We start from the raw sequence: 57,671 nt of genomic DNA on the forward strand, positions 1-57,671 counted from the left end.
CTCGTGGGCTCGGAGATGTGTATAAGAGACAGTCTTTAGAGAGCTCTTCATTTTTATCATCAGGGGAATTAATGCCAGAGCCACATAGAGCATTATTTTTATGTATCAAACAGAAATAAATGCTCTCACCTAGAGTTCCATCTATGAGTTTCGCCATACTGTTCACAGCCATAAAACCAGATGCATTTTTACTTTTTACCTGCACTAGGGATAGATGATTTATCTTTCCATTTTTTACATAAGCTGTGTCTGGTATTAGTTTCCATATCTTATTCTTATAATCATAAACAATTTTATTATCAGTACTACTAACACTAATTCCTTTAGTGTTTACTTGCTGTGTATCATATCCCGCTTCAAATGCCTCACCAGAATATAAACAACTCCACTCTGATATTGGCGATTTTTTTTTAAAGTACTCATCCTCTGACAATGTAGGGAATTTGTAATCCCTGAAATGCACATTACATGCATCAAAACTGGATGACGAAGAGATTTCTGCGTTAGAATCTGAAGTCAATGCTCTGGTTACTGAAGTATTTTCAACTTTAGCTTCAGGAGCAGAGGCCATAGCGAAGGAACTAATACTGAGAAAAACCACTATATATAACAATTTCATATAATTTACGTCCTATGATTATATCCTTCTGGAAAGTCCAAAACAAAACTTCCAGAAGCATTCGGGAATGTATTTTCAGTTAGAATAGCAATGGCAACTCCGTAGGCACAGCATCTTGAATCGAATCCATTTAGTGAGCGATGGTAAAGTGAACCGATCCTTCCAGGTAAATTAACTGCGGCACTTGCTTTCCAAAAACTAGGACTTCGGTAGTAATACTTAATTCCTAGATTTGAATTAACAGAAACCCTCTCTAAAACATGCTCCTCATCGGCATATTTAGCCATCTTATTTTTTACCCAATAAAACCCAGCGCTATCTGCAGCTAATGTACCTTGTGAATCACTAACCTCGCTCCTTAGTCCTATAAACTCTGTTGGAAGCGTAGGGAAGTGGCGATCTTGCAATGTCGCATTAGATCTATTCGCAGGTGGTTGTGCTGCAATTAATGCATATGCGTCAACCAAACTTCGTTTTAATTGATCCTGAACTACCTTGCCAATATATTTAAAATAATTTAGATAGTTTTCTGGATTAGTTAATTGCAAAAAACCGCGTCCGTACCACGGGGCGTACCAGAGGTTACTGCCATTTCCTTCATGAAGGGTACTTAACCAGCCTGTTTCTTGTATTGCATTACCTAAAAAGCAAGAAATCCTAAAGGGCGTATTAATACAATACTTTCTCATCGAGGAATTTAAATTTGAAATCTGGTTACTTAAAATTGAGCCCGGCGTTCTTAAATTCGTATTAATTGCCTCCCAAACAAACCGATCTCTGCCAGATTGCCGCAGTGCATGGCTAGGTACTATTTGTTTCATTTCACAGAAACTTAACCATCCACAGTTTCTAAAATGTTTAATGAATGTTTTTGGCTCAAAATGCCACAGCCTTCCATTACTCAATGCTCCGGAATCAAAGCACAACGCTTCTGCATAAGCCTTAAATTTTGCATAATCTCCTTCCGTCATCGGAGCACGCTTGTCATTCCCCGTTTTCAGCCATGAAAAACGGGTATCGAACGTACTTTTTTCCCATTCGAACGGGAAATGACAGATTAACTTTCCACACTGATTATTGTACTCACCGTCCTCCTGCAGTTTCCTGATTATGGCTGAGCTACACTGACTATTACTGTCAGTATCGTCATCAACCAGCTGCCAGCCCGTCCAGTGAGGAAAATCAGCGTCACTGAATTTTTTAATATTCGGATCAGCGAGATTGACCACCCCTTTGCCACCCGGATAACTGACCGTCATCCATAATGGCGCATCTGCCGGTACCAGCGTTTCATGCTCCGTATTGATCACCCGGCCAAAACGAAGCAGCTCAAACCCGGCGCTGGGGCTTTCCTTATAATTCCGCATCGCGGTGTTATAGAGATTATATTCGTAGTCCTCTCCGTCAGCATTCACCAGAGGGTCGCCCAGCAGGTCATACTTCCCGTCAGTCTGCGTATTTTTCTGCCGGGTCACCATCGTGCAGCTGCCCTGTGCCAGCGTCATACTGGCATACAGAGGCGCACTGCTGGTATACAGCTCAGAAAGCCCGGTTATGGAAGTACTGTTATTTGCGGGTGCCTTATCATAAAACTTCGTTCCGGCCGGAAGATAAAAGTGAATATCTCCGTAAACGGCATCAGTCCGGCCATCTTTCGACACGTCCAGTTCACGGGTCGTTCTGCCCGCCAGCTTGCTGATATTGTTGTCATCACAGAAAATCTGGAAATGGAATTCATTCCGTCCACTGCACGTGCCTGAAGAGCCCAGGGGGGCTTTACGGTATATTTTTGCATCCTGCTTTATTTCTGCCTCCAGAAATTTCATATGCATGCACAGTGAATAGAATACGACCTTCCCGTCATCTCCGCTTCCTGTCTCCGTTTCATGCTTCAGCAAGACATAGCCGTCATCTGTCGGTCCGAGATAATTGAGTGGTTCTGCATCTTTAGACGACGATGGCTGGCGGAACGAAACAACTACGCCATCAGCAATTGCCCGTATTTTTTCATTAGGCATTCCTTCGTCTGTATGTGTTATGTGAACACCTCCATGCCAGGATTCTGCTCCGTTCAACGGGAATCCCTGGTCTGGATTAACCGGCATCATTGCGCCAGTCCAGTCGGCATCAGACTGGGATGCAGTTCTGTTTCTCAGAAACGGTGGGCTGATAATCATGTTATGACTCCGTGTCAGGAAAAAAGGAAATAACTGGCTGGCTCTGCTGCTTCCGGAGCAGCAGGGCCAGTACCCGGGACATCTTCGTCTTTGTCTGGTTTTTCTTGCTGGTTGTTACCGGAGCTGGCAGGTTCTGCTGCTATCGGGGCAATACTCGGGAAATCTTCTGGTTTATTTGCCTTCTGCTGCCGGTCATAAAATCCCGCCCGTGTCCGGTAATCCCCGAGCGTCGCCGCCTCAATCGCATTCACATCCAGTGTGATATAACTCCCGCCGCCGTTCAGCGTGATCTTCTTCTTCGCAAGGATTTTGATTTCATCTTCCGTGCTGACGATGCTGATTTCCTTGCGGGCCAGCAATGCCATCAGGTCGTTCTGCGCCTGTACCTGCACCGGCCCCTGGTTCGCGATAAGCTTTATGCCCAGCTTGCGCACAAACACGCTCAGGGCACTGCCCACCCCGATGAACAGATTTTTCACCACGCTGACGTCCGCATTTTTACCCGCCGTGGCAATCAGGTTCTGCCCGGCCGAGACCTGCAGATGGTCTCCGCTGGTCAGTGCGATACCGTCCGGTGCGCTCATCAGCAGCACCGATTTTTTAAGGTCCGTCAGATGCTGCTCCAGCAGTGTGATTTGCGCCTGAAGGTCTGCCGGGTTCGCGGTCGCCTGCTGCGCATCACCGGAGATGGATGTCATCTGCTCCCGGGCATCGCCGAGATTGCTGACCGCCGGCGCCATCTCCAGCACCTGGCCCTGCGCCTTCGCCTGGCCGTCAGCACTGATAAAAATCCCCTTCTGCGCCCGGATGGCACCCCGGCTGTCCGTCCTGAGCTCAAACCCCTCACCGCGCTTCTGCCTGTCGCTGTCAACCAGGTGGCCGAGATTCAGCTGGCTCTTGCCGCCGTACTCCGTGCTGACCTTGATATGCTCTTTCCCGCGCTCGTCGTCGAGGCGGATTTTGTTGTTCGCCGGCGTGCGCAGCACGTTACGCTTGTAGTTGCGGATGGTGACGTGGTCGCCGTGCGCCGAGTCGTGCAGCACACCGGCAATGTACGGCCGGTCCGGGTTGCCATCCTCAAAACCAATCGCCACCTCGGTACCCGCCAGCAGCGGCAGGTGCAGGCCGTAGGTATTCCCGGCGTACGGCCGGGACTGACGGACCCACAGACTTTCGAACCCGGTCTCCCAGTTCTCACGGTCAAACAGCATGTTGACGCGGTAGCGGCCGTCTTTGTCGATATGCCCGTAGGTGTCATTTTCAGTGGTACTGGTGACGCGGGCCGGTAAGGTACCGGCCATCACCGGACGTGAACCAGGTTCCGGGCGGAAACTGAAATCCGGGCTGTCCGGGATACCGTCAAACCTGACGCAAAAGTCCGCATCACGCTGCGCATGGCTGTGCATCGCCGTGACAACCACGCCCTGCGCAAACACCTCCGCCACTTCATACCCGCCGGTGACTTTCAGCAGCATACCCGGAGAGAGCACCGGGCAGCTGGTGAAGGCCACGGTCTGCGTCTGGCCATTCAGGTAGCGTTCGTGACGGATGCGGGCGTAAAACGCCCCGGACTCCGGTGCCGGGTTGCGGTCATACGCGCTGCCCGGCGTCAGGTAGTTATCCGCCCAGTGATAGGCCTCACCGTACGTGGTGACATCCCCGCGGGTCGCATCCACCAGCGTGTTCATATCCTCCGAGGCCTGACGGTAGTTGTAGTCGCGGGTGCTGACCTCCTTCTGGACCACCTTATGACGGCTCTCCATATCCCACACCGAGTCCACCCCCTGTGAGTGCTGCCCGGACGGCGGCACCGACGGCAGCGTCAGGCCTTTCTCATATCCCTGCTGGCTGTCGTAAAACTCCACCACGTCAATGTTGAGGCGCGTGTCGGTGGTGAAGCGGAACCAGATACCGACCTCACCCAGCAGGCGGGTGATAAAGTGCAGGTCGTCCTCAGCGTACTGCATCACCTGCTCACGGCGCGGATACTCTTTTGAGAGTGAGAACAGGAAGTCCTGGCCGCGCATGCCGTGGCGCTCGCGCAGGATTTTCTCCACAATCTGCGGGACGGACATGTCCTGGTAGATGGCGTTCTGGTGCGAGCGGCTGAGCAGGGCCAGACGCGGCTCAAGCGTCACTGCGTAACGGGTTTCATCCTTTGAGGTACCCAGGCGTTCAAAACCCGTGACCACGCCCTGAATCACCCGCACCGGCTGCTGTATTTTGATGCCGTAACCCTGGTCAACCGGGGCCTGAAGCGTCAGGGAAGCCGCTTTCATCAGCATCATCTCTTTGCTGATGGCATGGTCCGTGCTGGTAAACTCAATACGGTAGCTGAAGGGTGTGCTCAGGGCTTCATCACCCTCAAACGCCAGCACATCAAGCCCTGCATCGCAGCCCTTCACCGAAAGCAGGTGATGGCTGTGGCTGAATCGTAAGGGAAGATTACTGCTCATGGACGCTCACCTTCTGTCCGGTCAAACTCGAGCACTATGCCCTCTTCCTCATCCCAGCCGAGCGTCAGGGTATGCGGCTTCTGCCCCGCTGCCATATGGCTCAGCAACTGCTGGCTCAGCACCGGCAGGATCTGCTGGTTCAGCAGGCTGTCAACATTGCGTGCCCCGGTGTCCGGCAGCAGGCAGGCATCGGTCAGCGCGTCATACAGGCTTTCGTGGATATCGGTCTTCATACCGTAGTGACGGTTGAGGCGTTTACTGACCTGCGCCAGCTTCATCTCCACAATGGTACGCATCGCTGCCTGCGCCAGCGGACGGTAAATCACCGTCTGGAAGCGCGCCAGCAGCGCGGGCTGGAAGTGGTCCCGCAGGACAGGACGCAGCAGTTCATGCAGGTCCGGCTCTGTCGCCTCCGGCTGTTCCTCCAGCATCTGCATGATGAGGTCGCTGCCGAGATTGGAGGTCATCAGAATCACCGTGTTGCGGAAGTCAATTTCCCGCCCCTCGCCGTCGCGCATGACGCCCCGGTCAAACACCTGGTAGAACAGGTTCATCACGTCCCGGTGCGCCTTTTCCACTTCATCCAGCAGCACCACGCTGTACGGGCGCTTACGGACGGCTTCGGTCAGAATGCCGCCCTGACCGTAACCCACGTAGCCCGGCGGTGAGCCCTTGAGCTGCGAGACGGTGTGTGGCTCCTGATATTCCGAGAGGTTGATGGTGATAAGGGACTTCTCGCCGCCGAACAGTTCATCGGCCAGCGCCAGGGCGGTTTCGGTTTTGCCGGTGCCGCTCGGCCCCACAAGCAGGAACACGCCCTGCGGGCCGTTCTCCGGCGCCAGACCGGTTTTGCTGGCGCGCAGGCGCTGCGCAATGGAATTCAGTGCACTGTCCTGACCGACGACGCGTTTCGCCAGACTGTGCTCAAGGCTCAGCAGTTCCGTCTGCTCGTCCTTCATCAGGGAAGAGAGCGGTACGCCGGTCCAGTCGGCGATAACGGTGGCGACGGTACGCGCGTCCACATCCAGCCCCAGCAGCGGGGTATTCTGCTGCACGGCAGTAAGCTGCCTCTGAAGGTCCGCAATCTCTCCCTGACGGGAGATATCCGTGCGGCAGGCAAGCAGTTCTTCCGTCAGTTTCAGCTCCTGGCCGTACTGGGCTTCCCGTTCGTCGAGCTGCAAAATGATGGCGACTTCTTCCTCTCCGATGGCGGCCAGACGTTCGCCGTGACCGGTATTGCCCACCGCGATATCCTCCAGCAGCGCCTGCTTCTCCATAGCAAGGGCCGTGAGATGCGCCTTCATGCGGGTCAGCGGTTCCGGAATAGTGTCGAGGCTCATACGGATACGGGCAGAGGCGGTATCCAGCAAATCCACCGCCTTGTCCGGAAGCTGGCGTCCGGTCAGATAGCGTCTGGAGAGCGTGACGGCGGCTTTAACCGCTTCATCGGTAATATGCACGCCATGGTGCTCCGCGTAGCGTGACTTGAGTCCGCGCAGCATCAGGCAGGCGGTGTCGTCGTCCGGTTCATCAACTTTAACCATCTGGAAACGACGCTCCAGCGCGGCGTCGCGCTCAAAGTACTGTTTGTACTCGCTCCAGGTGGTGGCGGCAATGGTTCTGAGCTCACCGCGGGCGAGCGCCGGTTTCAGCAGGTTGGCCGCATCGGCGCCGCCCGCCTGGTTACCGGCGCCGATAATGGTGTGCGCCTCATCAATGAAGAGCAGAACCGGCAGGGGTGACTGCTGCACCGCGTCGATGATGTTTTTCAGGCGCTGCTCGAATTCCCCCTTCACACCCGCCCCGGCCTGTAACAGGCCGAGGTCAAGGGTGCGTACCGAGACCGGCTTCAGCGCGTCCGGCACATTGCCCTCATGAATGCGCAGCGCCAGTCCCTCCACGAGCGCGGTCTTGCCGACTCCCGGTTCGCCGACCAGAATCGGGTTGTTCTTGCGGCGCCGGGAAAGAATGTCCACCATCTGGCGGATTTCATTGTCGCGGCCATAGACCGGGTCGATTCTGCCCTCACGGGCGCGGGCGGTGACGTCGAGGGTGAACCTGTCCAGCGCATTCTGCAACGCCGGGTTCAGCTCTCCTTTTATATCCGCGTTCACCGGACGGCCGACAAACTCCACCTCATCACCCTGCGTAAGCTCCGCTTCCTGCTGCACCTCCGGGCGTTCATCCGACTGCGCATCCAGAAGTCCACGCAGGCGCTCAAGCTGGCTCTGCGCCAGCGTCAGCAGCGGCCACAGGCCGTCGCAGCGCAGCAGTTTCGGTTTTTCCACCAGAGCCATCAGGAGGTGAATGCTGCGGATATGCTCTTCCCCCGCCAGCGAGGCGTGCAGCCAGGCGTCCTGCATCAGTGACTGCACGCCCTCCGAAAGCTGCGGACGGCTGCGCACTGACCGTGGCAGGCTGTCCAGAAAACCCAGCATATCCTGCCATATCGTATCCATATCCCATTCGTAGCGCCGCGCCAGCACCGTCAGGTCGCCCTCACCCTGCTCCAGCAGTTTCAGCAGCCAGTGCTCAGGCAGGATTTCCGCATGGGCGCGGGTCTGGCACAGGGAAGCGGCCCCTTCCATCGCGCGGGCACAGTAAGGGTTAAGACGGCGTAACAGGATGGCTGGATTTTCCATGAGACTCTCTCTTTATCAGTTCCGGACACGCTACCGCCCGTCGCTGTTCCCTGTTATTCAGGAACCCAAAGCGCATCAGGTCGGGCAGGCAGATTGTGTTTTTCTTTGCTGACCACCCGTCAGTACAGGCGCTCAGCAAAAAAAGCAGACGGCTGACCGTCTGCTCGGGGCTCTTACGCAGTGGCGCGTTCGTTCCAGGAATCGGAATGAATGATGTTGCCGTCCTTGTAGGTCCAGGTGATTTTTTCGTAGCGCAGTTCAATCTGCTCGAGGTGGTTGTGCTTCTCGAAAGCGGGATCCTTGATGTCATGCATCTTCGGATTCACTTTCACCAGCTTCACGTTCTCAAGCTTCGTGTTGAAGTACTCCACTTCCTGGCCTGCGTCATTGATTCTGTACCATTTGAACTCGGCAGATTTCAGGGTCTGGCCGGTCGTCACCGCCTTGTACAGGTACGGGCTGGAGGAGTCGATTTCCTTGGTGAACAGGAACGGGGTGTGGATACGGGTGCCGGTCAGTTTGCCGGTATTGTTATCGGTCGGGATGTACAGGTTGTGCTCCTGGGCCACCACTTCGATACTGCCTTCACGATCCTGAACGTCCACGGACCCTTTGATGTCCGCGCCGCCGTCGTCCTTCAGCCACAGATAGACTGGAATTGCCATGTTAATTACTCCGTTACATTGTTATCAGCGCCATCATCCTGCGATGACGCATGGGTCTTGCCCGGCGCCTGACAGGCATTCGCCTGCGGTACCAGACTGATTTCGACACGGCGGTTGAGCGCACGCCCTTCCGGGGTGTCGTTGGTGGCGACAGGACGGCTTTCACCATAGCCCTGCACCGCAAAACAGCTTTCCGGCACGTCGCCGGTATCCCGCATCCAGTCGCGTACCGACTCCGCGCGCTTAAGCGACAGCACCTGGTTGGACTGGTCATCCCCGGTGCTGTCGGTATGGCCCGCCACCACAATCAGCCAGCCGGGCTTCGCCTTGATCCCCACCAGTGAGTTCACCAGCAGCTTTGTTGAGGCGGGTTTAAGCGCCCACTTTCCGGTATCGAACAGCGACATGCTGTCGAGGCGGACAATTTTCGGTGCCGGTTTGAGTTCCGGTTCAGGCGGCGGAGGCGGAGGCACATAAGAGCGAATCGCATTCAGCACTGGCATACGCAGACGTCCGCCCTGATACAGGCCTAGACTCAGCCGGGCCGGTACGCCGTTACGTGCATGGTCGTCCAGCAATGCCGCATCCTCGCGCAGCACGGCAACGGCGTCAGCTTTCGGCCCGGAGTCATTCATCGGTATACGTTCATAGCGTGCAATATCGAAGCTCACGCGTTGCAGCAGCTGGCGATTATTCCAGCCACTGCTGAGTAGCGCAGCAATGGCTGCCAGCGTGAAGATTCCGAGCGCACCGCGCCAGGTTCGTCCATGCGGTGTCAGGCCTCGTCCTTCTGGCAGTAAAGGGAGGACAAAATTCGGGAACAGGGAAATAACCGTACTGTCCGTTCCCGCCGGCTGCCAGCCAGACACCTGCTGCATCGCAGTATGGCGGGACAACCACGCTGTCCAGACAGAGGTGGCCATGCTTCCGGCCAGGATCGGACCCAATCCCCACAGAACCGCAACAGGTTCAATGACAGGAATATCGGGGTTTTCATCCATAAGGACAGCCTGGACGTGCTGTTGGAACCAGCTCATCAGGCTGTTCATCAGCACCTGTTGCTGCATCGCAGGCGTTCCGCCAGTATTAACCCATTCAGCAACTGAGCCAGGCGCTGAAGTCCCACTCCAGACCTTTACCCCTTCTCCCAGGATCGCCGTCTGCCAGAGCATGTCATTCATCATCGCACTGCCGACCTGTCCATTCAGAACCAGTGGCACAGAATGGCCGGTTGCTTTACGCAACCGACTAATCTGCCAGCGCAGGGCAAGCAAACGACTGGTAAGGCGCTCACTATCAGGGTGCTGCTGCGGACAAACACTGACCATCACTGACAGCTGACGTCCCCAGTCGGGGCGCAACCACAGTACCTGACGGGCGGCCTGCTCCAGTTCCAGATGATCCTCCACACGGATCCAGCAGCCCTGCGTGACAGTAAGTACAGGTGACTGATGCGGCCAGGCAAGCGGCAGATCGCCACAGACCAGTACCACGGGCTGGCAATAATTGGCTTCAGGCAGGTCCTCCAGACACAGGGTGAAATCGTGCTGCACGCGACGGCAGGCGACAGCCCAGAACGCCATGATTAGCCCCAATACCGCCAGCAGGACGAGAACGGAAACCAGCCGGGATGCTGGCAGAAACCACAGGCAGACCACTGCACTCAGCAGGGCAGCCCAGAGCGCAAGCCCGCGCTGTTGTGCAGGGCTCATTTCACAGCTCCCGGCAGCAGGGTAAGCAGTGTCTTATCCAGCCAGCAATCCAGTCCCCACCATAATGCGGTGACCACCACCACACTCAGGCCAATGCGCACGGGCCATGATGCCAGCCCCCCCCCTATCCCCCGTCCGGCATGGCTTTCCGCCAGAACGGGATGGGGTTGTGAATAGCTGAACGGCGCAACATATTCATTAAGTGCATTCATGAGTTTCTGCCGCTCAGGATCGTTCAGGGAGCGGAAGTTGCCGAGGAATCCGAGCATCATGACTCGCTGGAAGCAGGTCACAACGGCGTGGTCAGGAGCCGGTTCACGCAGCACATCACGCATCCGATCGCATAACGTGTCACCGGCGTCCATAGTGCCAAGGAAATATCCCTGTAGGGGAATGTCATACCACTGTATACAGGCGTCATCCTCCACACCGCGACCTTTGACTGCCTCATCAAGCAGCGCACACTGTGCCGTAAGAATATGCTGGCAGCTGGCTTCATCGAGTTCGCTCGCTTTCAGTTCTCGCTGCACACGCCCGACATCATCAATGCAGCGCTCCCAAAGCGTACGCCCTTCCCCGTCCTGGAATGTCGGGCCGTGACGCAGACTGATCACCTGTAGCCAGGTGTCCTGTAACAGGGCATCAATATCAATGAACGCGGCAGTAGCGCGTTTACGATCATTCATGTTCTCAGTACCGCAAAGAGTTCAAGTTCAGGCTCGGCGAGCATTCCCGGAACGTAAAACATACAGGTGCCGCTCTGGAACATTTCGATGGCCAGGGGATGAGAGACATCAAGGCTGAAATACTGATTTTCCAGACGCAGTGGAATGGCTGCCGGCACATGGCGCAGCGGCATCAGAGGGACGCCCACCCGCGATGAATTGACGATACTCCTGACATGATCGGGACTGCCGACCTTGCACTGGCGCGGGAACTGCTCCTGCAATTGTGCCACCGGCATCGGTGAACGCACGGAGAGGTAATAATCAGCGCCTTCGCGCAGACGTGGATCATGCAGACGGGCCTGCCAGAAGTGAAGCCGGTCATCATGCTCAAGCTCAATCGCCACCACCCGCGATGGCAGGCTGGCTTCCAGAAGATCGCCAAGTAAATCAAACAGCGGCGGGAAGACGTTATTCAGTTGCTCATGCTGCCATGCCGGGATCGCACTGACCTGATGCTCCAGCGAGAATGTCAACAGGCTGCCTGCAAGCCTAGCCAGCTCCGGATAGAGACGCTCAGGCGGGCTTTGCGGGTGGCGCTGAAACTGACCCAGCACGGGCTCAGCACTGTTCAGGGCATTGAGCAGCCAGAACAATCAAACATCGGCTACGGCAAAATCCGCCATGCGCTCATTACTTTCCCGGCGCATGTCCATCAGGCGGCCCAGACGGGCGCGCAGTTGCGTCAACAGTTGCTCAAGCTGGGTCATCAGCCAGCGGCTGCCCAGCAACGCCAGCAGCGGCGGAAGGTATGCCTCATCAAGTGCCCAGTTCCCTTGCGAATCTTGTTGCAGGCGGGCAACCGGACAGGTCAGGTAATCGCTGTTGTTCTGATGGGCAAATCGCAACGTCAGCTCTGGCCGCATCACTGCAATCTGGCGGGTGTCATCGCCAAAAAGGTTGCGGACATCCCGCCAGCGCTGGCGATAGCGAACAGGACGCGCGGCCACCTCATCGGGCTTAAGGCAGTTGCCACCATTCGCGCGCAGCAGCGGAAGAGCCAGAACCACCACCACGTCCTGTGTTTCACTCTCAAGCGCCAGCACTGGTGGCAGGTCGTCAGCATTATCCGTATCGATTAATGTCCCGTCAGGGAACCGGAGGTGCAGATGACGGGCCTGTAGACGGCCCAACTTCAGTACATCCGGTTCGAAAGTGGCATTAATCACCCCCCAGGGATGGGAAAGACCCAGTCGGGCGATACATTCCGCAGACCAGGCCGCATAGGCGGCCTGTTGCTGGAAGTGCTGGGGAGAGACCATCTGGCCCCTGCCCCATAACGGTTGTTCCGTTTTCATGCTTCCTGCCTTACGTTACGCTTTCGCTTTCGGCATCTGGCTCACCAGAGACAGGTTCACATCCATGCCTTCCACCTGGAAGTGCGGCACCGCAAACAGCTTCACGCGGAAGAAACCCGGGTTGTCTTCGATATCTTCCACCACCACCTTCGCGTCACGCAGCGGATGAGAAGCCTGCAACTCATCGCCCGGATCGGTCATTTCCGTCACCAGACTACGCACCCAGGTATTCAGCTCCAGCTCCAGCAGACGGCGGTCCTTGGTGGTGCCGATGTTTTCGCGCTGGATGAGCTTCAGGTAGTGCGCAATACGCGACAGCAGGAAGATGTACGGCAGACGGGCGTTGATGCGGCTGTTGGCCGTGGCATCTGCGGTGTCATACAGCGCCGGTTTCTGCGCGGAGTTTGCCGAGAAGAAGCAGGCATAGTCGCGGTTTTTGTAATACGAGAGCGGAATAAAGCCGAGGTTGGCAAACTCGAACTCGCGGGTCTCCGGGATCATCACCTCTGACGGGATTTTCACCTGGTTGCCGGTGCCCAGATCGTACAGATGAATAGGCAGGTCTTTCACCGCCCCGCCCGCCTGCGGGCCACGGATCTGCACGCACCAGCCGTTATTGATGAAGCTCTTCACCATGTTTGACGCGAAGGAGAACGACGCGCTGGTCCACAGGTATTTCTCGTGATCCGGGCCTTTCACCTGCTCAACGTAGTTAAAGCTGCGTACAGGTACGGTGTCCGGGCCATACGGCAGACGCCCCAGCACGCGCGGCATCACGAGGCCGATGTAGCGGGCGTCGTCGGTGTCGCGGAAGGATTTCCACTTGATGTACTCCGCGCGGTCGAAGTAGTTGCCGATATCCTTAATTGCAGCGACCTCTTCCATGGAGTCTTTCAGGAAGAATTTCGGACCGACAGAGCCAATAAACGGCATATGTGCGGCAGCTGACACTTTAGAGATGTTGCGCAGTAGCGCCACATCCTGCGGGCTGGCGTCAAATTCATAGGATGAAATCACGGAGCCAATCGGCTCGCCGCCCGGGGTGTCGTATTCGGCGGTATAGGTGTGCCAGTAGAGGCCGCTCTGGATAAGTTCCGGCGCGTCTTCAAAGTCCTGACGCAGATCTTCTTTCGACACATCCAGAATTTCGGTTTTCACATTCTGGCGGTAGTCGGTGCTGTCCACCAGCTGCTTCAGGCCGCGCCACAGGGATTCCACCTTCTGGAACTCCTGGTGATGCATTACGGCATCCAGCTGACGGCTGATCTGGAAATCCAGCTCAGCGATATGGTGGTCAATCAGCGTTTTATCGAGCTTCTCCACCGGCTGACCGGATTTGCGGATGCAGTCCATAAACACCTGCATCGCCGCCGTCAGGCGTTCACCCGCCGGAGCGTCAGAAAGCGCGGCGTCATCCAGAAACGCATTGATATCCCCCAGGCTGGAGGCCGGGGTCAGGTTGATTTTTTCAAACAGGGAGGCGTAAACGCCCTCTTTTTCCAGTACGGTGGTCTGCCCCTGCGCGGAGGCGGTTTCAGTATTCACAGACATCAGCATATTCCCGGTTAATCCATTAAATTACACATGCCGCTTATTTCGGGGCCAGTGCACTCATTTCGTCGCGTAATTCCTGAGACAGCGCCGGGTCTTTAAGAATTTTCTCGAGTTCTTTTCTGAAAGTGGCGTTATCAAGGAGATTGGATTTGAGGTCGCGTAATAAATTACGCATGGCCAGCATGGCGCGGAGCTGGGGGATCTGGCGGGCAACCTGTTCAGGTTCGAAATCCTTAATATCGGAAAAATTCAGTTTTATGCTTTCTTCCGAACCATCCCCGGCCATTGTGTTAGGAACCGTCAGATTCACTTCCGGGTTAAATTCCGAAAGTACGCTGTTGAAGTTATTTTTATTGACGTTAATTTTCTCCCTTTCCGATAATGGGCGATTCTCTTTTCCATTACTGAAATCACCGACGGTGAGGAGTTTAAGCGGCAGTTCGATTTTCTTCTGCGCGCCACCTGTATGCAGAGCCAGCTTTAAGTTTATGCGTGCCTTGGGCACCTCATTCTGGAATGAATCGGCCATAGCAGTCCCTTTATTTAAAAGAAATAAATGTTAAGTGAGTGACGTTTCTTTACAAAACCATATTAGAGCAAAAGCCCATTTAAAATCAACTTCTCAGATCAAAGATCTACCATTGGACTTTTCTTAAGAATATTCCACTAAATTATTGTACTCATAAATGCCATAGATACATGACATACAGTAAAAATTAACCATTTATTCACATTAATCTGGCAGGAATGACTGCTTTGTTTGGAAATATTGAACTTATTGTTCCATGAGGTTGAATAATTGATTTACATCAATGCATTTATTAACACGCCCCGTAACAGCGCAGAGAAATAAGGTTTTAATTCAATAAATGGCCTGAATATGAAAAAATCCTGTATCGGACAAATTTAATCTTGAAAACAGTAATGACTATACTGCTACAGGAATGGCGAATAAATGACTACGCGTTTTTCGATAAACGGGAGAAAGAATCTCTCTGAAGATATTCATCATGACAATGAGTGATGGGCTGATATGAAGGGGATATTCGGTAATAACCAGGCTGTAAAATCATGCCCCCTGAGAGCGGGCGCTTATGCAGTTAATGGATGTTTACCATAATCACGTAGCGCCCTGACCTCTTTTTAATGCTTTTCAATATACATTGTACGGCTGTACGCAACATCCTCTGGGTTATTTATCGGATAACCTTTAACCCATGGCTTGATGAGACGTCCATTGGTGTACTGATAAATAGGGGCAATCGGTGCTTTCTCGGTGAGGATCTTCTCGGCCATGTTGTAGTCGGCATTACGCGCTTTTTCAGTGGTTTCGAGCGTCGCCTGATGAATAATCTTATCGTAAGCAGGATCGTTGAATCGTGAGATATTCCCGCTATGGGAGGAGGTCAGCAGCGACAGGAATGTCGACGGCTCGTTGTAGTCCCCTACCCACGATGCACGGATGACGTCAAAATTCCCGGTATTGCGGCTGTCGATGTAGGTTTTCCACTCCTGATTCTGCAACTTAACGTCAACACCCAGATTTTTCTTCCACATGGATGCGACGGCAATCGCGATTTTCTGGTGGTTTTCAGACGTGTTATACAGCAGCGTTAATTTTAGCGGACGCTGAGGGCCATAGCCTGCCGCCTGCAACAATGTTTTCGCCTGCGCATTCAGCTCCTGCTGCGACATCTGCTCCAATGGCGAGGTTTCCGGCGTAAAACCCGCAGTGACATCGGGAGTAAAATGCCAGGCCGGTTTCTCGCCGGTCCCCAGGACTTTTTCCGCCATAATACGTCTGTCGATAGTCATGCTGAGCGCGAGACGTACGCGGGCATCCGCGGTTGGGCCTTTTTGCGTGTTAAACGCGTAGTAATAGGTCCCAAGCTGTGGCGGTGTATATACCTGTCCCGGAATATCTTTAAGCAGCTTCTGGTACATGTTTTTCGGAAACGATTCTGTAATATCGATATCGCTCGCCAGATAGCGTTTGGTCGCCGAGGACTCTTGGTTGATCGGCACAAAGGTGACTTTTTTAAGCACCGTCCTGGCGTTATCCCAGTAATGTGAATTTGGCTCAACCACCAGTTTTTCATTCACCACGCGATCTTTCAGCACATACGCACCGTTGCCAATGAGCGCGCCAGGCCGCGTCCATTCCTTACCGCTTTCCACATTGGCCTTTTGAACAGGATAAAACGCGAAGTTAGCCGTCAGATTGCTGAACCAGGGCAGCGGTTTGTCAAGCTGCACGCGCAGCGTTTTAGCATCCACCGCCGTCACGCCGAGCGTATCCGGAGCAGCTTTGCCATCGATAATGGCCTGGGCATTGTTAATGCCCGCCAGCGCCGCGAACCAGGCGAAAGGTGACGTTGTTTTAGGATCAACCAGACGACGCCAGCTATAGACAAAATCGTGTGCCGTCACCGGGGTACCGTCAGACCACTTAGCGTTATCCCGCAACGTGAACGTCCAGACACGATTGTCATTGCTCTGCCAGCGCGTCGCCACGCCGGGAACTAACTCCCCTTTTTCGTTCTGATTCACCAGCCCTTCATAGAGGTCGCGGATCACCTGTATCTCGGGCAACCCCACCGCTTTTGCCGGATCGAGCGAAGCGGGCTCATCTTTGATATGTCGAACCAGCTCCTGCTTTTGCGCCAGAACCGTTCCTTCGGGAACCTCCGCGGCATATGAAAGTGAAGAAAGCCCGCACAGCCACAGCGCAGTACAAAGAAGCGAAACAGGATGCTTCATACGATCCCCTTAATGATGTCAGGTAACAGGCAGATGCGTAATTATTTGTTTCGAAACGGAGAAATGCAAATGCTTCCTCCGGAAAGTTGATGTCAGGCAATTTTCCATACACACGGAAACTATTTGATTAAGCGCGGCTTTTGCACAACACTGCCAGAAGTGACTTTATCATCAGGGTTTACTATGGCAACTACCCGACCAAGAACGGAACGCGGCGCCTTCCCGCCCGGAACTGAACATTATGGACGCTCATTTTTAGGTGCGCCGCTGATCTGGTTTCCGGCCCCCGAGGCCGATCGCAATAGCGGCTTAATCATTGCAGGCACGCATGGCGATGAAAACTCGTCTGTCGTGACGCTCTCGTGCGCGCTACGTACGCTGGCCCCCGATTTACGACGTCATCATGTGATTTTGTCCGTCAACCCGGACGGTTGTCAGCTTGGATTACGGGCGAATGCACGCGGCGTTGACCTGAACAGGAACTTCCCGGCGGCAAACTGGCGCGCCGGTGAAACGGTGTATCGCTGGAACAGTTCGGCGCAGGAGCGAGATGTGGTCCTGCTCACGGGAGACAAACCCGGTTCCGAACCGGAGACTCAGGCGCTGTGCCAGCTTATTCATAAGATCCACCCGGCCTGGGTTGTCTCTTTCCACGATCCCCTCGCCTGTATTGAAGATCCTCGTCATACGGCGCTCGGACAGTGGCTGGCGGATGCGTTTGCTCTACCTCTGGTGAGCAGCGTTGGCTATGAAACACCCGGGTCTTTTGGCAGCTGGTGCGCGGACCTCAGCCTTCACTGTATCACCGCTGAGTTTCCGCCCATCTCCTCGGATGAAGCGAGCGAAAAATACCTGCGGGCGATGACAGATCTCCTGCGCTGGCAGCCTCAAAGATGAAGTACGCCGGAGGTAAAATTCAGCGCGGGTGAGACGTCAACCGCCAGCCAGGTTGGGCCGTCCAGATCGGCAAAGCGCACGCTGTTCACCAGCGGGAGTGCAGCGCCGATCGCTCTGGACGTACACAACATACAGCCCAGCATCAGAGCAAAGCCTTGCGCCTGCGCATCTTGTGCCAGAGCCAGAGCCTCGGTTAATCCACCTGTTTTATCCAGTTTAATGTTCACCATTTCGTAGCGTCCCTCGAGGGCTGACAGGCTCTCACGGGTATGACAGCTTTCATCTGCACAGACGGGAAGCGGATGAATAAAATTCGCCAGCGCGGCATCGTCTTCTGCCGGGAGGGGTTGCTCAAGCATGGCAACGCCCAAATCGGCAAGCAGCTGACAACGGGCTGCCAGCCCTTCGCTATGCCATGATTCGTTCGCATCGACGATAAGAGTGGCATCAGGCACCGCCGCACGAATGGCGACCATGCGTTCGCTAATCAGACGATCGTCGAGCTTCACCTTTAATAAGGTTGCACCGGTGGCATATAACGCCTGAGCGCTGGCGGCCATTTGCTCTGGTTCACCGATGACCACCGTTTGCGCGGTGACGATCGATTGCGGCAGCGCAACGTCCAGCAGCGCAGGCAGCGGTTTTTGTTGTTTCGCCGCTTCCAGACTCCAGAGTGCGCAGTCAATCGCGTTGCGTGCCGCGCCGGCCGGCAACCGAAGCTGAAGAGCCTCACGCGTCAGGCCCGCCTGCAACTCGGGCACCACCGTCATAATTTGCGCCATGACTGACGCCAGGCTTTCTCCGTAGCGAGGATAAGGGGTACATTCTCCGACGCCTTTTACGCCGTCCTCTTCACATTCAACCACGACCACGCAGGCCTCATTACGGCTGCCGCGCGAGATCACAAACGGGGTGTGCAATGGCCAGGCTTCTTCATAGACCTTAACGCTTCTCATCACTGACTCCTTGCAGGCCGGAAAGGCAGAAAATTGGTTTGCCGTGCTAACTGCGGATGACATACACTAGCCACGACGTTAACTATTTGTAAACAGGAAGATATCTATGTCACAACTCGTTCATTTCCAGGGCAACCCGGTTGCTGTTGCAGGTTCCATCCCACAGTCTGGCAGCAAAGCACAGCCTTTTACTCTGGTGGCTAAAGATCTGTCTGACGTCACGCTGAGCCAGTTTGCTGGCAAACGTAAAGTCCTGAACATTTTCCCAAGCATCGATACTGGCGTTTGCGCTGCATCAGTGCGTAAATTCAACCAGCTGGCGACCGAAATGGACAACACCGTGGTGCTGTGCATTTCTGCTGACCTGCCGTTTGCCCAGTCCCGCTTCTGCGGCGCTGAAGGCCTGAGCAACGTTATCACCCTTTCCACTCTGCGCAGCCCGGATTTCCTGGAAAAATACGGTGTTGCCATTTCCGAAGGCGCGCTGAAAGGTCTGGCTGCTCGTGCGGTGCTGGTGATCGATGAAAACGACAACGTTGTTTTCAGTGAGCTGGTCAACGAAATCACTACCGAACCGGATTACACCGCTGCACTTGAGGCGCTTAAAGCCTAAACGTAAAAAAGCCTCTGCAAAGAGGCTTTTTTATTTATTCGTCACCCTTCTTCTGATTTAACCCATACTCGCGCAGCTTATTCGCAATCGCGGTATGTGACACCCCAAGACGTTTAGCCAGCTTACGCGTGCTCGGATAGCTGCGATAAAGCTGCGTTAACACTGAACGCTCGAAACGGCTGGTGATATCATCCAGCGAGCCTTCCATTGCCTCTTCGCCTACCGAGACCGTCCCGGCATCGTAATCCGGCAACAGAATATCCTGAGGGCGCAGTTCATACCCTTCAAGCTGAGTTAATGCGCGATAGACCGCGTTTTTAAGCTGACGAATATTGCCCGGCCAGCCGTAACGCGTCAGCACGGTGCCCAGGTCGGCTGAGAGCTTCGGACGCGGTACGCCCTGCTCATCGGCAAAACGGGCCACAAACAGTTCTGTCAACGGCATGATGTCCTGCGGGCAATCGCGCAGCGGCGGAATATTGAGCGTCAGAACGTTGAGACGATAGTAGAGATCTTCGCGGAATACCCCTTTCTGCACCAGCTCCACCAGGTTTTTCTGGGTAGCGCAGATGACGCGCACATCCACGTGTACTTCATGATCTTCCCCCACGCGGCGAAACGTGCCGTCATTGAGAAAACGAAGCAGTTTCGCCTGCATGCGTGGCGACATTTCGCCAATCTCGTCCAGCAGCACCGAGCCGCCGTTCGCCTGTTCAAAGAAGCCTTTTTTGCCTTCCGGCGCATGCCCGAACAGCTCACTTTCCACCGCATCTTCAGGAATAGACGCGCAGTTCAGCGCCAGATACGGTTTTGCCGCACGCGGGCTGGCCATGTGCACAGCATGCGCCAGCAGATCTTTCCCCGTACCGGTATCCCCGGTAATCAGCAGCGGCGCCGTAAGATTTGCCAGCTTGCGCGCCTGGTCGATTACATGACGCATCTTCGGGCTCACCGCAATAATCTGGCTGAATGCGCCGACGTCCTGGCTGGAAAGATTCTGTAACTGGCGTCCCATGCGCACCGTGGAGCGCAGCATGATCACCGCGCCGGTGAGCACCCGCGCGGCATTTTCCCCTTTCAGGTAGACCGGCGTGATCTCCATCAGGAAATTCTGTCCGTTGATAACGACATGCTCGCTATGGGTATTTTGCGGGTTGCTGTCCAGCCAGCGCTGGAAATTAAAACCGGTAATCAGTTGCGTGGCGTGGTGCCCGATAAGTTTTTCCTGAGTCTGCGCAAACAGCTGGCAGCTGGCCTGGTTAACGCGCTCGACTTTATTTTTCAGATCGAGAGAGAGAAACGGCTCCGGCATTGCTTCCAGCAGCGCGCTCAGCGCAAGATGTTCCCGCTCGGACGGCATCCAGGGGATGGTGCGTACATCCGTAACGCCAGCGATACGGCGGATTTCCGCCATCAGGCTACTGAAGGTATTAAATTCAATTTCGGCAAAATTGAGGTAAATTCGCCCGACAGGGTCGATCTCTATGCCACGTAAATCAATGCTACGTAAAACAAGAAGATCGAGTAACTCGCGGGTCAGACCGAGACGGTCCTCACAAAAGACTTCCAGACGCATGGGAAATTCACCGTTTAAGCCAATAACAATAAAATGATATGTCAGATCACGGTGTTCGGGAAGGTGGCTGTCAACAAATATTGACAGCCCGCACGATTAGTAAACAAAACCTCACTGAGCAGGTTTTTTATTGAGCGTCTCTTTAAGCTGACCAATTAATTCGCGACGGAAATCCCCCAGCCGCGGCTTATCATCATCGATCCAGGGGAGTGGACGACAAACCTCCATCGCTTTGATGCCCAGGCGTGCCGTCAGCAGACCGGCACCAATCCCCTGCGCCGCCCGGGCAGAGAGACGCGCCGCAAGATCCTGCGACATCCAGTCCATCCCGACCTCCCGCACAAGTTCGCTTGCCCCGGCGAAGGCGATATTCAGCAATACCAGTTTGAACAGGCGCAGTCGGCTGTAATAGCCAAGCTCAATACCGTACAGTCTGGCGATGCGGTTGATCAGGCGCAGGTTGCGCCAGGCAATAAAGGCCATGTCCACCATTGCCAGCGGACTGACGGCGATCATCAGGGTGGATTCCGCCGCCGAGCGGCTGATCTCACGACGAGCCTGCGCATCCAGCACCGGCTGAACAATGTGGGCATAGAGCGTGACCACTTCCTGATCATTCTGGGTTTCGTGGATCGCCGCATACCAGCGCTGAAGCGCCGGGTGAGAGTGATCTATCCCGGCCTGAGCCGCAAGCTTTTCACAAAAAGCACGCCCTTTTCCTGTGCCGTGACTGTGCAGCAGATCCCGCGCCTCATCGCGTTCGTGGGCACGCTGACGCAAACGCCAGAGGCGACGCCACTCGGTGACGACCGAGCCAACGCCCGCACCAACAATCAACGCCCCGGCGGCGCATCCCCCCAGCGCCACCCAGTCCTGCGTTTGCCAGGCATTGACGCCCCACTGCACGCCCTGGCCGATTACGCTCACACCAAAAAGGGCTAACCCGGCGGTCACCATCTTGCGCCACAGGCTGCGTTTCGGGCGCAGTGCCGCATCAACCACCGCTTCCGCCTGCCCCTCTTCAGCCAACGGCTCGTCTGCCAGCACGGGAGCAAAGTTGTCGGCCTGCGAGCCGCTGAAGGTTTGCGCCGTTTTAAACGCCTCATGCGGGGACTGCTCAAGCTGGCCGGTAAAATCAATGCGTGGTTTTAACGGTTCCGTCATCGCAATTTATCTCCAATTAAAAATTCCAGCGCGGCATCCAGACGGATATGCGGCAATGGCTGGTCAACGTTCATGCTCTGCGGACGGAAGGCTTCGAACTGAAAACCCTGGCTTTGCCAGAAAGCCTGGCCCGGCAGACGCGCCGGAACTTCCCCCGGATAGACCGTGAGCGGCTCACCGTCGCTGAGACGGTTGCCCCGCAGGGCCGGAATTTTCTCGCCATTCAGGTCAATCAACCCACTCTGCGTTGCCTGTACGGACGCCAGCCCCAGACAGTCCATGCTGATCCCTTCGAAAGCCGCATTCTGCCAGGCATCCTGCACCAGCTGTTGCAGCAGGGATACCATGTTGGCGTGCTGATCGACCGTCACATGGTCAGCTTTTGTGGCGGCAAACAGCAGCTTGTCGATGACCGGCGAGAACAAACGGCGAAACAGCGTACGCTGGCCATAATGAAAGCTTTGCATCAGCTGCGTCAGCGCCAGCCGCATATCATTGAACGCCTGCGGCCCGCTGTTGAGCGGTTGCAGGCAGTCCACCAGCACGATCTGGCGGTCAAAGCGTAAAAAGTGATTTTTATAAAAGCCCTTAACCACCTTCTCACAGTAATAATTGTATCGCTCGCGGAGCATACCGGCGTTGGTGGTCTTGTCCGCCTGCGCCAGTTTCGATTCGCCGATGCTGTCAACGTCCGGCCACGGGAAAAACTGTAGCGCGGGAGCACCGGCTAAATCGCCCGGCAGAACAAAACGGCCCGGCTGAATAAAATGCAACCCCTCCTGCTTGCACTGATGCAGGTAATCCGTCCAGGCTTCAGCTATGACGGCCAGACGGTTTTCATCCGCCGGTGCCAGCGGGTCCAGCCCTTCGCAAAGCTGGCGCCATTTGGTCGACCACGCTGCCCGCTGCCCCTGCAACAGACCGGTCATCTGTCGGGACCAGCTCAGGTAATCCTGCGCCAGCATCGGTAAATCGAGCAACCATTCGCCCGGATAATCCACAATTTCGAGATAGAGCGTGGACGTTTCTTTGAAGTGACGCATCAGGGATTCATTCGAGCGGAAACGAAGCGCAAGCCGGATTTCGCTCACGCCACGCGTCGGGGTGGGCCAGGCGGGAGGCTCCCCGTATAACTGCGCCAGACCTTCATCATAGGTGAAACGGGGGATGCCAAAATCACGTTGCGGTACGCGTTTCACCCCCAGCAACCGCTCCTCGCGCACTGCGCTAAGCAATGGCAGACGCGCCCCTGCATGCAGGTTCAACAGCTGATTGACCATCGCCGTAATGAATGCTGTCTTACCGCTGCGGCTCAGCCCCGTCACGGCAAGACGCAGATGGCGATCAACGCCACGGTTCACCAGAGAATTGAATTCGTTTTTAAGTCGCTTCATCGCCGTCCTTCATTGCCTGGAACCCTGAAAAAAGTCACTTCAGAATACAGTAAATTGGGGCAGATCGTTGATTATCAATTCTTAATTATTGCTATTGCCGTTTTTTCTCCAGTAAGATGGGCGCAATTGCTGTCCGTCTGGAGTGAGTAAGGTGTATGTCACCCACCATCTATGATATTGCCCGCGTTGCTGGCGTTTCGAAATCAACCGTGTCGCGCGTTCTGAATAAACAAACGAATATTTCTCCTGAAGCGCGCGAAAAGGTGTTGAAGGCGATAGAAGAATTAAATTATCAACCGAATAAACTTGCCCGCGCACTCACCTCTTCTGGCTTCGACGCCATTATGGTTATTTCGACCCGCTCAACCAAAACCACCGCAGGCAATCCGTTTTTCTCTGATGTACTGCATACCATAACGGCAAAAGCAGAAGAAGAAGGTTTTGATGTTATTTTACAAACGTCCAAAAGCAGCGAAGATGATCTGCAAAAATGCGTGGGTAAAATTAAGCAGAAGATGATCAAAGGGATCATCATGCTAAGCTCGCCAGCGAACGAATCTTTTTTCGCGACGCTGGACGAATACGGTGTGCCCGTGGTCGTTATTGGTAAAGTGGAAGGCAATTACCAGAATATCTATTCTGTCGACACGGATAATTTCCGCGACAGCGCCATATTAACCGACTCATTTATCAAACATGGTCGCACTAAAATTGCCTGCCTGCATGCCCCGCTCGATTATCACGTTTCTATCGATCGCCTGGCGGGCTATAAATCGAGCCTTGAGAAGCAGGGTATAGCGATTAACCCGGACTGGGTTATTGATGGCGGGTATACCCATGAAAGCGCGCTTCAGGCGGCCTGTCAGCTACTCTCTTCAGACAACCCGCCCGATGCGGTTTTTGCGACGGACAGCATGAAATTGCTGAGTCTTTATCGTGCCGCGGATGAGCTAAATCTGACGATCCCGGAACAGGTCGCAATGGCAGGATACAGCGACCCGATGCTATCTCTCATTTTAACCCCTGCACCAGGCGGTTTTGATATCCCCACGAGAAAGCTGGGCGAAGAGAGCTGCGATTTGTTGTTCAGGTGCATTGCGGGTAAACCTGCCCCGCATAAGGTATTGGTGGAAACGCATTTTTCAGATGCGGCTTCATTACGCTAAAAACCAGGGGCAAACGCCCCTGGTGAAGTGTTATCAGAACGCGTAATTCACGCCGATCCCCGCATAGTGGAAGCGATCGTTTTCGCCTTCGTCATGGTTTTCCCATTCGTAGGCATATTCCAGCGTCATGGAAAGGCCATTCGCAAAGTCGTAAGCGTAGAGCAGCCCCAGACGATTGAAATCATGCCCTTCACGTGTCGGATCGTCCTGCCAGTCCCAGTTTGTCCAGCGGTCAAGCCCAAGACGGGTATACGGCGTCAGGGTTGTCTGGCCTAATGAAACAGGCAGATACGCACGGATTTCCTGAGTGGAGAATTCACCGTTATTACGTGAACTGTCCATATTGAAACCCCGCTCTAAATAGTAATTAACTTTTGCAGAGACGGTTTCGTTAATTGTCCAGGTAAAACCGGTTTCCGTTTCAACACGGCTGTCAGAATAACCGGTTTTTGCGAGGTCATTCGCAAACTGGTACATGGCAAACCATCCGCCAAAACACCAGTCATCGGTTAATTTTACATCCCAGTCAGGTTGAATTTTATAGCGCTGCATATTCGCGCTGCCCGCTTTCGCGCCATCCTCGTCTTTGAAATGATAGCTGTAATTACGGAAACCTCCCGTCAGTCCCAGCGTGAAATCATCGGTACCAATAATACGATAGCGTAATTCTACTTCAGGACGATCGAAATAGGTGCCGCGCGTCATGCTACTGTAATCAACCGGCCCTTCCTGATACATAGCCAGCGAAATGGTCCATGCATCCCATGTGGCATTAAACCACACGGAGGGTTCATATAATCCATCTTTATCGTCGGCCTGACCTTCGACGTTTTCAATTTCATACATGGCGCCAATATTAAATTCCCACTGTTTGGCTGATTCAGTTGCTTGCGCGCAGCTCACCCCTGCGCACAGAACGAGCGCAGCACTTCTTAGTAGAGTACTCATTAAAATATTCCTTTATAATTAACACACAAAAAACCGGAAACTTTCATTTCCGGCGAACACCTTTCTTATCTAATAGCTGTTTCAGTATCAGCATCGAAGAAATGGCACTTATTCATATCGAACTGGATGCCGATATTATCTCCGGCAACATAATCATCCGCCGCTCCCGCACGGACAACCAGTTCATGCCCACCCACGGTGGCATAAAGCATAAATTCAGCCCCGGTCAGCTCAGCAACGCTGATCTTCGCGGTGATGTTTTCACCGCTTCGCTGTGCGGTGAGAATGTCTTCCGGACGGATCCCAAAGACAACCGCTTTACGCTGGTAACCTTGCGCATTCAGTACGGCCAGCTTGTCTTCCGGGATCTCCAGATGCAGCGTTTCCGTCACAAAGTAGCGGTCGTCGATCGCGCCACGAATGAAGTTCATCGCCGGTGAGCCAATAAACCCTGCAACGAACATATTCGCCGGCTCGTTGTAGACCTGCTTCGGCGCGCCCACCTGCTGAATGATGCCGTCCTTTAAAATCACGATGCGGGTCGCCATCGTCATGGCTTCTGTCTGATCGTGCGTCACGTAAATCATGGTGGTGTTTAGCTTCTGGTGCAGCTTGCTGATTTCAGCGCGCATCTGCACACGAAGCTTGGCATCGAGGTTGGATAAAGGCTCATCCATCAGGAAGACCCCCGCTTCGCGCACTATCGCCCTGCCTAACGCCACGCGCTGGCGCTGACCGCCGGACAACGCGCCAGGTTTACGCTGGAGATAATCGCGCAAGCCCAGGATCTGTGCCGCCCAGCTAACACGTTCTTCAATGACTGAGGGCGCAATTTTTTGCATTTTCAGGCCAAACGCCATGTTGTCGTAGACCGTCATATGCGGATAGAGCGCATAGTTCTGGAAGACCATCGCGATATCACGGGACTTGGCGGGAACATCATTCATGCAAACCCCGTCAATAATCAGTTCACCCGCGCTGATCTCCTCGAGGCCGGCAATCATTCGCAGCGTCGTGGATTTCCCACAGCCCGATGGACCGACGAAGACAATAAATTCTTTGTCTTCGATTTCGAGGTTGAAATCCTTAACCACGTGGACCTGGTTATCATAGATTTTCTGAATGTGTTTCAGAGACAGTTGAGCCATTATTAATTCCTTATCAATACGCCCGGGATGCCCAGAACGCCGTGAGGCGTTCCCAGGTCAGTTCCTGCGTTGAATGAAGTTGTAATCCCGCATGGTTCAGGCCAGGCCCAATCCCGACCGACAGCATGCCTGCGGCGTTGATCGCATCTACCCCTGCGGCAGCATCTTCGATACCAATGGCCTCTTCAGGACGTACGTTCAGTCCTTTACAGGCCGCAAGGAAGATTTCCGGGTCCGGCTTTGAGCGGCAAATGCGCGACGCATCGGCGCAAAAATCGAAAGCCTGATGAATACCCAACGCGTGCAAAATCCCAGGGGCATTAAGCGATACGGATGCCAGGCCAATTTTGACCTTCGCGGCGCGAATATCCGCCAGCACCTCGCGAATACCCGGGAGCAGCGAGTCCTGCGTCAGTGATGCCAGCGACTGGACGTAAAGCGCGTTTTTTTTCGTCGCCAGCGCCAGGCGCTGCTCGTCACTGAACATCCCCTCTTTCCCGCCATGTTTCAGAATGCGCTGGAGGGAGTCCATACGGCTTATTCCCTTCAGCTGTTCGTTAAATACTTCATCGAAGGTGATACCAATCTCCTCCGCCACGGCGCGCCAGGCCAGAAAGTGAAGATGCGCGGTATCGGTTATCACCCCGTCCAGATCGAATACAACAGCGTTAAGCGTCATGGCGCCCCTCCGTGGTAGCGGTCCCATTAACAGATGCAAGAAAGTCCTTACGCTCACAGACCTTTCGCCCTGATACATGCAGCGTTTTACCCCACAGCATCAACGTGACAGGTGCGGTGGTTTCAATGGTTAACTGGTCATCTTCACAGGTAATGTGCATCGTTGCGTCCCGCCACCGCAGCGGGAAGGCGAGTTTCTGCCAGTGAGCAGGCAGCTTCGGCGCAAGATGCAGCTCCCCTTCGCTAATGTGCAGGCCAGCAAATCCTTGAATGGCGCCCAGCCAGATCGCACCGGTGGCGGCGGCATGAATACCGTCATCACTGCTGTGCGGGTCATCCCCCAGGTCGATGGCAATCCCATCGCGCCAGAAGGCATACGCCCCCTCGGTGTCACCGCAGCGTGCGAGCACAATGCCGTGAATGGCTTTACTCAGGGATGAATCATGGATCGTGCGTGGCTCGTAGAACGCCAGATTGGCGGCACATTGTTGCGGCGTAAACCGTTCCGGCAGCAGGTAGTTAAGCATTACCACGTCAGCCTGCTTCAGGATCTGCATCTCGTTCACTTCCGCGCGAGAGTAATCAAGCAGAATGGTTTGCTTACCCGCTTTGGCTTTATAGCGGCTCAGATCGATGGCAGGTTTCGCCATGAAGGTATCATCCTGCGGGATCACACCGTTTGCGTCGGCCTCTGGCAGCCACAGGCGCGCCAGGAACTTCCCGGCATTCTCCGTAAAACGCGCATCTTCACGCCCAAACATCGCCATAAACTGACGCGCGCAGGCAACGTTGTGCCAGGCCAGATAGTTGGTGTAGGCGTTGTTGTTGACATGCTCGGTGTATTCATCCGGTCCGATCACGTCATGGATCTCAAGACGACCATTAATTTCCGTCGCGCGTCCCATCCAGAACGAAGCGGTTTCCATCAGTAGCGTCAGGCCCTCATTGCGCATAAAGTCATCGTCGTGTGTTGCCTGCCAGTAAGCGACAACGGCCCAGGCAATATCAGCCACGATGTGGTGTTCAGCGAGTGCGGAGGCGACCTTCTGGCGAATCCCGGTGCGGATGTTAATGGCTGCGAATTCTGGCGTCTCTTCCTGTCCGCTGGCGGCGCTTTCCCACGGGAACAACGCGCCTGGCCAACCGTTACGGCGTGCTTTTTCGCGCGCGCCAGAAAGATTCAGCCAGCGATAGCGCAGCAGGCTGCGGGCAATCTGTGGACGGGTAAACAGATGGAACGGCAACAGGAAAATTTCGGTATCCCAGAAGACGTGCCCTTTGTACCCTTCCCCCGTCAGCCCTTTCGCGGCAATGCTGCTTCTTTCGCTATGGGCTGGCGTCATTGTCGTCAGGTGCCAGACGGCATAATCCAGCGCCAGCTGATCCTGCTGTTCTGCACAAGTCACTTCCACCCGAGCGTCACGCCATACCGCTTTCCAGGCATACGCTGAGCTTTCAAGCAACGCATCGTAGCCTCTTGCCGCGCAGACTTTGAGATCGGCCAGCGCGTTGCGGGCGAAAGATTCCTGCGAGAGCGCTTTATCGCTGCGATGCGTCAACCAGACGATCTTCTCAAGAGTGACAGTGTCACCTTGCGTGATGGTCAGAGAATGATGAACGCTGAGGCGACGATTTTTGGCGGTGAAACAGCTGTCGCTCTTAGCGGAGAGCTGACAAAACGCCGAAACAACAACTTCAGACGCCCGGTCCTGCATTTCATACACACCCTGCATGTAGTGCTGGTCGAAGACCCTGACCGAGATTTCATCCAGATGCTGCCTGCCGCTGTTCGTTTGTGTCGCATCTATGCCGGTTTTCAGCACGGCCTGAGCGGCGCCATCAAGCGGTGTGATCGAGAGCTGCATTGCCACTAAGGGCAACTGGTCCAGCGAAACAAAACGACGGCTCTCGAGGCGATAGCGTTTTCCGTCCGGCGAACGCCAGACCACGTTACGATGCAGTTCGCCGTTAGCAAAGGCCAGCTCGCGTTGCCACTCAAGAATTTCGCCTGAAAGGAGCGTGAAGTTGACGCCGTCCAGCTCAACTTCAACCCCGGTGACATCCGGCAGATTGATCAGCTCTGTGGTTTCGTTGCGTCCCGCGCGATGATACAGCCCCGCGAGATACATGCCTCTGGTCTGCTGGGTGTAATCTTCTTCATGCGTGGCGCGAATGCCCATGTAGCCATTGCCGCAGGCCATAATGGACGCGTATTTATTCAGGCTATGCGGGCAAAAGCCCGGATCGGTTAATACAGACTGGTTCAGCATAACGTCACGCTTTCCCCTGTTTCCGCGGCTTCATATAACGCCGCGACTAATTGCTGGATCACCAGCCCCTGCTCCGCATCGGCAATCATGATCGGCTCGCCCAATACTCGGCGAACAAACGCGTCCATACTGCGCAGATGTCGGCGATCGTCGGCTTCTTCACGCTGGGTCAGCGTCTGTAAAACACCGGCTTCGTCGTTATAAATGTGTGCCGGGAATAGCGTTGCACCCGCCTTCTCACCACAGAAAGAGACGTTCATGATCGACTGCTCGCGGATATTAAGCGCAAAAGAGGTGTCCAGACGCAGAATGCCACCGTTGCAGAACTCAATCGTGCCAAACAGGGCATCTTCCACGGTAAACTGCGCAGGATCCCATTCGCCAAACTGGCCGGTGTGTTTCCGGTTCCCCAGTCTCTGGAAGCTGTGCGCGGTTACCCGTTTCACGGTCGGGAAGCCCAGGACATACATCGCGGCATCCAGCATGTGAATGCCGATATCGATCAGCGGCCCGCCGCCCTGGAGCGATTTATTGGTGAACACCCCCCACCCCGGCACACCGCAGCGACGCAGCGCCTGCGCGGAGGTGAAGTAAATTTCACCGAGCGTTCCGTTCATTACCGCCTCGCGCAGGAGCTGGGTATCCAGGGCAAAGCGATGGTGAAAATCGTACGCGAGGACTTTTCCGGCCTTGCGCGCCGCGAGACGCATCTCATCCGCCTGGTGCGGCGTCATCGCTGGCGGCTTTTCACACATCACATGACAGCCTGCTTCGAGAGCCGCCATCACATGTTCAAAATGGAACCGGTTAGGCGAACAGACGCTCACCACATCCGGTTTTACTTCCTGCAACATCTCGTGAGCGTCCTGCCATGCCGATGGAATAGCATAACGTTCCGCGAACGCCTGTGCCTGCTCAAGGCGGCTGTCCATGACAGCCACCATTTGAACATCACTGCGCGTGGCGTAATACGAGGCATGCACTTTGTCTGCAACCTGCCCGGCGCCAATAATGGCGACGCGCAGAGGCAAAGGTGTAGAAGCACTCATCACGCTCGTCATCCTTAGCATTCACGCAAGTAAGTGAGAGAGTCCTTATAGGCCTGAGCCGGATCGTCGGCACGCACCCGGCACTCGTACACGACGTAACCCTGATAGTTATCGGCACGCAGCTGATCGAACAGGCTGGCGAAATCGAGGCTGCCGCTGCCCGGCTGATAGCGGTGGTTATCAGCAATGTGCACATGACCCAGCAGGTCGCGGTTCTGATGCAGCGCTTCCGTCAGGGAGTCTTCTTCAATATTCATGTGGTAGAAATCACCGATGATCTGCACGTGCTTCAGGCCATTCTCTTCGATATAACGACGCGCGTCGGCCAGAGTGTTGATCATATGATCCTGATAGCGGTTCAGCGGCTCCAGGTAAACGGTAGTACCGGTGCGCGCTGCCACCTCATCCAGCCAGCGCAGGGAAGCGCTGACCGCTTTGCGATCGCCGTCCAGACTACGTGGCGAAGTCATTGGCGGCAGACGGAAGGTAAACATCCCCCAGGCAGCCGGAACGATAATCCCCTTTCCGCCCACTTCTGCCAGCGCTTCCAGGATGCGTTCAATCTGCTGTAGACCGTTCAGGCGGCGTTCTTCGATGAAATCCCCGATCCAGCCATCGTAACCGCCACAGGCCGTCGTGACTGGCAGGCCGGTGGCTTTGATAGCCGCTTTTACTTCGTCGAGGTTTTCCACCAGCAGTCGGCCATCGATTTCGTAGCCATCAAATCCCATCGCTTTGATGTATTCGAATTTTTCCATGATAGCGGTCGGGAAAAAGGCCTGGTTTTGTGTTGCGATTTTCATGATTTGCTGTCCTTAGCTTAAAAAGTGACGCCCATTTTGATACTGAGTTCCGGGTGCTGATCGACATACTTCATATAGCTTTCCGGGCTGGTGGTGAAGGTGACGACCGGGTCGATCAGGTCTTCACAATTGAGATAACCGTTCATCAGCAATTCCCAGCAGGTCTCTTCAATACGCTTGCGGCTCCAGCGCGGATAATCCGGGTTGGGTTCACTGCATGCGCGGGAGAAGACAATTTTGGCGTTGTTGAAGTGTGCTTCGCGACCAAGGTTGAAGCCCGCCGCAAACGGCTTGGCGAAGGCCACGTAGGAGATGGTGCCGCCGTAGGCGAGACCGCGCAGCGCAGATTGCAGCGCATCTGCGAATCCGCTGGTTTCGATGATCACATCCGCGCCCTGCTTGCCGGTTAGTTTCTTAATTTCCAGACCGACATCGGTACCGATTGGGTTCAGGCAGTGGTCTGCACCGTGACGGCGGGCGATCTCACAGCGGTGTTCGATAGGATCGACACCAATAACCACTGACGCGCCGGCTTTTTTCGCCAGCTGAATCGCAATCTGGCCAATCGCGCCTAGCCCCACAACTACGACGAAATCCCCTACGCGGACGTTAGCATCACGCACGCCGCTCATGGCGAACTGCGCCGGATCGTAACAAACGGCGTTTTTCCAGGATGCGCCCTGCGGCATTTTGCGCAGCTTATAGTTGTTCACCGCGTTAACGATGACCGTTTCCTGCAACGGGCCGTAGCAGCAGACGCTGTCGCCGATCTGGTATTCCGTCACGTCCGCACCACATTCGATGATGTCGCCGACGATCATGTTCCCCAGCTGGAATTTACCAAATTCGATGCCGCGCGCTGCACCTTCTTCACGCGGGGTAAACATCTGCCACTCAGCGTTGAACTCTTCATCAATGAACGGGCTTGCCGCGCGGAAATCCACGACTTCAGTGCCGTGTTTCGGGGCGCCATAACGGGCACGAATCTTCACCTCATGTGCTGCAACAGGACGATCTTCGTATTCCACCAGCGCCGCTACACGAGGCGCTGTCGCAACTAATTTTTTCATGACTGACTCCTTGTTAAAATCGGCCGCCTCAGCCCTTCACGCCGCCGGCGGTCAAACCACTTTTAATGAAACGTTCAGACAGGGCATACATAATGACGACCGGAAGTGCCGTTACCAGCGATGCCGCCATCATACGACCCCAGATGTAATCTGGCGTACTGAAGAGCGTGTTCAGCCCGACCGGCAACGTGAAGTTGCTGGCGCTGGACAGGAAAATGGAGGCGAACAGATAGTCATTCCACGCCACCATGAAGCAGTAGACAAAGACCGACACCAGACCCGAGATCGCCAGCGGCACGGTGATGCGAAAGATGATTTGCAGGCGGTTCAGGCCGTCCATCATCGCGGCTTCTTCGATTTCGTCCGGGATGGTGTCGAAATAGCTGCGCAGCATAAAGACCGCGGTAGGCAACGTCTGCGTGACCATGGTGATGATCAGCGCCAGTTCGGTGTCATAAATGCCGAGCGCGGTGATGATTTTGAACAGCGGCACCACCAGCAGGATCCCGGAGAACATATAGACGGTGTAGAAGCTCGCATTGATCGTCGTGCGCCCTTTAAAGCGCAGTTTGGATAACGCATACGCGCCCAGCGTGCCGAGAAACACCGCAATGACCGAGGAGGTCAGCGACACCACCATGCTGTTACGGAAGTAATCCACAAACGGGAAAATCAGCGGGTTAAAGATGTCGATGTAGTGCTGTAGCGTCCACTCCTGCGGCAGAATGGTCGGGTGCAGCGAGATCGCCTCTTTCGCGCTTTTGAACGACGTCATCAACATCACAAAAAACGGAAACAGCGTGATAATCAGAAATAGCGCCAGTCCCAGATAAAAACCGATACGGCCCAGAACGCGTTTATTTGTTGCCATTGAGGTTTACCCTTTTTCTGGTCAGCAGAATGACAGCGAAGATGATCACAAACAGCACAACGGAAATGGCGGCTGCTTTACCCAGGTCATTGAACGCAAAGGCGGTTTTGTAGAGATATACGCCCAGAATGTCGACCTTGGTGGTGAGCAGATACACATCCGCAAACATGTAGAACATCCAGATGGTTCGCAGCGTGACCACCGTGGCCAGCACCGGCATGATGGCGGGCAACGTCACGATACGAAAACGCTGCCAGGCATTCGCTCCGTCCATCTCTGCCGCTTCGTACAGCGATTTATCAATGGTCTGCAAAATCGCGAGGAACGAGATAAAGGCGTACGGGAAGTAACGCCAGATGGCGAACAGCACAACCAGGACAAAACTGCTGCCAGGATTATCGAACCACAGCGGCGCCTGATCGTAGAGATGCAGCAGATCCACGCCCAGGTAGTTCACAATCCCGTAGCCGTTGTTGAACATGTATTTCCAGGCAAATACCAGTGAAATAGACGGCGTCACGTAGGACAGGATCACCAGTGAACGTGCCGTTTTCCGCATGCGGAATTCACGGTTAAAGAAGATCGCTACGGCCAGTCCCAACCCGGTGCTGCCGAGGACGACCAGCACCGTATACCAGAACGTCATCCACAGGGAGTGCCAGAACGCAGCATCGCCCAGAATGCGAATGTAGTTATCCAGGCCGACAAACACCGCATCAATACGCGGGTTCAGCGGTAAACGTAAAAAACTGATTTCAATGTTGGAAATCATTGGCCAGGCCACCAGGCCCCCCAGCAAAATCAGGCTGGGGGCCAACAGCAGCATGGCGAAAGGCATATCTGAACGACCAGAAAACAACGTCTTCATAATTCCCTTCGCAAAGCGCTCCTATCGTTGTGATATCAGGTCAGTCAGTTTCTTCTGGCTGTTGCTTAACGTCGCATTGAGATCTTTTTGTCCCACCGTCACGTTATGCACCATGGAACTGATAATGCCGGAGCCGGTAACGTCTCCCATGCGGGTAAAGTTTTTGTCGCCCACGGCGCCAAATACCTGGACGTTCGGGAACTGCGCAATCAGCTCGTAAGGCAGTTGGCCAAAGGCTTTGATCACGTCGTTGTTTTTCCAGCTTTCAGTACCCACCACGAGTTTGTTCACCGGCAGCGCCGCACCAGGGGACATCATCACCCAGTCAGACGCGTTTTGAGCCTGCTCCATCCAGGTCACAAATTTTTCTGCCGCCTGCGTTTCCTCTTCGGTCTGGCCGGTCGTGATCGTCAACGAGGTGATCATGCCGTACACGGCTGATGATTTTTCCGTCGGGACCACGAACCCCAGGTTGGCCGGATTGCCATCTTTGTAGACCGCGGGCAGGATATAGGTGGAGTAAACGGCCATCGGCGCAGAGCCGTTCATGAAGGCGTCTTTGATCTCCATGACATCATTCGAGCCCGGCATGGTGTTCGCAGCCAGTGCCCGATAAAACGCCAGCGCTTTCGACATTTCAGGGGTATCGATTTTTACATTGCCGTTTGCATCAAAGACGTTGGCTCCGCCTGACAACGCAAACTGCGAGAAGGCCTGCTCCGTCATGACGCTTTCTGCGGTTGGAAGCGCGATACCGTAATGTTTTTTCGCCGGATCGTTGAGCGCCTGACTGGCTTTCAGCAGTTGCTCCCAGTTGTGCGGTTCTTCGATTCCCGCTGCCGCGAGCGCGTCTTTGTGATACCAGACGCCGGACAGCCAGGCGCTAACCGGTACCCCCGTCCATGCCTTGCCGTCTTCAGTGCGAACAACGCGTAAAATGCCGTCGTAAAAGGTATCTTCACCGACGGCTTTAATCGCGTTGCCAATCGCGTCACGGTCCAGCAGTTGCTCTTTATCCATGACTTTGGCGTAGTCATGGCTGACTTCAATCACTTCCGGTAGCGCGCCAGTACGGGCCAACGTAATGACCTTGGTGTTATAGGCATCTTCCTCAACGGGTACCTGTTTCACCGTAATAGTCGGGTTCTCTTTCTCGAATTTTTCGATCAGTTTCGTAATAACCGCCTGACGCTCCTGTTCTACCGACGAGTGCATAAACTCAATGGTGACCTGAGATGCTTTATCGTCCTTACAGCCTGATAACAGGGCGCACGAAACCAGTGCTGATAACAGCACAATTTTGGGCATTTTCATTTTAGGGTCCTTTTTAGTTTTCTTTAATCCACATTACCTGCCATGGATTGAGGGTCAGTTCCGTACCGCTAATATCTTGTCCTGAGAGTAATTCCGTACCAAAGAGCGTTTGTCCATAAACGGTCTGCATTTTATTGCTAAAATTAAATAATGCTGTCATTCGCTCGCCATTTTCAGCAACACGAACAATTTTAAGAATATGTTCACCGATTGCGTCAAAAATAGCCTGACTATCCGGATGGAATGCACGCTCGCCGCGACGAATAGCAATAAGCTCACTCAAACGAGAATAAATTTGATAACGAATACTCTTCTTATTATTGAGCTCCAGATCAACCTGACCTGCGGTGTATTTCTTCCTGTTTATCGCGCGGTTATATCCGAGACGTTCGAGACCTTCATAATCGTTACGCGAACCAAGAATGCTTTGAATATATACAGCCGGTACGCCAGGAAAACTTAACAACACAGCATGCGCCAGGATGAACCGCGCAATGCGCTCATCATCTGAGCTGTCTCGCAAACTCAACGCATCAAGATAGGTGACATTAATTTCATAGGGGCTTCGCGTTCCGTCAGGATTATTTTTCCAGTTGACCAGTGCGCCTTCCTGCTGAAGCTTATCGACCAGAGAGAGGATCTCTGATTCCGGAAGGATGCCGCGTAACGGGTTCAAACCGATACCATCATGCGAGGCCAGGAAATTAAACCAGGTGGTATGCGTTGAAGGCAGCGCCAGTGACCCCGCCCACTGGCATAGGGCTTTAACATCCTGACGATGAACAGCATGCAGCACCAGCGGCGGTAAGGAAAACTGATAGACCATCTGGGCTTCATTTTCACCATCACCGAAGTAAGAGATATTGTCTTTGTGGGGAACATTTGTCTCAGTGATGATCACCGTTCCAGGCGCCACGGCGTCCGTAATGGCGCGGAACAGCTGGATAAGGCAATGGGTTTGTTCCAGATGGATACAGGTAGTTCCCGGGATCTTCCACATAAACCCGACCGCATCCAGACGGATATAACGCGCCCCTTCCATGAGGTAATGGAGCAGAACGTCAACCATGGCAATCAGCACCTGCGGCGAGGCGAAATTGAGATCGATCTGGTCATCGCTGAATGTGGTCCACAGATGACGAACGCTGCCATCATGAAGCGTGAACGGCGTCAGCAGCGGTAATGCCCGTGGACGCGTCACCGCGGATAAATCGGTTTCGGGGTCGACAGAAATAAAGAAATCTTCGTAGCCCGGCTTCTGCGCCAGATAATTAGCAAACCATTCGCTTTTCGCTGACATATGGTTGCAAACGAAGTCAAACATTAAGCTGGCAGACTGTTTTAATTCCGCGACATCTCGCCAGGTTCCGGTTTCAGGTGCAACCTCGTGATAATCAATAACGGAAAATCCATCATCCGAAGACCACGGATAAAAAGGTAACAGATGGACATGGGAAAACGTGCGAGAAAGCCATTCATTATAGAACCGGGTAAATACCGGCAACGCTTTCTCCCCTTTCGCAGAGAACTGATCGGCATAGGTAATCAGCACAACGTCTTTTTCATCCCAGCCTGACTTACGCTTTTCAGTAATATTAACCGCCGCTTTTTCAAGCTTAGTTAATAACACGTTAAGGTGTGCATCTGAAAATGATTCACCGTAGATATGATTGATGAGTTTTTTAATTTTTGCGTTCACATTATTTTCCATGGTAGCGGTCCCACGGAGTGGCAATCTACTCCCATGAAAAATATCTGTCAACGGACCCGGGGGCAGAAAGCAGCAATCTCAGCGCAGCGCAACGCATTATTGTGAGCTGCCGCAAAGAAAGCAGAAAAGCAGAAGAAACGCAGAAAGGAAAGTCATGCCCCTTCTCTGGGCGAGAAAGGGCGTATGCGGGAGGATCTAGCGTGACAGGTAGCGCCGGGAAACGCGTTTTGCCAGTTTCTGTAACAGCGGCTCCAGCGCGACCGCCAGCATCATTCTGACCGGCTTGCGGGCAACAGACTTGATCGCCCAACCCGCTACACCGGCCGGGCCATAACGTAACGCCGTCATCAGAACCAGTTTACCTGCGATTTTCAGGCCGGGTTTTACCTTCTGACCGGCCTGTTGCCAGTTTTGTTTCATGTAAGTTCTCTCTTAAAGCTGACGAAAACGACTTCTCAGCGTAAAGGTATCGGAGGTGACATAACGTTCCATCTCGCGCAATCGCTGCTCCCCTGCGCTCAGCTGTTCATCCACCGCGTTCAGGAGACCGCTGCTGGTTGGCGTGTTCTCAGCATCCAGCTCACCTTCCGGCATAGGATCGAGCACAAACGACAGAATGATGTAGGCCACCAGGGTAATAAAGGCCAGGCCGAAGAAAATCGACAATACCGTGACCACACGCACCAGTTTTACCGGGACATCCAGATAGTGCGCCAGCCCGGCGCAAACGCCCCGAACCATGCCCTGCTGTGGGATCCGCCACAGTTTTTTATTCAGATTCAGTCCAGCCATTACCGTTCCCTCCAGTTCGGGTGTTCCGCATCCAGGATCGCTTCCAGCGCCTGAATACGTTCGCGCATTTTATTTGCCTCGGCAGAGAGCTGCGCCAGCCGCTGTTGTTCACTTTGCGACAGCTCCCCGCGTGAAGAGCGGTTGCTGTAGTGCAGCCATAACCAGATGGGCAGAACAAACAGCACGAAAATGGTCAGGGGTATAGCCAGAAAAAGCGCGCTCATGTGTACTCCTTGTCTTACGATGCGGCACGCTCAGGTGCCGCAGGAATTATTATTGGTTGTCTTGTTTCATTTTGGCTTTCAGCGCAGCCAGTTGCTCGCTAATTTCATCATCGGCCTTCAGGTCAGCAAACTGCTGATCGAGGGTTTTCTGTTTACCGATGCTGTGGCTTTCGGCTTCCGCTTCCATGTGGTCGATACGGCGTTCAAACGATTCGAAACGCGCCATCGCTTCATCCAGCTTGCCGCTGTCCAGCTGGCGACGCACGTCGCGGGATGAGCTTGCAGCCTGGTGGCGCAGCGCCAGCGCCTGTTGACGCGCACGGGTTTCGCTGAGTTTGTTTTCAAGCTCACCAATCTCTTTCTTCATACGCGTCAGAGTATCATCCACCAGCGTCACTTCATGCTCCAGCGTGGCAACCATGTCGGTCAGCTTCTGCTTCTCAATCAGCGCAGCGCGGGCCAGATCTTCTTTATCTTTACGCAGCGCCAGTTCCGCTTTTTCCTGCCATTCGTTAAGCTGGGCAGTCGCTTGCTCGATACGACGCGTTAACTGCTTTTTCTCTGCCAGCGCGCGTGCGGAGGTGGAGCGTACTTCAACCAGCGTGTCTTCCATCTCCTGAATCATCAGGCGCACCAGCTTCTGCGGATCTTCCGCTTTCTCCAGCAGCGAGTTGATGTTGGCGTTCACGATGTCGGCAAAACGAGAAAAAATACCCATAATTCAATCCTCATAGTTCTGTTATCGGGCGATGCCCTGCTGAATAGTTAATACAAATCCCATGCCAACTTTTTATCTTATTGATTTTACTGAGTGTGATTGATATTTATCCAGCTAACGGCTATTCTCACCTGGTGAATATCACTAAGGAGTGGTTAATTTCATCATGGCTGAATATAAAGATAATTTGCTTGGCGAAGCTAACAGCTTCCTGGAAGTGCTTGAACAGGTATCGCGCCTCGCGCCGCTCAATAAACCGGTGCTGATTATCGGTGAGCGCGGAACGGGTAAAGAACTTATCGCTAACCGCCTGCACTTTCTGTCTGGCCGCTGGGACGGCCCTTTTATTTCCCTTAACTGCGCGGCGTTGAATGAAAATCTGCTCGACACCGAGCTGTTTGGTCATGAAGCTGGCGCCTTCACTGGCGCACAAAAACGGCATCCCGGACGCTTTGAGCGCGCCGATGGCGGAACGCTCTTTCTCGACGAGCTGGCGACCGCGCCGATGCTGGTGCAGGAAAAGCTGCTGCGCGTCATTGAGTACGGTGAACTGGAACGCGTTGGCGGCAGTCAGCCGCTTCAGGTCAACGTTCGCCTGGTATGCGCCACCAACGCCGACCTGCCCGCGATGGTGGCTGAGGACAAATTCCGCGCCGACCTGCTGGACAGGCTGGCTTTCGATGTTGTACAGCTGCCGCCACTGCGGGAGCGTCGCAGCGATATCATGCTGCTGGCCGATCAATTTGCCATTCAGATGTGCCGGGAACTGGGCCTGCCGCTCTTTCCGGGCTTCAGCGAACGGGCCACCGAGACCCTGCTCGGTTATCACTGGCCGGGCAATATTCGTGAACTGAAAAACGTGGTGGAACGGTCCGTTTACCGGCATGGCAGCAGCGAGACCGAACTGGACAACATTATTCTCGATCCGTTTCGGCGCGAGGATAAACAGCCCCCGGCTGCGGCGACGCGCCAGCAGGATCCGGCGTTTCCACTCGATCTACGCCAGTTCCAGCATCAGCAGGAACAACAGTTGCTCGAGCAGAGCCTGAAAGAGGCGAAATATAATCAGAAACGGGCGGCTGAACTACTGGGTCTGACCTACCATCAGTTAAGGGCATTGCTCAAAAAACATCAAATGCGCTGACATTATCAGCACTTACCCCCAGACATTTTTACGAAGCAGGCGTAAGTGCGATACACTTTGCAGATCGAATCTAAAAACCTTAAAAACTATGCGCCTGGTTTTATCGTCCCTGTTTGCACTCGGTCTGTTCAGCAATCTGGCCTTTGCTGCGCCCGATCGCGCTGTGCCCCCTGATATCCGAGAGAGTGGTTTCGTCTATTGTGTCAGCGGGCAAGTTGATACCTTTAACCCACAAAAAGCGGGGAGCGGCCTGATTGTTGATACGCTGGCCGCGCAGCTCTACGATCGCCTGCTCGACGTCGATCCTTACACCTATCGGCTGGTCCCGGAGCTTGCCGAAAGCTGGGAGGTAATGGATAACGGCGCAACATACCGCTTCCGCCTGCGCGATGACGTCGCTTTTCAGCACACCCCATGGTTTACGCCAACCCGTAAACTCAACGCGGATGACGTGGTTTTCACCTTCCAGCGCATCTTTAACCGCAACCATCCATGGCACAACGTCAACGGCGACAACTTCCCCTATTTCGACAGTTTGCAGTTTGCTGATACGGTCAAAAGCGTTCGTAAGCTGGATAACCGCACGGTTGAGTTTCGCCTGACGCGCCCGGACGCCTCCTTCCTCTGGCATCTGGCGACGCACTACGCCTCGGTCATGTCAGCAGAATACGCGGATCAGCTGACGAAAAAGGATCGTCAGGAACGTCTCGATCGTGAGCCTGTGGGCACAGGTCCGTTCCAGTTAGCAGAGTACCGCGCCGGACAATACATTCGCCTGCAACGTCACGATCGTTTCTGGCGCGGCAAACCGCTGATGCCGCAGGTGATTGTTGATCTGGGTTCAGGTGGCACAGGCCGACTCTCCAAACTGCTGACCGGCGAGTGCGACGTGCTTGCCTGGCCTGCGGCCAGCCAGTTGACCATTTTGCGCGACGACCCACGCCTGCGCCTGACCCTGCGCCCGGGAATGAACATCGCTTATCTGGCGTTTAACACCGATAAGCCGCCGCTGAATAATCCGGCCGTGCGCCATGCGCTGGCGTTAGCGATCAACAACCAGCGTCTGATGCAGTCGATTTACTACGGGACCGCGGAAACCGCCGCCTCTATTCTGCCGCGCGCCTCCTGGGCCTATGACGGCGAGGCGAAGATTACGGAATATAATCCGGCGAAAGCGCGCGAACAGCTTAAAGCGCTGGGGGCAGAAAACCTGACGCTACAGCTGTGGGTGCCCACCAGCTCTCAGGCATGGAACCCAAGCCCGCTGAAAACGGCTGAGCTGTTGCAGGCTGATATGGCGCAGGTGGGCGTTAAGGTGATCATCGTGCCTGTCGAAGGCCGTTTCCAGGAGGCGCGTCTGATGGACATGAATCACGACTTAACGCTGGCTGGCTGGTCCACCGACAGTAACGACCCGGACAGCTTCTTCCGTCCGCTGCTGAGCTGTGCGGCAATCAACTCCCAGACCAACTACGCCCACTGGTGTAACCGGGAATTTGATGCCGTGCTGCAAAAAGCGTTGGCGTCTCAACAGCTTGCCTCACGCATTGAGGCCTACGATGAAGCGCAAAATATTCTGGCCAGAGAACTTCCCGTGTTGCCGCTTGCCTCTTCCCTGCGCCTCCAGGCCTACCGTTACGATATTAAAGGGCTGGTACTCAGCCCGTTTGGTAACGCCTCCTTCGCGGGCGTGACCCGTGAGAAAGAACAAGAGGTGAAGAAACCATGATTATATTTACCTTGCGTCGGCTGCTGTTACTGCTGGTCACCCTGTTCTTCCTGACCTTTGTCGGCTTTAGCCTGAGCTACTTTACGCCGCACGCCCCGCTTCAGGGCTCATCTCTCTGGGACGCCTGGCTGTTCTGGTTTAATGGCCTGCTGCACTGGGATTTTGGCGTGTCCAGCATCAACGGACAGCTCATTTCCGAGCAGCTGAAAGTGGTTTTCCCGGCCACCATGGAGCTGTGTATACTCGCCTTTAGCTTTGCCCTCATGGTGGGGATCCCGGTGGGGATGCTGGCGGGCATTTATCGTAATAAGTGGCAGGATAAATTCATCAGCGCGCTTGCCTTAATTGGCTTTTCCATCCCTGTTTTCTGGCTGGCGCTACTGCTTACCCTCTTCTTCTCACTGACGTTAGGCTGGCTGCCGGTGTCTGGCCGTTTTGACCTGCTTTATAACGTGCAAACGGTGAGCGGCTTCGCCATCGTTGACGCCTGGCTTTCTGATTCAGTCTGGCGCGACGAGATGATCGTGAGCGCGCTGCGCCACATGGTGCTGCCGGTACTCACGCTGGCCGTCGCGCCGACGACCGAAGTGATCCGCCTGATGCGCATCAGCACTATTGAAGTCTTCGATCAAAACTATGTGAAAGCCGCCGCCACGCGCGGACTGTCTCGCCTGACGATTCTACGTCGCCATGTGCTGCACAATGCGTTGCCCCCCGTTATCCCACGTCTTGGGCTGCAATTCTCAACCATGCTGACGCTGGCGATGATCACCGAGATGGTTTTCAGCTGGCCGGGCCTTGGGCGCTGGATGATCAACGCCATTCGCCAGCAGGATTACGCGGCGATCTCTGCCGGCGTGATGGTGATTGGCTCGCTGGTCATTATTGTTAACGTTGTTTCCGATATTTTGGGTGCCATGGCCAACCCATTGAAGCATAAGGAATGGTATGCCTTACGATAACGTCTACAGCGAAAAGCGCACGCCCGGTGCGCTACGTACCGTGTGGCGTAATTTTTACGGCGACACCACGGCGATGATCGGCTTTTACGGCTGCATTGGCCTCGTGTTGCTGTGCGTTTTGGGTTCATGGTTTGCGCCGTATGGCATCGATCAGCAGTTCCTGGGTTATCAGCTTTTACCGCCGTCGTGGTCGCGTTACGGGGAGGTTTCGTTCTTCCTGGGGACTGACGATCTCGGACGCGACGTGCTAAGTCGTTTGCTGAGCGGCGCCGCACCGACGGTAGGCGGCGCGTTCGTGGTCACCCTGGCTGCCGCGATCTGCGGCCTGGCACTGGGCATTTTTGCCGGCTCAACCCACGGGCTGCGGTCGGCCGTGCTTAACCATATTCTGGATACCCTGCTCTCTATTCCTTCGCTGCTGCTGGCGATTATCGTCGTGGCCTTTGCGGGGCCGCACCTCACCCATGCGATGTTCGCCGTCTGGCTGGCCATTCTGCCGCGCATGGTGCGCTCGGTTTACAGCCTGGTTCACGACGAACTGGAGAAAGAGTATGTCGTCGCCGCCCGTCTGGATGGCGCCACCACGTTTAATATTTTGTGGTTTGCCGTGCTGCCTAACATTGCTGCCGGGCTGGTGACGGAGATCACCCGCGCCCTGTCGATGGCGATTCTGGATATCGCAGCGCTGGGCTTCCTGGACCTTGGCGCGCAGCTTCCCTCCCCGGAATGGGGCGCCATGCTCGGCGATGCGCTGGAGCTGATTTACGTTGCGCCGTGGACGGTCATGCTGCCGGGCGCGGCCATCATGGTGAGCGTGCTGCTCGTTAACCTGCTGGGCGACGGGATCCGCCGCGCAATCAATGCGGGGGTGCAATAATGCCGTTACTCGATATCCGCAACCTCACGATCGAAATTAAAACGGGCGAAGGCTGGGTCAAGGCCGTGGATCGCATCAGTATTACGCTCGCAGAGGGCGAAATCCGCGGGCTGGTGGGCGAATCGGGCTCAGGGAAAAGTCTGATCGCCAAAGCCATTTGCGGCGTGGCGAAGGACAACTGGCGGGTGACCGCCGACCGTATGCGTTTCGACGACATCGATCTGTTGCGTCTCTCCCCGCGCGAACGCCGTAAACTGGTGGGCCATAACGTCTCGATGATTTTCCAGGAGCCGCAATCCTGTCTCGATCCGTCCGAGCGCGTCGGGAAACAGCTTATGCAGAACATTCCCGGCTGGACCTATAAAGGCCGCTGGTGGCAGCGTTTCGGCTGGCGTAAACGCCGTGCCATTGAGCTGTTGCACCGTGTCGGGATCAAAGACCATAAAGACGCGATGCGCAGTTTCCCCTACGAACTGACGGACGGTGAATGCCAGAAAGTGATGATAGCTATCGCCCTGGCGAATCAGCCGCGTCTGCTGATTGCGGACGAACCGACGAACGCGATGGAGCCAACCACCCAGGCGCAGATTTTCCGCCTGCTCACGCGTCTGAATCAAAATAACAACACCACCATTTTGCTGATCAGCCATGACCTGCAAATGCTGAGCAAGTGGGCGGATAAAATTGACGTAATGTATTGCGGCCAGACGGTAGAAACCGCGCCAAGCGAAGACCTGGTGACAACGCCGCATCATCCCTACACGCAGGCGCTGATCAGGGCGATCCCTGACTTTGGCAGCGCGATGCCGCACAAAAGCCGTCTGAATACGCTGCCTGGCGCGATACCGCTGCTGGAATCGCTGCCCATTGGCTGCCGTCTGGGTCCGCGTTGCCCGTATGCTCAGCGTAAATGCATCGAAACACCGCGCCTGACAGGGCCGAAAAACCATCTGTTTGCCTGTCATTTCCCGCTGAACATGGAGAGAGAGTGAAATGGTCGAAACCTTACTGGAAGTACGTAACCTGAGTAAGACCTTTCGCTATCGCACCGGCCTGTTTCACCGTCAGACCGTCGAGGCGGTTAAACCCCTGAGCTTTACGCTGCGCGAAAAGCAGACGCTGGCGATTATCGGTGAAAACGGCTCGGGCAAATCGACCCTGGCAAAAATGCTCGCGGGTATGGTCGAGCCGAGCGGCGGTGAAATACTGATTGACGATCATCCTCTGGAATTTGGGGACTACTCTTTCCGCAGTCAGCGCATCCGGATGATTTTTCAGGATCCGTCGACGTCCCTGAACCCGCGCCAGCGTATTTCCCAGATCCTGGATTTCCCGCTGCGGTTGAATACCGACCTGGAGCCGGAAGCGCGTCGCAAACGGATTGTCGAAACCCTGCGTTTGGTAGGCCTCCTGCCCGACCATGTCAGCTATTACCCGCACATGCTGGCCCCGGGCCAAAAACAGCGTCTCGGTCTGGCCCGTGCGCTGATCCTGCGCCCGAAGGTCATCATCGCCGACGAAGCGCTGGCGTCGCTGGATATGTCGATGCGTTCGCAGCTCATTAACCTAATGCTGGAGTTACAGGAAAAACAGGGTATCTCGTATATCTACGTGACTCAGCACCTGGGCATGATGAAGCACATCAGCGATCAGGTGCTGGTGATGCACCAGGGTGAAGTTGTCGAGCGCGGCAGTACCGCTGACGTGCTGGCCTCCCCGCTCCACGATCTGACAAAACGCCTGATTGCCGGCCACTTTGGTGAAGCATTGACGGCGGACGCGTGGCGTAAAGATCGTTAGCCGTTGCGTAACCCGCTTGCCAGCAGAGTAAACACCTCTATGGCATGCGGAAGTGTCTTCTGCGGTTCATCGCTCGCGGCAATCAGCAGAGCCGCATTCAGCGCAGCGCCATTCAGCAGATGGGCTGCGACTCGGGCATCCATCTTTTTGATTACGTTGCACTCCATCATTTTTTCGATGGTCTGACGGGTCGACTCAAGGCAGCTGTTCTGGCTGGGCCATTGCGCCGGATCGCCCAGAACAGCCGGGCCGTCAAGAAGCACGATACGCTGAACTTCCGGAACGAGCGCCATTTTGATATAGGCGATGCCCTCCGCCAGCAGTCGCTCCCAGTCATCTTCGGCGGCGGCGGCAATCGCTTTTGCGTTTGCTGCCATTTCGCTGTCTATCTGCGCGACCACCGCTGCCAGTAATCCCTTCTTGTCGTTGAAATTATGATATAGCGCGCCGCGTGTTAACCCCACGCTTGCCGTGAGTTCATCCATTGACGCTGCGGCATAGCCTTTTTCAGCAAATGCCTTCCGCGCCGCCTGAATCATTTTCTCGCGATTTTCCTGGGCCGTTTCAGCGCGACGTTTTGTAGCCATGGGACTTCCTTCATTAAGCGGTAATTATAATTTGACATACGCGGCGCATGTGGATTACATTTTTGACATACATCGCGTATGTTACTTCTACTGCGCAACCACAACAATACCCCTGACAGAAAAGGAAAAGCCATGCATCCACGTGACCCCGTCTTTCCGGCTAATCGCCATGCTCTTTATGAAGAGCATGGCTATTCAGCTGCAATCCGCTCTGGCGATCTGTTATTTGTTTCCGGTCAGGTTGGCAGCCGCAGCGATGGCACACCTGAACCCGACTTCCCCGCTCAGGTGCAGTTGGCGTTCGATAATTTACGGGCGACTCTGGCAGCCGCAGGATGTACTTTTGACGATCTGATCGATGTCACGACGTTTCATACCGATCCTGAAAACCAGTTTCCCGTCATCATGGAGGCGAAAAAACTGGCATTTCCGCACGCTCCTTACCCAAACTGGACAGCAATAGGCGTTAACTGGCTTGCGGGTTTTGATTTCGAAATTAAGGTTATCGCCAGGATCCCTACGCCCGCGAATTAACATAAGGCAGCAAACTGATTTACCGTTAAGCTATCACTGACGCACAAATGAAAGACAGCATCAGTAACTATATTCTCTCCTGGGTAGAAGAAAATAACTTTACTATTTTACACATTGATGATTTGGTTGCAGATATTGGATACAGCAGAAGAACCATCGAAACATGGTTTAAAGAGAAGTATCGGCTCTCTTTAGGTGAGTATATTCTCCGAAGGAGGTTAAGCCGTGCCGCCATTATGCTGAGAATGACGTCGATTCCGGTGACGGATATTGCGTATTTATTCCATTACCAGAGCAGCCAGGGATTTTCCAGAGCCTTTAAAAAAATGATGGGGCTGACACCCTCTGAGTACAGATGTGCCAGAGGGTGGAATTTTGACATCTTACAGCCCTCTTTTTTATTAAGCGAACTGGAAACGCCTGAGCTTGAGGTCTGCTTTCTGGATGAAACGTTTGTCTATACGTATGAAATTATCGAGCACGATCATCTTTTTGATACCTCGGTACATGATATTACTAAAAAAATCAAAAAGCTCCTGACAGAAAACCGCCATGATATCGATAAAATTATTCTGACGCCCCGCCGCCCCGAGTTAGGCAAAAGCCGATCGTATCTGGTCGAGGTATTAATATCGTACGCTTTACAAAGCGACACCGTGACAAATAAAAAATCCTGCGTTGTGCGGGGGAGATACGCAAAGATGCCCTTTAGCGGTAGCTGGGAAAGCTACAGCGCGTTTAACAAAATTGCCTTCGTTAAGGCGATGGTAAATAAACGCCTGACGTTGCGCGACGGTAATTACCTGATGAAAATTAATGCGTACAGCGATGAGTCTGTCGATTTTGATGTGTTCATCCCCATCCTGTAACCTCAGCTGCATTCAGCCTGTCTGGTAACAATTCTGTTTTTACCGTTGTGCTTAGCCTCATACAACGCCTCGTCCACGTCACGCATAATATCATTGCTGTTGACGTTATTCTGAATGGCTGAGCACACGCCGATACTTAATGTGACCTGTACCGGGAGAGCATAATGATACCCCGGCCCGGTGCGCTGTTGAACGTTCTGGCGAATACGCTCCGCGACGGCAATAGCCTGATTACTGTCGGTATCCGGCAGAAGTAGACCAAATTCCTCACCTCCCAGTCGGGCAAAGATGTCGTTATCGCGAATGCTGTCTTTGATAATATCCACGACCGCCAGAATCACGCGATCCCCCACAAGATGGCCCCAGTTATCGTTTATCGACTTAAAGTTGTCGATGTCCAGCATCATAATGCTGGCCCCCTTTTCTGTCCTGAGCGAGCGGACCCGCGGAAGTGCCTCATAAAAATATTTACGGTTGTAAATCTGAGTAAGCGGATCGCGATCAGCCCGATCGCCAAAAATTTTCAACAGGTTAAAGACATGGAACATTAAGGTACAAATCACAAATAATTTACTGAGGACCTCTACTGCCCGGCTGATATACCAGAGCGACAGATTGTAGGTATCAAGCAGTAAGAGGAAAAAATTGTAAACGATGGCGGAAAGGCAGACCACAATAATACTGTTCCAGATCCCGGACGCCAGGCGTGTCACAGAGATCATATAACAAAGTAAAGCCGACCAGAGCAGGATCAGAACGTTCACGTACCTGATATCCCAGACAGGATAATGCTGTTCATCTGCGTATGCTGCAATCGTTAATGTCCAGGCCGGATGGTAGCTGCTGAGATAATGGGCCAGCATCGGAAACATAACCAGTGACATCATTAATGCTAACGTCATGCTGATCTTATTTCGGAATCTGAGCGTGGATCGTCTCGTGATTTTCTCCACACGGACCGCCAGCGCCAGTAATACGATAAAACTCAGCTGCCGGAAAAAATAGAATATCGCGGTATCGTTGGTTTTTGCCGCCTGGGTAAAACCAGCGTGCTCCGGAAGCTGAATAACAATGATCGTCTCAATGAAATAAACCAGCCCGCTAAGAAATGCCAGGCTCAGAATGAATAATGAAAAACGCGATCGGTCGGAGGCATACAGCATCTGGATAAAAATAAAGATAATGGTATCCAGAAAGAACAGCGCAATCATGACAATCAAATAGGTGGTCATAGGCACCCTGAAACCAGGATTATCATTCACGCAAAAGGAGTTCACCGCGATCATAAGCGCAAAAAGCACCGCACCTGACAGCATGATCAGTTTTTCGGCCAACGTTATATTTTTCATCTTCCTTCTTACCGCACACAGATAAAGACGCAAAATGGCATAGCCGTTATCGACCCTCGCGCAATTTTAAAGCGTTTAAAGGGCTTAACGGATCATTTTGCGCAAAAGCCGCTGGACACATCAGCATGAGGGCGGCGTCACGGTGCCCGCTGGTTGGATGAGGCGAACCCCGCGTGCGGTGATATACTGCTGAAATACACACGAAACAGCCTGATGAAGAGTCAGTTCTACCTCTTCCGTGAGCCCATTCACGGCGCAGGAGCGAGAAATATCGTGACACATGGGGCTGTGAGTGGGCTATAATTTCGAGCTAATTTCGAATGATTTTGAAATACTGCCTGTAACGCTATGAATTACAAGGCAAAATAAGCAATGAATATAAGGATTAAAGCTATGGGTTTTCTTTCCGGTAAGCGCATTCTGGTGACTGGCGTTGCCAGCAAACTGTCCATCGCATACGGCATCGCACAGGCAATGCATCGCGAAGGCGCTGAGCTGGCGTTCACCTACCAGAACGACAAGCTGAAAGGCCGTGTTGAAGAATTTGCCGCGCAGCTGGGTTCCAGCATTGTTCTGGAATGTGACGTTGCACAAGACGAAAGCATTGATGGCATGTTTGCTGAACTGGCAAAAGCATGGCCGAAATTCGACGGTTTTGTTCACTCCATCGGCTTCGCTCCTGGCGACCAGCTGGACGGCGACTACGTGAACGCGGTTACCCGTGATGGCTTCAAAATCGCCCACGACATCAGCTCCTACAGCTTCGTTGCAATGGCAAAATCCTGCCGCGCGATGCTGAATCCGGGCGCAGCCCTGCTGACCCTGTCCTACCTCGGCGCAGAACGTGCTATCCCTAACTACAACGTTATGGGTCTGGCGAAAGCGTCTCTGGAAGCCAACGTGCGCTACATGGCGAACGCGATGGGTCCTGAAGGCGTGCGTGTTAACGCTATTTCTGCGGGTCCAATCCGTACCCTGGCCGCTTCCGGTATCAAAGATTTCCGTAAAATGCTGGCACACTGCGAAGCGGTTACCCCGATTCGTCGTACCGTTACCATCGAAGATGTGGGTAACTCTGCGGCCTTCCTGTGCTCTGACCTTTCCGCAGGTATCTCCGGCGAAGTGGTTCACGTTGACGGCGGCTTCAACATCGCTGCAATGAACGAGCTGGAAATCAAATAAGCTTGTCACTCTCTTCCCGCCAGGGAAGAGAGTTTCCCCCCCGCCCGCCCCTCGTTATTCCGTTCTGCTATTTGTTATCACCTAACAATATTTTTCCCCTCATCCGCCTTACGCCAGGATATTGATCGCCATTTTGAGATCAAGGAACGCCCATGGAACAACGCCGTTTTTCCGGCAAAGGCCACTGGTATCATGAAACCCAGTCGAATCATTCGCAGACGGACGTTCTGCCGCTGGTGCCCGAAGCCGCTAACGTCGACGACCGTTTTTTGCTCGATTTAGCCCTGCCCGATGACATTCTCGCAAGCTGTGCTGGTTGGCTTACGCCTGCCCGAACCCTGTGTCATCTTTTGTTCCCGCTTGATACTCCCGTGAACCGTCTGCATACGCTCAGCGCCTACGACAGGCTGAGCACGGCATTAACGGTTGCCCAGGCGTGTGGCGTTCAGCGGCTCTGTAACCACTACGCTGCTCTGCTCGCCCCTCTTCCGGGGCCGGACTCCTCCCGGGAAAGCAATCGACGCCTTGCAGAAATTACCCAGTATGCCCGCCAGTTAGCCAGCTCACCCGATGTCATCGATGATAAAGCCCAAAACCAGCTTGATGAGGTTGGACTCACAACGTATGACATTGTGCTTATCAACCAGATCATCGGTTTTGTCGGTTTTCAGGCGCGAGTGGTCGCGGTATTTCAGGCATTGCTTGGCCATCCGGTACGCTGGCTGCCCGGGCACCACATTCAGCCCCATACGCTGCCGGTCAGCTTCAGCAGATGGACCGCCACGCTACCCGCGGTTGAGCTAAAATATGCCAGTGCGCTTCAGCTTGAGGCGCTCTCACGCTGGCAGGCGGAACCGGCGCTTGAAGCGCTCACCCCTGTGCTGTGTCATGAGCCGATGCTGCTTAATCTGACGGGCGAAATTCTGCTTCACCATCCGCGAAGTGAAGGTCCCGTGTCTTCGATGATCTCAGCCGCTCGTGCGCTGCTCGTCGCCTCTCCGGATCGCTTTAGCGCCGCCCAGTTAACGCCCCTGACCGGGTCAGGTCTCTCGCCAGAGAAGGCCATCAACCTGCTAACCCGAGATGCATTTCATGGCTGGCTGGACCGTCTGCGCGTGGCGCTCGGCAAAGAGGAATAACCATACTCTTTACCTAAAGAGCGCTTGCTGTAGCAGTGAGATTCGCGTAAAACTGTCAGCCGCTCAATGGCTACGAAAATAGAACATTATGTTTCAGGACAACCCGCTGCTAGCGCAGCTTAAACAGCAACTGCATTCCCAGACGCCGCGTGCAGAAGGGGTCGTAAAAGCCACGGAAAAGGGCTTTGGCTTTCTTGAAGTTGACGGGCAGAAGAGCTACTTCATTCCGCCTCCTCAGATGAAGAAAGTGATGCATGGCGACCGCATTTCGGCCGTTATTCATACCGAAAAGGAACGAGAGTCTGCCGAGCCGGAAGCACTGATCGAACCTTTCCTGACCCGCTTTGTCGGGAAAGTGCATAAAAAAGACGATCGTCTTTCTGTCGTGCCGGATCATCCTCTCCTGAAAGATGCTATTCCGTGCCGCGCCGCGCGTGGCGTTGAGCATGATTTTGTTGAGGGCGACTGGGCGGTGGCCGAGATGCGCCGTCATCCTTTAAAAGGCGATCGCGGTTTCTACGCCGAGCTTACCCAATACATTACCTTCGGCGACGACCATTTCGTCCCATGGTGGGTGACGCTGGCGCGCCACAACCTTGAAAAAGAAGCGCCTGAGGGCGTGGCGACTGAAATGCAGGACGAAGGTCTGGAACGTCGCGATCTGACGGCGCTGGACTTTGTCACCATCGACAGCGCCAGCACCGAAGATATGGACGATGCGCTGTATGCCGAAGAGACAGCCGATGGCAAACTGCATCTGACCGTCGCCATTGCCGACCCTACCGCATGGATTGTCGAAGGCAGCAAGCTGGACGAGATAGCCAAAGTGCGTTCGTTCACCAACTACCTGCCGGGCTTTAACATTCCGATGCTGCCGCGTGAACTCTCCGACGATCTTTGCTCGCTGCGTGCGCATGAAGTACGTCCGGTGCTGGCCTGTCGGATGACCATTGCGGCTGACGGTACCATTGAAGAAGATATTGAATTCTTCGCCGCCACCATCGAATCCAAAGCCAAGCTGGCCTATGACGACGTGTCCGACTGGCTGGAGAACACGGGCAGCTGGAAACCCGAGTCCGACAACATTGCCGCACAAATTCGTCTGCTGCACCGCGTCTGCCTGAGCCGCAGCGAATGGCGTCAAACCCACGCGCTGGTCTTCAAAGATCGTCCGGACTACCGTTTTGTGCTGGGTGAAAAAGGTGAAGTGCTGAATATCGTCGCTGAGCCGCGCCGTATTGCCAACCGCATCGTTGAAGAAGCGATGATTTCCGCCAACATTTGTGCTGCACGCGTGCTGCGCGACAAATTAGGCTTTGGCATTTACAACGTGCACACCGGGTTTGATCCGGCGAACACCGAAGCGCTGGCTGCCCTGCTGAAAACCCATGACGTACACGTCGATCCTGAGGAAGTGCTGACCCTGCAAGGTTTCTGCAAACTGCGCCGCGAGCTGGACGCACAGCCGTCAGGGTTCCTCGACAGCCGTATTCGCCGCTTCCAGTCCTTTGCGGAAATCAGCACCGAGCCAGGCCCGCACTTCGGCCTTGGCCTTGAGGCTTACGCGACCTGGACCTCCCCGATCCGTAAGTACGGCGACATGGTTAACCATCGTCTGCTGAAAGCGATCATCAAAGGGGAATCTGTTGCCCGCCCACAGGATGATACGACATTGCAGATGGCAGAACGTCGCCGTCTCAACCGTATGGCGGAGCGTGATGTCGGCGACTGGTTGTACGCGCGCTTCCTGAATGATAAGGCAGGGACTGATACCCGTTTCCCGGCTGAAATCATTGACATCAGCCGCGGCGGTATGCGGGTTCGTCTGGTGGATAATGGCGCCGTTGCCTTTATTCCTGCCCCGTTCCTGCATGCTGTTCGCGACGAACTGGTTTGTAGCCAGGAAAACGGGACCGTGCAAATTAAAGGCGAAACGGTTTACAAGGTCACTGACGTGATTGATGTCACCATCGCTGAAGTGCGCATGGAAACCCGCAGTATTATCGCGCGCCCTGCCGCCTGATAACCGCGTAAACTTCCGGCCGTTCCGTTAAGGGGTGGCCGGGAGTTCTCACCTGAATTATCTCCCGCAAAATCATCGTTTTTTCTCACACTTTTCTGTTTCCCATCGCCACATTTCGCCAGAATTATCTACAGTAAAAGAGAGCCGTCATTATCGACTGCAAATGAATAATTTGTGCGCTACTCAGCAGCCGCGGGAGAAAACGTGATGGACGATCTGGAGCAGAATTTGCTGTTTCGTTACATGGGTACGCATAGCCCCTGGTGGCGACTGACAGCAGACAGCAATGCTCTGCATCTTGCTGCCAGTGAAAGCGCTGACATCATTCAGGTGGTTGCACTGGATGATGAGCAGGCCGCGCTGATCCGCCAGCTCACCGTGATCACCTCCAGTATTGCCATGACCCTGCCCTTGTACGGCGTGGACGTTCCCGTTCATCTTGTCGGCCGTAAAATTAACAAAAATGAGTGGGCAGGAACGGCATCAGCCTGGAACGATACCCCTTCCGTGGCGCGCGACCTGGCGCAGGGGCTCTCCTTCGCCGAACAGGTGGTGTCCGAGGCTAATTCCGTGATTGTGATCCTCGACCAGAACGGGAATATTCAGCGCTTCAACCGTTTAAGTGAAGAATATACGGGCCTGAAGGAACAGGAAGTTATCGGGCAAAACGTGTTCAAACTGTTTATGAGCCGCAGCGAAGCCGCGGCCTCCAAACGCAACATCACCGGCTTTTTTCGTAACGGCAGCTCGTACGAAGTTGAACGCTGGATCAAGACCCTCAAGGGGCAGCGCCTTTTTCTCTTCAGAAATAAATTCGTTCACAGCGGCAGCGGGAAAAATGAAATTTTCCTCATCTGTTCAGGTACCGATATAACCGAGGAGCGTCGGGCCCAGGAGCGCCTGCGCGTACTCGCCAATACGGATACGATTACCGGTTTGCCTAACCGAAACGCCATCCATGAGCTGATCTCCGATGCCATTGCCGCTCGGGGTGACACGCAGGTAGGCGTGGTTTATCTCGATCTGGATAACTTTAAAAAAGTGAACGATGCCTATGGGCATATGTTTGGCGACCAGCTGCTACAGGCCGTTGCGCTGGCGATCCTGAGCTGCCTGGACGAAGGACAAACCCTGGCGCGACTGGGCGGGGATGAGTTTATCGTGATGGCCACCGATACCTCGCAGGGCGCGCTGGAAGCGATGGCATCGCGCATTCTGACCCGACTGCGTCAGCCTTTCCGCATCGGGCTGATTGAGGTTTACACCGGCTGCTCGCTAGGCATCGCGCTTGCGCCCCAGCACGGTAGCGATCGCGAAAGCGTCATTCGCAATGCCGACACCGCCATGTACACCGCCAAAGAAAATGGCCGGGGCAAATTCTGCGTCTTCTCGCCAGAGATGAACCAGCGCGTATTTGAATACCTGTGGCTGGATACCAACCTGCGTAAAGCGCTGGATAACGATCAGCTGTTAATCCACTACCAGCCAAAAATGACCTGGCGCGGCGAAGTCAGAAGTCTGGAAGCACTGGTGCGTTGGCAGTCGCCAGAGCGTGGCCTGATCCCGCCGATGGAGTTTATCTCCTACGCCGAGGAGTCAGGGCTGATTGTGCCCCTGGGCCGCTGGGTTATGCTTGATGTGGTGCGCCAGGTAGCAAAATGGCGTGACAAGGGGATCAACCTGCGCGTCGCGGTCAACGTCTCCGCCCGTCAGCTGGCGGACCAGACCATTTTCAGTGATCTGAAGCAGGCGCTGAAAGACCTGAATTTCGAATACTGCCCGATTGACGTGGAATTGACCGAAAGCTGTCTCATTGAAAATGAAGAGCTGGCCCTGTCAGTGATCCAGCAATTTAGCCGCCTGGGAGCGCAAATTCACCTGGATGACTTTGGTACGGGGTACTCTTCCCTGTCGCAGCTGGCGCGCTTCCCTATCGATGCCATTAAGCTTGACCAGTCTTTCGTGCGGGATATCCATAAGCAGTCCATTTCACAGTCGCTGGTGCGTGCGATAGTCGCCGTGGCGCAGGCGTTAAATTTGCAGGTCATTGCTGAAGGGGTGGAAAGTGCAAAAGAAGACGCCTTTCTGACAAAGAATGGCGTCAACGAACGGCAGGGTTATCTTTTTGCTAAGCCCATGCCCGCTGCCGCATTCGAGCGATGGCTAAAGCGCTATCAGGCCAGGAATGTCCGTTAGCTGGCTTTGCGTAAGCCCGTCGCCTGATGGCGATTTTGCAGCATGACCAGCCGCTCCATGTAGGCGATATCCTTCGGTTCAAGGCAGAAGGCGGCATCAACCCAATCCTCGGTAATGTCCATCAGCTCGCTTCGCGGAAGTGGCAGCACGCGCGTACGTGCACGCAGCATGGCCCTTACACCGTTCAGCTTCGGCTGTAGCGTGTCGATAAACGTCCGCACCGAAACATAGCTCTGTAACGGCTCGAATAAGAGATCCACAAGACCATGCTGCTCATACCATTCCGCCGTATGCGACTCACCTTTATAGATCAGCGCCTCCGCCATTTTCATGCCGGCACGACGCGCCACCAGTGAATAGCCGCCCATACCCGGGAACAGATTGAACGCGATTTCCGGAAAGCCTAATCGGGCATCGCGCTGGGCCAGAATGAAATGATGCGCCAGCGCGGCTTCAAACCCGCCCCCTAACGCGCTTCCTTCCACCATAGCCAGCGTGACAGCGCCGGTTTCAAACCCTTGAGAGGCGGCATGAACGCAGTCCACACAGGCCCGAGCATAGGCGCGTAACGCTTCGCGTCGGTTGTTTTTGATGCACTCAACGAAGAACTGTAAATCACCGCCGGTATTGTAGATGTCCGGGACCAGCGATCCGGTGACCCAAAAATCAACGACAAATCCGGACTGTCGAACCAGCCAGGAGAGATTCATGATCTCCTCGATCAGCGCATGGTTGAAGCAAGGCCGTGGCGTGGCACGTAACATCATCCACACCGTACGCCGTTCGGCCTCATAATAAGCCGCCAGTTGAGTGAATCGTTCAGCATCAGTAAACAATGTGCAGGTTGTCTGGTTGATAACTGTCATAGTCGAATTCCTCCTATAAAAAAGCGCGTTGCGCGCAGTTTTAGACTAATCCACCCCTACAACCCGCAGCATACGGGGGTCAAATTTATCACTTTCATTTATGAACTTTGGTTATTGCATTTTTTACCTTCTCTTTTGAATCAATTTTCTGCATCATTGATAATATTAACTTTTCGCTTCAGGGTGAGCTTATGTCTAACATTGATGCAACAGCCGTGGCACAGCGTATTGATACTGTGCTGGATATTCTTGTCGCAGGCGATTATCACTCTGCTATCCGTAATCTTGAGATCCTCAAGTCTGAACTGCTGGCTGAGAACGGCGCTGATAACGCTCCAGAATCCACTCAACCTAAAGCCCCGTGGGAAGTGTAACCACGTCGTTTTCGCCCTTGCCTTTAAAATGGATGCTATGAATTCCCGACAACAAATCATTTTGCAGATGGTGATCGATCAGGGACGCGTAAGCGTGGTCGATCTCGCTAAAGCCACCGGCGTTTCTGAAGTCACCATTCGTCAGGATCTGAATCTCCTGGAAAAACAGAGCTACCTGCGGCGTGCGCACGGATATGCCGTTCCACTGGACAGTGACGACGTCGAAACCCGCATGATGAACAATTATGCGCTCAAGCGGGAGCTGGCGGAGTTTGCTGCATCCTTGGTGAATAACGGTGAGACCGTCTTTATTGAAAATGGCAGCAGTAACGCCCTTCTGGCGCGTACGCTCGCCGATCAAAAAGACGTTACCATCATCACCGTAAGCAGCTATATCGCCCATCTGTTGAAGGAAACTCGCTGCGAGGTGATTCTGCTGGGCGGCATTTACCAGAAGAAAAGCGAAAGCATGGTCGGGCCATTAACGCGCCAATATGTTCAGCAGGTTCACTTCAGTAAGGCATTCATTGGTATTGATGGCTGGCAGCCCGACACTGGCTTTACCGGTCGCGACATGATGCGTTCAGACGTGGTTAACGCCGTACTCGCCAAAGAGTGTGAAGCGATTGTGCTGACCGACAGCTCTAAGTTTGGCGCCGTACACCCTTATACGATGGGTCCGGCTTCGCGCTTCAGCCGTGTGATTACGGATGAGCGTTTGCGTGATGAATATCGCCAGCAATTAGAACAAGACGGCCTGACTGTCGATATTGTGAAAAAAACGGCCTGATTATCCTGCTGCGCCCGAATAATGGGCGCACTTAAACCTTTCTCTGAGAGTATTCCGACCCTGCCTTTAAGAGTTTTTACCTGTTGAAACCGTTCTAAACACGTAAAATTAATATTAGCGATATAACAGGAAGTGACTATCACCTGCGTGATGATGAAACGCCTGCGCGACTAGCTTTCACGGGAACAGAATTTAAGTAGGGATATTGTCTATACTTAAAGTGCATTCCTTTCCGTGAATCGATAATTCAGGAGAAAGTATTATGACCTTTACCAGCAAAAAATTAGCCGCCGCTGTTCTGGCAATCACTGTAGCAATGTCCCTGAGCGCTTGCTCTAACTGGTCTAAACGTGACCGTAACACCGCGATTGGTGCCGGTGCTGGTGCGCTTGGTGGTGCAGTATTAACGGAT

The 57,671-nt window shown here is 54.2% G+C and carries 49 protein-coding genes and 2 pseudogenes (1 of these 51 running past the window's edge); 18 read left to right on the top strand and 33 right to left on the bottom strand.

The genetic code is table 11. The annotated features are described in order from the left end of the window. From ACNQ0W_RS03620 to ACNQ0W_RS03670, 11 genes and pseudogenes are all read right to left on the bottom strand, one after another. Window positions 1–619 (bottom strand): annotated as a pseudogene (locus ACNQ0W_RS03620) (hypothetical protein); the annotation flags it as partial. Between the two features lie 5 nt (window positions 620–624). After that, window positions 625–2,796 (bottom strand): hypothetical protein, encoded by a 2,172-nt coding sequence (locus tag ACNQ0W_RS03625; RefSeq protein WP_063254501.1) that lies wholly within the window; start codon window positions 2,794–2,796, stop codon window positions 625–627. A 14-nt stretch (window positions 2,797–2,810) separates the two neighbouring features. Beyond that, complete coding sequence (locus ACNQ0W_RS03630; protein ID WP_080454682.1) at window positions 2,811–5,252, bottom strand: type VI secretion system Vgr family protein; 2,442 nt, start codon at window positions 5,250–5,252, stop codon at window positions 2,811–2,813. Next, window positions 5,249–7,894 carry a type VI secretion system ATPase TssH gene (gene tssH, locus ACNQ0W_RS03635; protein WP_062932964.1) on the bottom strand — a complete coding sequence of 882 codons (2,646 nt, stop codon included), beginning with the start codon at window positions 7,892–7,894 and terminating at the stop codon, window positions 5,249–5,251. The genes ACNQ0W_RS03630 and tssH overlap by 4 nt, the downstream gene beginning before the upstream one ends. Before the next feature lie 173 nt (window positions 7,895–8,067). Next, window positions 8,068–8,559: a type VI secretion system effector Hcp gene (gene hcp, locus ACNQ0W_RS03640; RefSeq protein WP_009653685.1), complete on the bottom strand. Its 492-nt coding sequence runs from the start codon at window positions 8,557–8,559 to the stop codon at window positions 8,068–8,070. A 5-nt stretch (window positions 8,560–8,564) separates the two neighbouring features. After that, window positions 8,565–10,271, bottom strand: a complete 1,707-nt coding sequence (locus tag ACNQ0W_RS03645; RefSeq protein WP_048244276.1) for an OmpA family protein — start codon at window positions 10,269–10,271, stop codon at window positions 8,565–8,567. Continuing rightward, entirely contained in the window at window positions 10,268–10,957 is a 690-nt protein-coding gene (gene tssL / locus ACNQ0W_RS03650) for a type VI secretion system protein TssL, short form (protein ID WP_062932963.1), read from the bottom strand. The genes ACNQ0W_RS03645 and tssL overlap by 4 nt, the downstream gene beginning before the upstream one ends. Next, a pseudogene (gene tssK / locus ACNQ0W_RS03655) lies at window positions 10,954–12,294 on the bottom strand (type VI secretion system baseplate subunit TssK). Before tssK ends, tssL begins: the two are co-directional and overlap by 4 nt. A 15-nt stretch (window positions 12,295–12,309) precedes the next feature. Next, the gene (gene tssC / locus ACNQ0W_RS03660) at window positions 12,310–13,845 is read right to left on the bottom strand and encodes a type VI secretion system contractile sheath large subunit (RefSeq protein WP_023324775.1); all 1,536 of its coding nucleotides are present in this window, start codon (window positions 13,843–13,845) and stop codon (window positions 12,310–12,312) included. A 40-nt stretch (window positions 13,846–13,885) separates the two neighbouring features. Then, on the bottom strand, window positions 13,886–14,377 hold the full coding sequence (gene tssB, locus ACNQ0W_RS03665) for a type VI secretion system contractile sheath small subunit (protein ID WP_003856899.1): 492 nt from the start codon (window positions 14,375–14,377) through the stop codon (window positions 13,886–13,888). Window positions 14,378–14,991: 614 nt separating this feature from the next. Further along, on the bottom strand, window positions 14,992–16,608 hold the full coding sequence (locus ACNQ0W_RS03670; RefSeq protein ID WP_062932961.1) for a peptide ABC transporter substrate-binding protein: 1,617 nt from the start codon (window positions 16,606–16,608) through the stop codon (window positions 14,992–14,994). A gap of 183 nt (window positions 16,609–16,791) precedes the next feature. Here ACNQ0W_RS03670 and mpaA point away from each other — a divergent pair, with 183 nt between their 5' ends. Beyond that, window positions 16,792–17,505 (top strand): murein tripeptide amidase MpaA, encoded by a 714-nt coding sequence (mpaA, locus tag ACNQ0W_RS03675; protein ID WP_023324777.1) that lies wholly within the window; start codon window positions 16,792–16,794, stop codon window positions 17,503–17,505. On the opposite strand, the gene ycjG is transcribed toward mpaA, so the two are convergent. After that, window positions 17,496–18,461: an L-Ala-D/L-Glu epimerase gene (gene ycjG / locus ACNQ0W_RS03680; protein WP_047637249.1), complete on the bottom strand. Its 966-nt coding sequence runs from the start codon at window positions 18,459–18,461 to the stop codon at window positions 17,496–17,498. The two genes, mpaA and ycjG, sit on opposite strands and share 10 nt — an antisense overlap. Window positions 18,462–18,567: 106 nt before the next feature. Between ycjG and tpx the strand changes: the two genes are divergently transcribed. Then, entirely contained in the window at window positions 18,568–19,074 is a 507-nt protein-coding gene (tpx, locus tag ACNQ0W_RS03685; RefSeq protein ID WP_003856889.1) for a thiol peroxidase, read from the top strand. Between the two features lie 34 nt (window positions 19,075–19,108). Here the strand turns inward: tpx and tyrR are convergent, their stop codons facing one another. The 3 genes from tyrR to ACNQ0W_RS03700 all read right to left on the bottom strand — a co-directional run bounded on the left by tyrR (window position 19,109) and on the right by ACNQ0W_RS03700 (window position 23,208). Next, a complete protein-coding gene (gene tyrR / locus ACNQ0W_RS03690) occupies window positions 19,109–20,650 on the bottom strand; it encodes a transcriptional regulator TyrR (protein WP_003856887.1) in 1,542 nt (513 codons plus the stop codon). Between the two features lie 111 nt (window positions 20,651–20,761). Continuing rightward, a complete protein-coding gene (locus tag ACNQ0W_RS03695; RefSeq protein ID WP_062932960.1) occupies window positions 20,762–21,814 on the bottom strand; it encodes a YcjF family protein in 1,053 nt (350 codons plus the stop codon). Beyond that, entirely contained in the window at window positions 21,811–23,208 is a 1,398-nt protein-coding gene (locus tag ACNQ0W_RS03700; protein ID WP_047719510.1) for a YcjX family protein, read from the bottom strand. The genes ACNQ0W_RS03695 and ACNQ0W_RS03700 overlap by 4 nt, the downstream gene beginning before the upstream one ends. A gap of 155 nt (window positions 23,209–23,363) precedes the next feature. On the opposite strand from ACNQ0W_RS03700, the gene ACNQ0W_RS03705 reads away from it, so the two are divergent. Beyond that, window positions 23,364–24,374 (top strand): LacI family DNA-binding transcriptional regulator, encoded by a 1,011-nt coding sequence (locus ACNQ0W_RS03705; protein WP_062932959.1) that lies wholly within the window; start codon window positions 23,364–23,366, stop codon window positions 24,372–24,374. Between the two features lie 33 nt (window positions 24,375–24,407). Here the strand turns inward: ACNQ0W_RS03705 and ACNQ0W_RS03710 are convergent, their stop codons facing one another. From ACNQ0W_RS03710 to pspA, 15 genes are all read right to left on the bottom strand, one after another. Beyond that, window positions 24,408–25,322, bottom strand: a complete 915-nt coding sequence (locus ACNQ0W_RS03710) for an OmpG family monomeric porin (RefSeq protein ID WP_062932958.1) — start codon at window positions 25,320–25,322, stop codon at window positions 24,408–24,410. A 65-nt stretch (window positions 25,323–25,387) separates the two neighbouring features. Beyond that, window positions 25,388–26,470 carry an ABC transporter ATP-binding protein gene (locus ACNQ0W_RS03715; RefSeq protein WP_047637241.1) on the bottom strand — a complete coding sequence of 361 codons (1,083 nt, stop codon included), beginning with the start codon at window positions 26,468–26,470 and terminating at the stop codon, window positions 25,388–25,390. Window positions 26,471–26,483: 13 nt separating this feature from the next. Next, entirely contained in the window at window positions 26,484–27,149 is a 666-nt protein-coding gene (gene pgmB, locus ACNQ0W_RS03720; protein ID WP_062932957.1) for a beta-phosphoglucomutase, read from the bottom strand. Further along, window positions 27,139–29,418: a glycoside hydrolase family 65 protein gene (locus tag ACNQ0W_RS03725; protein WP_062932956.1), complete on the bottom strand. Its 2,280-nt coding sequence runs from the start codon at window positions 29,416–29,418 to the stop codon at window positions 27,139–27,141. The genes pgmB and ACNQ0W_RS03725 overlap by 11 nt, the downstream gene beginning before the upstream one ends. Continuing rightward, window positions 29,412–30,470 carry a Gfo/Idh/MocA family protein gene (locus ACNQ0W_RS03730; protein WP_116329831.1) on the bottom strand — a complete coding sequence of 353 codons (1,059 nt, stop codon included), beginning with the start codon at window positions 30,468–30,470 and terminating at the stop codon, window positions 29,412–29,414. Before ACNQ0W_RS03730 ends, ACNQ0W_RS03725 begins: the two co-directional genes overlap by 7 nt. Window positions 30,471–30,481: 11 nt before the next feature. Beyond that, entirely contained in the window at window positions 30,482–31,270 is a 789-nt protein-coding gene (locus ACNQ0W_RS03735) for a sugar phosphate isomerase/epimerase family protein (protein WP_003856868.1), read from the bottom strand. 17 nt (window positions 31,271–31,287) lie between these two features. Then, window positions 31,288–32,340, bottom strand: a complete 1,053-nt coding sequence (locus ACNQ0W_RS03740; RefSeq protein WP_015570403.1) for a zinc-dependent alcohol dehydrogenase — start codon at window positions 32,338–32,340, stop codon at window positions 31,288–31,290. A 28-nt stretch (window positions 32,341–32,368) separates the two neighbouring features. After that, window positions 32,369–33,211 (bottom strand): carbohydrate ABC transporter permease, encoded by an 843-nt coding sequence (locus tag ACNQ0W_RS03745; RefSeq protein ID WP_015570402.1) that lies wholly within the window; start codon window positions 33,209–33,211, stop codon window positions 32,369–32,371. Continuing rightward, window positions 33,198–34,079 (bottom strand): carbohydrate ABC transporter permease, encoded by an 882-nt coding sequence (locus ACNQ0W_RS03750; protein ID WP_062932955.1) that lies wholly within the window; start codon window positions 34,077–34,079, stop codon window positions 33,198–33,200. The genes ACNQ0W_RS03745 and ACNQ0W_RS03750 overlap by 14 nt, the downstream gene beginning before the upstream one ends. A 21-nt stretch (window positions 34,080–34,100) precedes the next feature. Further along, window positions 34,101–35,393 carry an ABC transporter substrate-binding protein gene (locus tag ACNQ0W_RS03755; RefSeq protein WP_017693335.1) on the bottom strand — a complete coding sequence of 431 codons (1,293 nt, stop codon included), beginning with the start codon at window positions 35,391–35,393 and terminating at the stop codon, window positions 34,101–34,103. A gap of 13 nt (window positions 35,394–35,406) precedes the next feature. Then, entirely contained in the window at window positions 35,407–37,104 is a 1,698-nt protein-coding gene (locus ACNQ0W_RS03760) for a sugar phosphorylase (RefSeq protein WP_062932954.1), read from the bottom strand. Between the two features lie 195 nt (window positions 37,105–37,299). Next, window positions 37,300–37,524 (bottom strand): phage shock protein PspD, encoded by a 225-nt coding sequence (pspD, locus tag ACNQ0W_RS03765; RefSeq protein ID WP_003856857.1) that lies wholly within the window; start codon window positions 37,522–37,524, stop codon window positions 37,300–37,302. Window positions 37,525–37,536: 12 nt separating this feature from the next. Continuing rightward, window positions 37,537–37,896: an envelope stress response membrane protein PspC gene (gene pspC, locus ACNQ0W_RS03770; RefSeq protein ID WP_062932953.1), complete on the bottom strand. Its 360-nt coding sequence runs from the start codon at window positions 37,894–37,896 to the stop codon at window positions 37,537–37,539. Further along, entirely contained in the window at window positions 37,896–38,120 is a 225-nt protein-coding gene (pspB, locus tag ACNQ0W_RS03775) for an envelope stress response membrane protein PspB (RefSeq protein WP_003856853.1), read from the bottom strand. Before pspB ends, pspC begins: the two co-directional genes overlap by 1 nt. A gap of 49 nt (window positions 38,121–38,169) precedes the next feature. Then, on the bottom strand, window positions 38,170–38,838 hold the full coding sequence (gene pspA / locus ACNQ0W_RS03780) for a phage shock protein PspA (RefSeq protein WP_022651342.1): 669 nt from the start codon (window positions 38,836–38,838) through the stop codon (window positions 38,170–38,172). Window positions 38,839–38,989: 151 nt separating this feature from the next. On the opposite strand from pspA, the gene pspF reads away from it, so the two are divergent. The 6 genes from pspF to sapF all read left to right on the top strand — a co-directional run bounded on the left by pspF (window position 38,990) and on the right by sapF (window position 45,350). After that, window positions 38,990–39,982: a phage shock protein operon transcriptional activator gene (pspF, locus tag ACNQ0W_RS03785; protein ID WP_162268480.1), complete on the top strand. Its 993-nt coding sequence runs from the start codon at window positions 38,990–38,992 to the stop codon at window positions 39,980–39,982. Window positions 39,983–40,070: 88 nt separating this feature from the next. Next, window positions 40,071–41,711, top strand: coding sequence for an ABC transporter substrate-binding protein SapA (sapA, locus tag ACNQ0W_RS03790; protein ID WP_062932951.1), 1,641 nt, complete (start codon window positions 40,071–40,073; stop codon window positions 41,709–41,711). Further along, window positions 41,708–42,673: a putrescine export ABC transporter permease SapB gene (gene sapB, locus ACNQ0W_RS03795; RefSeq protein ID WP_062932950.1), complete on the top strand. Its 966-nt coding sequence runs from the start codon at window positions 41,708–41,710 to the stop codon at window positions 42,671–42,673. Before sapA ends, sapB begins: the two co-directional genes overlap by 4 nt. Further along, the gene (gene sapC / locus ACNQ0W_RS03800) at window positions 42,660–43,550 is read left to right on the top strand and encodes a putrescine export ABC transporter permease SapC (RefSeq protein WP_003856843.1); all 891 of its coding nucleotides are present in this window, start codon (window positions 42,660–42,662) and stop codon (window positions 43,548–43,550) included. Before sapB ends, sapC begins: the two co-directional genes overlap by 14 nt. After that, window positions 43,550–44,542, top strand: coding sequence for a putrescine export ABC transporter ATP-binding protein SapD (sapD, locus tag ACNQ0W_RS03805; protein WP_003856840.1), 993 nt, complete (start codon window positions 43,550–43,552; stop codon window positions 44,540–44,542). The genes sapC and sapD overlap by 1 nt, the downstream gene beginning before the upstream one ends. Window position 44,543: 1 nt before the next feature. Next, complete coding sequence (gene sapF, locus ACNQ0W_RS03810; protein WP_003856838.1) at window positions 44,544–45,350, top strand: putrescine export ABC transporter ATP-binding protein SapF; 807 nt, start codon at window positions 44,544–44,546, stop codon at window positions 45,348–45,350. Here the strand turns inward: sapF and ACNQ0W_RS03815 are convergent. Then, complete coding sequence (locus ACNQ0W_RS03815; RefSeq protein WP_045339882.1) at window positions 45,347–45,937, bottom strand: TetR/AcrR family transcriptional regulator; 591 nt, start codon at window positions 45,935–45,937, stop codon at window positions 45,347–45,349. The two genes, sapF and ACNQ0W_RS03815, sit on opposite strands and share 4 nt — an antisense overlap. A gap of 132 nt (window positions 45,938–46,069) precedes the next feature. On the opposite strand from ACNQ0W_RS03815, the gene ACNQ0W_RS03820 reads away from it, so the two are divergent. Together ACNQ0W_RS03820 and ACNQ0W_RS03825 are read left to right on the top strand one after the other, a co-directional pair. Further along, the gene (locus tag ACNQ0W_RS03820) at window positions 46,070–46,471 is read left to right on the top strand and encodes a RidA family protein (RefSeq protein ID WP_045339884.1); all 402 of its coding nucleotides are present in this window, start codon (window positions 46,070–46,072) and stop codon (window positions 46,469–46,471) included. A 47-nt stretch (window positions 46,472–46,518) separates the two neighbouring features. Next, window positions 46,519–47,340 (top strand): helix-turn-helix transcriptional regulator, encoded by an 822-nt coding sequence (locus ACNQ0W_RS03825; protein WP_062932949.1) that lies wholly within the window; start codon window positions 46,519–46,521, stop codon window positions 47,338–47,340. Between the two features lie 2 nt (window positions 47,341–47,342). On the opposite strand, the gene ACNQ0W_RS03830 is transcribed toward ACNQ0W_RS03825, so the two are convergent. Next, window positions 47,343–48,722 carry a GGDEF domain-containing protein gene (locus tag ACNQ0W_RS03830; RefSeq protein ID WP_237767037.1) on the bottom strand — a complete coding sequence of 460 codons (1,380 nt, stop codon included), beginning with the start codon at window positions 48,720–48,722 and terminating at the stop codon, window positions 47,343–47,345. Window positions 48,723–49,082: 360 nt separating this feature from the next. Between ACNQ0W_RS03830 and fabI the strand changes: the two genes are divergently transcribed. The 4 genes from fabI (at window position 49,083) to pdeR (ending at window position 55,229) form a co-directional block, all read left to right on the top strand. Continuing rightward, window positions 49,083–49,871, top strand: a complete 789-nt coding sequence (gene fabI, locus ACNQ0W_RS03835) for an enoyl-ACP reductase FabI (RefSeq protein WP_003856831.1) — start codon at window positions 49,083–49,085, stop codon at window positions 49,869–49,871. Between the two features lie 152 nt (window positions 49,872–50,023). Next, window positions 50,024–51,010, top strand: a complete 987-nt coding sequence (locus tag ACNQ0W_RS03840) for a CMD domain-containing protein (RefSeq protein WP_062932947.1) — start codon at window positions 50,024–50,026, stop codon at window positions 51,008–51,010. Between the two features lie 88 nt (window positions 51,011–51,098). Further along, window positions 51,099–53,033, top strand: coding sequence for an exoribonuclease II (locus ACNQ0W_RS03845; protein ID WP_062932946.1), 1,935 nt, complete (start codon window positions 51,099–51,101; stop codon window positions 53,031–53,033). Between the two features lie 204 nt (window positions 53,034–53,237). Next, a complete protein-coding gene (pdeR, locus tag ACNQ0W_RS03850; protein ID WP_180261507.1) occupies window positions 53,238–55,229 on the top strand; it encodes a cyclic di-GMP phosphodiesterase in 1,992 nt (663 codons plus the stop codon). On the opposite strand, the gene ACNQ0W_RS03855 is transcribed toward pdeR, so the two are convergent. Beyond that, entirely contained in the window at window positions 55,226–56,095 is an 870-nt protein-coding gene (locus ACNQ0W_RS03855) for a crotonase/enoyl-CoA hydratase family protein (RefSeq protein ID WP_062932945.1), read from the bottom strand. The genes pdeR and ACNQ0W_RS03855 overlap by 4 nt on opposite strands. A 191-nt stretch (window positions 56,096–56,286) precedes the next feature. Between ACNQ0W_RS03855 and ACNQ0W_RS03860 the strand changes: the two genes are divergently transcribed. The 3 genes from ACNQ0W_RS03860 to osmB form a co-directional block, all read left to right on the top strand. Beyond that, window positions 56,287–56,469: a hypothetical protein gene (locus ACNQ0W_RS03860; protein ID WP_003856825.1), complete on the top strand. Its 183-nt coding sequence runs from the start codon at window positions 56,287–56,289 to the stop codon at window positions 56,467–56,469. Between the two features lie 37 nt (window positions 56,470–56,506). Then, window positions 56,507–57,259 (top strand): DNA-binding transcriptional regulator YciT, encoded by a 753-nt coding sequence (locus ACNQ0W_RS03865; protein ID WP_003856824.1) that lies wholly within the window; start codon window positions 56,507–56,509, stop codon window positions 57,257–57,259. A gap of 262 nt (window positions 57,260–57,521) precedes the next feature. Then, window positions 57,522–57,671, top strand: the 5' portion of a protein-coding gene (gene osmB / locus ACNQ0W_RS03870) for an osmotically-inducible lipoprotein OsmB (protein WP_003856823.1). 69 nt of this gene lie beyond the right edge of the window; only the first 150 of its 219 coding nucleotides appear in the window; the start codon lies at window positions 57,522–57,524; the stop codon falls past the right edge of the window.

It is taken from the genome of Enterobacter cloacae complex sp. 6730903 (assembly GCF_048283985.1).
GTDB classification, from domain to species: domain Bacteria; phylum Pseudomonadota; class Gammaproteobacteria; order Enterobacterales; family Enterobacteriaceae; genus Enterobacter; species Enterobacter hormaechei_C.

Coding starts and splice junctions, on each gene's coding strand:
- ACNQ0W_RS03815 (WP_045339882.1), bottom strand. CDS start 45,937: ATGGCTACAAAACGTCGCGCTGAAACGGCCCAGGAAAATCGCGAGAAA.
- ACNQ0W_RS03855 (WP_062932945.1), bottom strand. CDS start 56,095: ATGACAGTTATCAACCAGACAACCTGCACATTGTTTACTGATGCTGAA.
- ACNQ0W_RS03745 (WP_015570402.1), bottom strand. CDS start 33,211: ATGGCAACAAATAAACGCGTTCTGGGCCGTATCGGTTTTTATCTGGGA.
- hcp (WP_009653685.1), bottom strand. CDS start 8,559: ATGGCAATTCCAGTCTATCTGTGGCTGAAGGACGACGGCGGCGCGGAC.
- ACNQ0W_RS03625 (WP_063254501.1), bottom strand. CDS start 2,796: ATGATTATCAGCCCACCGTTTCTGAGAAACAGAACTGCATCCCAGTCT.
- sapC (WP_003856843.1), top strand. CDS start 42,660: ATGCCTTACGATAACGTCTACAGCGAAAAGCGCACGCCCGGTGCGCTA.
- pspC (WP_062932953.1), bottom strand. CDS start 37,896: ATGGCTGGACTGAATCTGAATAAAAAACTGTGGCGGATCCCACAGCAG.
- pgmB (WP_062932957.1), bottom strand. CDS start 27,149: ATGACGCTTAACGCTGTTGTATTCGATCTGGACGGGGTGATAACCGAT.
- ACNQ0W_RS03735 (WP_003856868.1), bottom strand. CDS start 31,270: ATGAAAATCGCAACACAAAACCAGGCCTTTTTCCCGACCGCTATCATG.
- ACNQ0W_RS03630 (WP_080454682.1), bottom strand. CDS start 5,252: ATGAGCAGTAATCTTCCCTTACGATTCAGCCACAGCCATCACCTGCTT.
- mpaA (WP_023324777.1), top strand. CDS start 16,792: ATGGCAACTACCCGACCAAGAACGGAACGCGGCGCCTTCCCGCCCGGA.
- ycjG (WP_047637249.1), bottom strand. CDS start 18,461: ATGAGAAGCGTTAAGGTCTATGAAGAAGCCTGGCCATTGCACACCCCG.
- ACNQ0W_RS03840 (WP_062932947.1), top strand. CDS start 50,024: ATGGAACAACGCCGTTTTTCCGGCAAAGGCCACTGGTATCATGAAACC.
- tssH (WP_062932964.1), bottom strand. CDS start 7,894: ATGGAAAATCCAGCCATCCTGTTACGCCGTCTTAACCCTTACTGTGCC.
- sapA (WP_062932951.1), top strand. CDS start 40,071: ATGCGCCTGGTTTTATCGTCCCTGTTTGCACTCGGTCTGTTCAGCAAT.
- tssB (WP_003856899.1), bottom strand. CDS start 14,377: ATGGCCGATTCATTCCAGAATGAGGTGCCCAAGGCACGCATAAACTTA.
- sapD (WP_003856840.1), top strand. CDS start 43,550: ATGCCGTTACTCGATATCCGCAACCTCACGATCGAAATTAAAACGGGC.
- tssL (WP_062932963.1), bottom strand. CDS start 10,957: ATGAATGATCGTAAACGCGCTACTGCCGCGTTCATTGATATTGATGCC.
- ACNQ0W_RS03820 (WP_045339884.1), top strand. CDS start 46,070: ATGCATCCACGTGACCCCGTCTTTCCGGCTAATCGCCATGCTCTTTAT.
- ACNQ0W_RS03825 (WP_062932949.1), top strand. CDS start 46,519: ATGAAAGACAGCATCAGTAACTATATTCTCTCCTGGGTAGAAGAAAAT.
- pspD (WP_003856857.1), bottom strand. CDS start 37,524: ATGAAACAAAACTGGCAACAGGCCGGTCAGAAGGTAAAACCCGGCCTG.
- tyrR (WP_003856887.1), bottom strand. CDS start 20,650: ATGCGTCTGGAAGTCTTTTGTGAGGACCGTCTCGGTCTGACCCGCGAG.
- fabI (WP_003856831.1), top strand. CDS start 49,083: ATGGGTTTTCTTTCCGGTAAGCGCATTCTGGTGACTGGCGTTGCCAGC.
- ACNQ0W_RS03700 (WP_047719510.1), bottom strand. CDS start 23,208: ATGAAGCGACTTAAAAACGAATTCAATTCTCTGGTGAACCGTGGCGTT.
- ACNQ0W_RS03865 (WP_003856824.1), top strand. CDS start 56,507: ATGAATTCCCGACAACAAATCATTTTGCAGATGGTGATCGATCAGGGA.
- pspA (WP_022651342.1), bottom strand. CDS start 38,838: ATGGGTATTTTTTCTCGTTTTGCCGACATCGTGAACGCCAACATCAAC.
- sapB (WP_062932950.1), top strand. CDS start 41,708: ATGATTATATTTACCTTGCGTCGGCTGCTGTTACTGCTGGTCACCCTG.
- ACNQ0W_RS03740 (WP_015570403.1), bottom strand. CDS start 32,340: ATGAAAAAATTAGTTGCGACAGCGCCTCGTGTAGCGGCGCTGGTGGAA.
- ACNQ0W_RS03645 (WP_048244276.1), bottom strand. CDS start 10,271: ATGAGCCCTGCACAACAGCGCGGGCTTGCGCTCTGGGCTGCCCTGCTG.
- ACNQ0W_RS03845 (WP_062932946.1), top strand. CDS start 51,099: ATGTTTCAGGACAACCCGCTGCTAGCGCAGCTTAAACAGCAACTGCAT.
- ACNQ0W_RS03760 (WP_062932954.1), bottom strand. CDS start 37,104: ATGGAAAATAATGTGAACGCAAAAATTAAAAAACTCATCAATCATATC.
- ACNQ0W_RS03670 (WP_062932961.1), bottom strand. CDS start 16,608: ATGAAGCATCCTGTTTCGCTTCTTTGTACTGCGCTGTGGCTGTGCGGG.
- ACNQ0W_RS03695 (WP_062932960.1), bottom strand. CDS start 21,814: ATGACGGAACCGTTAAAACCACGCATTGATTTTACCGGCCAGCTTGAG.
- sapF (WP_003856838.1), top strand. CDS start 44,544: ATGGTCGAAACCTTACTGGAAGTACGTAACCTGAGTAAGACCTTTCGC.
- ACNQ0W_RS03725 (WP_062932956.1), bottom strand. CDS start 29,418: ATGCTGAACCAGTCTGTATTAACCGATCCGGGCTTTTGCCCGCATAGC.
- ACNQ0W_RS03705 (WP_062932959.1), top strand. CDS start 23,364: ATGTCACCCACCATCTATGATATTGCCCGCGTTGCTGGCGTTTCGAAA.
- pspB (WP_003856853.1), bottom strand. CDS start 38,120: ATGAGCGCGCTTTTTCTGGCTATACCCCTGACCATTTTCGTGCTGTTT.
- tpx (WP_003856889.1), top strand. CDS start 18,568: ATGTCACAACTCGTTCATTTCCAGGGCAACCCGGTTGCTGTTGCAGGT.
- ACNQ0W_RS03710 (WP_062932958.1), bottom strand. CDS start 25,322: ATGAGTACTCTACTAAGAAGTGCTGCGCTCGTTCTGTGCGCAGGGGTG.
- ACNQ0W_RS03755 (WP_017693335.1), bottom strand. CDS start 35,393: ATGAAAATGCCCAAAATTGTGCTGTTATCAGCACTGGTTTCGTGCGCC.
- ACNQ0W_RS03860 (WP_003856825.1), top strand. CDS start 56,287: ATGTCTAACATTGATGCAACAGCCGTGGCACAGCGTATTGATACTGTG.
- ACNQ0W_RS03715 (WP_047637241.1), bottom strand. CDS start 26,470: ATGGCTCAACTGTCTCTGAAACACATTCAGAAAATCTATGATAACCAG.
- tssC (WP_023324775.1), bottom strand. CDS start 13,845: ATGTCTGTGAATACTGAAACCGCCTCCGCGCAGGGGCAGACCACCGTA.
- ACNQ0W_RS03750 (WP_062932955.1), bottom strand. CDS start 34,079: ATGAAGACGTTGTTTTCTGGTCGTTCAGATATGCCTTTCGCCATGCTG.